The following is a 57,671-nucleotide window of genomic DNA, read 5'->3' on the forward strand; positions in this document are numbered from 1 at the left end:
CAGGCGGAAATGGATCAGCCGGTGGGAATGGCTCAGCTGGCGGAAATGGATCGGCTGGTGGGAATGGTTCTGCTGGTTTCTAAAAATCAGTTTTCCTACTTCTTTAAAGAACGCCAAGATTTAGTAACTACAGACCACATATCAAAAATAGGTACGATCATAACCGTAATTACCCCAGTGTGTTTCTGGGGTAATTTTTTGCCTGCTTCATCAGCAATACCAACCGTAAGTTTTTGCTCCTCTAAAGGAATATACAAAGTTCCAAAAATCCAATCCCAAATAGCCAGCATTTCGCCAAAGTTCTTATCATGATGCTCAATAGCAATGCTGTGGTGTATTTGGTGCTGAGCGGGAGAAATAAACATCTTGCTCCAGAAGGGGCCAAAATTTATCCAGATATGACTGTGATGAAAATTATGGATAAGGATTAAGAAGCCAAAATAGAAAGCATTGATCCCAAAAATCTCTGCGGTTGTGAACTCCGTCGCGAACAACCCTAAGAAAATGCCTTGGACCGAACCATAGAAAACACTTTGGACAAAGGTTGATATGAATATCGCAAAAGGATGTTGGCGATACGTGGTTGCCGGCGTCAGCACTTCTGCACTGTGGTGAACAGAGTGAATTGGCCAAAGCAATTTGGAATCATGATAAATACGGTGCAGCCAATATGCGATAAAGTCTGAACCCAGAAATATAATTCCAGCAATTATAAATGGATTGGTGAAGATATTTGATGTCAGACTGCTGCTAAATTGCCCCGATAAAAAACTGGCAATGAATGTGGTCAATACGACTTTATTCAGCAAACCGAATATCGATAAAAACTTACCGATGAAAAACAGTTTTATATCAAGAAACGTCGAAGAATGCGTATAGATATGCTTAGGAACCGCCCACGTCCAAAAACCCGTTTGAATTGCTTTGGATTTGTAAACGATAAATGCAATCAGCAATGTGATGAGAATATACTCAGGTGCTATGACAGTGCTCGATCCAAAGAAACGAACATATATATCGTATAAGGATAGTGATTGTAATTCTTCCATCATACTTTGGTAAAAGCATAGGGGTTTAAAGTCAATTTGTGCTGGCTTATGATTTGACTACCCTAGTAGGTCTCTGGCAATCCGTTCAAATATAGACGCACCAACGGGGATTAAGTCGTCGTGGAAGTCGTAATCTGGGTTATGTAAAGCTGCATAGTTTTCACCAGAGCCTAAGCATAACATGGCTGCTTTAGCATCCCAGCCAAATACGCCAAAATCTTCTGATGCGCGCATTGGTAAGCCTTCGTTGCCATTTGGAACCCCAATCGCATTCATTGCTGATACCGCCACATTCGTAGCCTCTTCATCATTTATAGAGGCCGCGAAATCATCAAAGGTTTCGAATTCAACTTTTAAACCAAATTCATCCGCAATTGTTTTTGCCAGATTACAGGCATCATCATGAATTACAGACATTGGCCCGTCATGTGCCGTACGTAGGGTTGCATATATCACGGCATCTGCTGGGGCGATGCCAAATGTGGGTTCACCGACATTAACATGTGTTACGGTCACAAGACGAAAGCCATCGTCTAAAGTGCCACCTGTTCCTAATGCGCTTAAGGCAGGGATAAGTTTAGATACTGCAAGGGTAGGCGATACACCATCTTCGGGAGATGCTGCGTGGGCTGTTTTACCTGTTAGCCTGATTTGCAACCCTTGTGACGCGCAGTTGATCAAGCCAGTTCGCGTTGAGACATAACCAAAAGGGCGTCCCGGTTCGTTATGAATGGCAAAAGCCCAATCTGGTTTGATCTCTTGGAATGCAGGATCTGCGACAACCGCGCGGGCGCCACTGCCGTCTTCTTCGGCTGGTTGGAACATCAAAACCACACGACCTTTTGCAATGGGCTCACGTGATAACATGCGACCCAAAGCTAAAAGCATTGTCATATGCCCATCATGGCCGCAAAGGTGGCCTTTGCCATCCATTTGTGAGACCCAATCATTATCAGATAATTCTTGGATAGGGAGAGCGTCTAATTCAGCGCGAAATAATACCGTAGGACCATCTGCACCGCTGTCAAAGACTGCGGCAACACCGTGACCACCTAAGCCTGTCAAAACCTTAGTTAGTTTAAGTTTATCCAGCGCTTTGACGATTGTTTTGGCTGTTTGTTCTTCTTCACCTGAAATCTCTGGATAGCGGTGCAAATTACGCCGAAATGCTGTGAGTTCAACAAGGTCAGAATTGGATAGCATATATCACCGTGTGAGAGTGTAGTTTGAAATTACCAGCATCACTAAGAAGAAGATGTTCACCAGATGCAATACAAAGGGATCCCCATGTGCGTAATGAGCGATGATCGCTGTTATCAAGAACAGCGCAACACCAGCATAAGCCCATTCTTTGACTTGGACTGGTATTTGTGGGGACAGCAACACAACGACTGCAATCAATTTTAGGATCGCCAATTCTATTCGAAAGAAATCAGGAAACCCAAGATCTTTGAAACCATCGATTGACGCCTTATGAAAAAAGTAACTGCCTGCACTTAGTGTCAGCATCGCTGAAACCAAGCCTGTTGATATCCAATATAAAATGCTCATGCCGTCACTCTATTTACGCTTAAGCATAAGCGCAAACGGAAACGACCCACATCTTTCGATGCAGGCCGTTAGAACTGAAACAGTCCATTGGGATAATTATGCAGCGTCTGCTTTTGCTTCTGGGCCAAAACGACCATAGAATGTTTCGCCGTTTTTCGACAACTCGCGCAATAGAGCAGGGGTTGTGAAGCGTTCGCCGAATTTCTCGGTCAGGTCGTCACAGATTTCAACAGCTTTATCAGCACCGATGATGTCCAACCAGCTGAATGGGCCACCTGACCATGGCATAAAGCCCCAACCAAGGATTGCGCCAACATCACCTTCGCGGATGTCTTCCAATACGCCGTCCTCGAATGAACGCACAGCTTCTAGAACCTGTTGCATCGCTAGGCGGTGTTGGACTTGAGCAAGGTCAGGTTGTTCATCTGAGACTGGCCAGTTTTCACGCAAACCTTCCCAGATACCCGTGCGTTTGCCTTTTTCATCGTAAGCGTAGAAGCCAGCGCCGTTTTTACGGCCCATGCGGTCCTCATCGAACAATTTGAACAGGATTTCTTCGGCATTTGTACCTTTGTAATCGTCACCAAGTGCAGCTTGAGTGGCTTTTACAATTTTCACGGACAAGTCGATAGAAACCTCATCTGCCAATTGCAGTGGGCCCAAAGGCATCCCCAACAATTTTGCAGCATTCTCAATAAGTGCTGGCTCCACGCCTTCGGCCAACATTGTGATGCCCTCATTAACATAAGGCAGGATACAACGGTTGGCGTAGAAAAAGCGTTCATCATTCACAACGATCGGTGTTTTCTTGATCTGGCGCACAAAGTCCAAAGCTTTTGCAACCGCTTCTGGGCCTGTATTTGCACCCTTGATGATTTCCACCAAGTTCATTTTATGCACAGGGCTAAAGAAGTGAATACCGATAAAGCGTGTGTCGTCACGAGAGGCTTTTGCAAGCTCTGTGATTGGCAATGTCGATGTGTTTGTCGCAAAGATTGCTGATGGCTCTAGCTGTTCTTCTACAGCCTTCGTTACAGTTGCTTTGATCGCTGGATCTTCGAACACGGCTTCAACAATAAGATCACAACCTTTTAGAGCGTCATAATCTGGTGTTGCGTTGATGTGAGATAGGATTTCAGCCTTTTTCTCTTCAGTAACCTTCTTACGTTTGATGCCTTGATCCAAGATATCTGTAACAGACGCTAGACCACGGTCACATGCTTCTTGGTCACGGTCCACAAGAACCACATCGATGCCAACTTTGGCAGATACGAATGCAATACCTGCACCCATCATGCCAGCGCCCATAACACCCACTTTTTTCACAGACATATCTGCCACGCCTTCAGGACGCACAGCGCCTTTTTCAAGGGCCGTCTTGTTTGTGAAGATCGTTTTAATCATCGCTGATGATGATGGGTTCATCAGAACGTTTGTAAACCAACGCGCTTCGATTTTAATCGCTGTATCGAATGGTACTTGCGCACCTTCGTAGATAGCAGACAACATCGCACGTGCCGCAGGGTATACACCCTGTGTTTTACCGTGGATCATTGCAGATGCGCCAACATAGTTCATGAAACCAGCGGGGTGGTACGGTGCACCACCTGGCATTTTAAAGCCTTTTTGATCCCATGGTTTTACGATGTCCGCATCAGTTGCGTTTTTCACCCATTCTTTGGCTGAAGATAACAATTCATCCGCTGGAACAACTTCGTCGATAAGGCCAAGTCGCTTTGCAGCTTGTGGATCAGACAATTTACCGTTCATTAGAACAGGCGAACCTGTCATCATGTCCAACTTACGGCTGATACGTGTTGTACCACCAGCACCTGGGAAAATACCCACTAGGATTTCTGGAAGGCCAATTTTTGCTTTTGGATTGTCAGCAGCAAAGATGCGGTGACAGGCCAGAGGGATTTCAAAACCAATGCCCAAAGCAGTGCCGGGTAGGGCAGCAGCAATCGGTTTGCCACCTTTGTTTGTTTTTGCATCCATACCTGCACGCTCGATTTTGCGTGTCATTTGGTGGAAACCCATGATGCCGTCAAAAAGACCTTTGGCAGGGTTATCGCCAGCCATTTCTTTCATCTTTGCGATCACGTTCAGGTCCATACCACCAGCAAAGTCAGCTTTGCCAGATGTGATCACAGCACCTTTAACAGCGTCGTCAGCCAGAACTTTATCAACAAGCGCTTCTAGTTCTTGAGAGGCTTCGATGTTTAGAACGTTCATAGATTTGTTTGGAACGTCCCATGTGATTGTTGCGATGCCGTCTGCATCTACGTCGTATTGAAAATCAGCCATTGTTCTTACACTCTCTCAATAATCGTTGCTGCACCCATGCCAGAGCCGATGCACAATGTTGCCAAACCAGTTTCTTTGTCGTCGCGCTCCATCTCGTCCAGCAATGTACCCAAGATCATCGCACCTGTTGCACCCAATGGGTGACCCATAGCGATTGCGCCGCCGTTTACGTTTAGTTTGTCACGATCAACGTTGAAGTATGTTTGGAAGCGCAGCACCACAGATGCGAATGCTTCGTTTACTTCGAACAGATCGATGTCGTTGATGTTCATGCCTGTTTGAGCCAGAATTTTTTCTGTTACAGGAACTGGACCAGTCAACATGATTGTTGGATCAGTCCCGATTTTAGCTGTTGATTTGATACGTGCGCGCGGTTTCAAACCATTTGCTTCGCCAAATTCTTTGTTGCCGATCAAAACAGCCGCAGCCCCATCAGAGATGGCAGAAGAGTTACCAGCATGGTGTACGTGATTAATACGCTCAAGCTCTGGGTATTTCATCAATGCAACCGCATCAAAACCTGGCATCACTTCGCCCATAGCTTTGAAAGATGGGTTTAATGAGCCCAAACCTTGCATGTTTGTGCCTTCGCGAATTTGTTCATCCACACGTGAAATTTCCAAACCGTTTTGGTCGTTTACAGCAACACGTGATTTGTCAAAGTGACCCGCTGCAGTTGCAGCAACGGCACGTCTATGACTTTCAACAGCATATTCGTCGCACATATCACGGCTGAAACCGTATTTCGTAGCAATAATGTCTGATGAAATACCTTGAGGTACGAAATAGGCTTTCATAGCCAAGTAAGGGTCAACAGCGATTGCGCCGCCATCCATGCCCATTGGCACACGGCTCATGCTTTCAACACCGCCTGCGATGTAAGCATTACCAGCACCACCACGCACTTGGTTTGCGGCCATGTTCACAGCTTCCAAACCAGATGCACAGAAACGGTTTACAGATACACCAGGTACACGCTCATCAAGGTCAGAATAAAGAACCGCTGAACGTGCCAAACACGCGCCTTGTTCACCAACTTGGGTCACGTTGCCCCAAATCACGTCTTCGATTTGTGATGTGTCTTCTAGGTTATTGCGATCAGCAATACCGTTTAGAACGTCTGCGGATAGTTTAACGGCTGTGACTTCGTGCAAAGCACCGTCTTTTTTGCCTTTGCCGCGTGGTGTGCGGATCGCGTCATAAATATAAGCTTCAGTCATTTTCTATTCTCCTTAAAACGCATCTGCGTCGAGGGCCATAACAGTGTCTGCACCAGACATAATACGTGCTTGGTGCGCTTTCGTAGCGGGTAGCATGCGGGCCATATAGTAACGGCCAGTTGCGATTTTATTTTTGTAGAAGTCAGGATCAGAATGATCACCCGCTAAGGCTTCATTGGCTGATTTTGCCATCATGGACCACATCAAACCAAGGCAAACATGACCGAACATGTGAAGGGCATCTGTTGAACCAGCAAGAGCTGCGTTCGGGTTCTTCATGCCTTCTTGCATGAAATACATCATCACAGCTTGCAGGTCTTTTGATGCTTCTTTCAATGGATTTGTGAAATCTGCCATATCTTCATTGTCTTTGTTTTCACCAATGAAGTTTTTGATCATTTCAAAGAACGCCATCACGTGCTTACCGCCGTCTTGCGCCATTTTACGCCCCACAAGATCAAGCGCTTGCACACCGTTTGCACCTTCATAGATCATTGCAATACGTGCATCACGTGTGAACTGAGACATACCCCATTCTTCGATATAACCGTGACCACCATAAACCTGTTGCGCCTGAACAGTCATGTCGTAGCCAACATCTGTTAAGAAACCTTTGATCACAGGTGTGAGTAGGGAGATGATGCCCATAGCTTCTTTGTCATCCGCCAAATGGCCTTTGTCCAACATCATTGCGCCCCAAAGAACAAATGCGCGTGCACCTTCAACAAAGCTTTTCTGGTTCATCAACATACGGCGAATGTCTGGGTGTACGATCAACGGGTCAGCAGGGCCATCAGGGTTCTTAGTACCCGTCACATCACGACCTTGCAGGCGATCCTTGGCATAAATCACTGCGTTTTGGTAGGCTGCTTCGGCTTGAGACAAGCCTTGCATGCCAACACCAAGACGGGCTTCGTTCATCATTGTGAACATCGCGCGCATGCCTTTATGCTCTTCACCAACCAGATAGCCTTCGGCCTCATCGTAGTTCATCACACAGGTTGCGTTGCCATGGATACCCATTTTTTCTTCGATATTACCAACACTTACACCGTTACGCTCACCTAAAGAACCGTCATCTTTGACGATAAACTTAGGAACGATGAACAATGAAACGCCTTTAATGCCTTCTGGTCCACCAGGGATTTTCGCCAGAACCAAGTGAATAACGTTTTCTGTCAAATCTTGGTCACCCGCAGAGATGAAAATCTTTTGACCTGATACTTTGAAAGTACCGTCGCCCTGAGGTTCCGCTTTCGTACGCATTAAACCTAAATCAGTACCACAATGTGGTTCAGTCAAGTTCATTGTACCAGACCATTTCAGATCAACCATATTAGGCAAGAATTTCGCTTTCAGCTCGTCAGATGCATGTGCATGAATGGCAGAGTAGGCACCGTGTGTCAGGCCTGGATACATTGTAAAGGCCATGTTTGAGCCGCTGAATAACTCGCCAGTTGCTGTTGCCAATGTATACGGCATGCCTTGGCCACCGTATTCTGGATCACAATCTAGACCGTTCCAACCACCAGCAGCAAATTCATCAAATGCTTCTTTAAAACCAGCTGGAGTGCGCACAACGCCGTTTTCCAGTGTACAACCAGCTTTATCGCCAACCTCGTTCAATGGTTGTAATACGTTTGTGGCGATTTTACCTGCTTCTTCTAGAACAGCTGATGTGAAATCAGGTTCTAACTCATTAAATCCAGGAATATCAGCATCTTGTACTTTTAACATTTCGTGCAAAACAAATGACATGTCTTTTGCGGGTGCTGTATAGCTTGGCATTTTTCTCTCCCGTTTGCATCACATGGGCCAACATGTGAAATAAATTAGTAAATTCCAAATCAGTTTGCCGTGAAATTACTGAAACACAAGAGGAACGTAGGGTCACTGACAGTTTACGTCACGTCGAACTACGTAAACTTATAAACTCCACATTAATATCGTTATTTTACACTTTATAGGTTCATGTGGTTGTTTCAGGTATAACAGCGGTTGTAGTGTAAAATCCATTACAAAACACCAGACCATCACCATCTGCCGTTGTTAAGCCTTTAACATGCCCAACAATGATCCAATGATCACCACCTTCATAGACAGCCCAAGTTATGCAATTAAAACGTACTAAGGAGTTTGTAATCTGTGGAACATTGTTTTGATCAACCGTATAATCAACATTTGCGAACTTATCGTGACCGCTGCGCGCAAATTGATTAGACAGTTCTTTTTGATCTGCAGAAAGAATGTGAACAGAAAAATTCTTTGTGGTTTTAAATACCTCAGCAGAAAGCGCATTTTTTCGAACGCTCCATAAAATCAAAGGAGGGTCCATAGATACTGAATTAAAACTGCTTGCCGTCATACCAACTTTTTGACCATCAGCATCACAGGCTGTCACGATAGTCACACCAGTTGCAAACTTTGATAAAGCATTGCGCATATCTTGATCGGTAAAATTTTGCATTTGATGCTGAGTCCAAATCTTATTTAATATGTTATATAATAAATTAGGTTTAAAACGCATAGGGTAAAGTATCATTAAAGTAGTTTGCGTAACTTATTGTTATCATTTAATTACAATTATTTAACATAATATATATTATACGATTTATATGTATTAGAAGTTACCAATGTCGGAACCTTTATATAATGAGACTGATATAATAGGATTCATTGTAAAAACAAACGCCCCTATTGTAAAATCTTTAAATCGCAAGAGTTTTAGATAGAAATGCTCTTAGTAGTATTTAGAGCCCATCAGAACAAAGCTGGCAACGCCATACCGTGTTATAACAACGGGTTCTAACTCTGCTGCTGCATAGACCAGTTTTGGCATACGCCTGAGTTTCGTTATCGTAAATTCTTTCATATCATCATCCTAGTTGTAATTTTTATGCTTAGAATGCACTTGCTGGAAATTTTACAAACAAAGCATCGAGTTCTGAGTTTTGACCTGGAGACATCTCATCACGCAGGTTTTGCATAGTAGGTGCCCTACTCCAGATGTTTTTAACTGGAGCACGAGCTGTAAAGAGATTTGTACAGCCTTTTAAGAGAGCCACGATCAGCGCATGTGTTTTACGTTTAGTCGCTACAGAAGTCGCTCTGTATGGCCTGTGAAGCTTCATGACATTTGCTGGATCAGGCCGGTTTGGAAATGCTGCGCTAGAAAAATGTTCAATCATTGGCATATACCCACGGCTTGATTTCAACAAAATATTAGAAAATTCGATAATGAATGTTCTAAACAAGGTAAGCCTCTTATCAGTTATCTTTGAAGCAAGTGAACGTCTGAGTGTATTTTCCAACCGCACAACAGCATTCCATGCCATTTTAACACTACGATCACTTAAGATACCCAATGCATTTCTGTCTGAGATATTCTGCAAACCAAGTTGAGAGCCTAAGTTAGCCCCACATCGGCTACAAATGATGACCGATTGCTTCCCATCATACGCAAATTGTGGTTTTGCAGCCCTATCAAAGCAATTTAAGCAGTGTGATGTCAGAGGTAATCGATGCTTAGGACAAAATGTATTGGTCCCTAAAGACCAGAGAAGTCGCATATATTGATCCCTACCCTTCGATTGATCCTCCATGAGACATCGTCCACACCACGCATGCTTTAGCGGTCCAGAATACAAATCCTCATATGTATCGATATTACTAACCCCTCCTGAGTATCTTAACTCTTCATCTGAAAGTACAGAAAACGAATGTGATAGAGTTAAGCTGAGTAATCTATTTTTTGTTGTATTTAACTCATTAGGAAGCCGTTTCAGTATTATTGGTTCAAGTTGATGATCGCAAAAATCAAAATCTGTGTAAGCCTCACCAATTGCACCATCATTGATAACTTCCATTAAAAAAGAATTGGCATCCATATCGTAGAAACATGCATTACGGCCTACGAAGGAGGAAAATACTTCACCTCTTATGGTTTTAAACAATATTGGAAGACGTTTAGGAGTTGTCTGCATATCACGACACCGCACCTGGGCGAATATATGGCAAACTGCATCGCGCGGCTCGGCACTAGACGGGAGTGGGTAAAACCTGTGGGTGTTGGGGTAAGCTGCGCCAAAACATAAACAGGCCGGACAGACGACAGTACTGACGAACATGACCGCAAATATCACCAGAAAACACTTGCAATGCAGGAGCCACCCACAAACGCCGTTCTTGATGGACGTTTGTCAGTTTCAAATGCCAAGACAGCGTCATGAGACCCCCAAGTTTTGCCCACTCCCTTACCGAAGTCCTGACCCAAAAAAATCAAGTGATCGCATGATTTCGCCGATTTCTCAGCGCGCGTTCATAAATGCTTTCCAAAGAAACATTCTAAACGTAACTAACATTAAACGAGATGAACACTTCAAGCCATTTACAACTTTAAATTGTATTAGGAGAAAAATACATCGTGAATATTGACACTCCCCAGATATCTAAGCCGTTCTTAAAAAATGATATGAAAGAACTACGAAAACAGGTTTTGCGAAACAAAAATCTACTACCCGATAGTCTGCTCAAAGGCGACGGTATATTTCTAAAACTAAACGAAACTGGAGAAAATTTTCCGATTTTTTGGTGCTTCGATAATTGGATTGAACCTTATTCACTTGCATTCCGTATTGGTTCAAGCCAACCGCTCTATGCGGCTCGCTCCTTTAATTGTAAAATAGGTGACGACCCAGAACAATCAGTTCGCTTAGCGAAGTTATTTGTTGAAGAACTCTTGGAATGTCATGGGACTGGTCCCCTGATATTAGGTGGAGACAATCAAGCTACTGCAATAGTAGAAGCAATGGCGCGTATACTTCTAGAGCATAAAATAGACATCCCTGCCTTGATCGTTTTAGATTGTCAGTTTGTAAGTGATTATCCTGGTTATGTTTTTCAAATATTTGATCAGGCAGGTGACCCATATGAGCGTTTTATTGCGGAAGCCTTGGAGATACGCCAAGGCCAGTCAGGTACCTCAGCCTGGGGGGCGATTGAAGTACAGCAAGGCCAGTTCTTTAGGGCGCCAGCAATCGATCAGCTATCTCAATATATTAAACTGATTTCGAACGCGATTAGCGCCGGAGAAAATTTGCCGATTGGTGAGGTCGTTCTCGGCAACCAATTCAGCGATGGTGATCAAGCGTGATTCAGTTTTCAGATGGTTGTAGTATCCTCGAACGTGTTGAGAGGCATGCTATTGAACGACCAGATGAAAACGCTTTTGTCTACATCAGTGATCGTTCTAATCCTGGTCAAGCGCTTAGTTGGTCGGAGCTTTGGGCTAGGAGCGCGTTTATATCTGACTCTCTTCCAGTATCTAGTGTGAAACAACCTCTTGGTGTTTTGCTCTTTTGCCGTAACGACTTGCACTTTATTATAGGGCTACTGGCGATCTGGATGCGTGGAGGCTTCGCCATTCCTGGAACGGGTAGCTTAAATCGCAAGATCCTTGAACGAAATATTCATATTCTCGATGCTAGCAGGCCAAATATCATCCTTCATGACTTAACGGATTTCGAGCTTGAGAAACTCCGCCCCAATGCGGGCGGTGCGGTTTTTCAAAGAATTGAACCGCTTTCGTCAGACAAAGCACGCTCAAGCCACGCATTATGTCAACGAGGTGGAGGGGTAGTACAGTTTTCATCAGGGACAACCTCCGCGCCGAAAGCGATTGTGCTTACGGAACAGATGATCGTGGAAAACTGCAAGGCAATTGCCAGTAGCTATAATTTATCTCCGGAATCCGTTGGCGTGAATTGGTTACCACTTCATCATGACATGGGGCTTGTTGGCAGCGTTATATCTGCACTTTGGAGCGGTGCATTGTCCGTACTGCTCAAGCCAACATTATTTATCCAAAATCCGCTAAGCTGGCTTTCGACCATTAACAATTGGCGCGCCACCAGCATCAGCGCGCCCAATTTTGCCTACGCAAGTTTGGTTCATGCAGCACAAAGTGGACTACCGGACGACATAGATCTTTCTTGTCTTAAGACCGCCGTAATTGGTGGCGAGCCTGTCCGGAGAGCTACAGTTGAGGGCTTAATTGAGACATTTGAAACTGTCGGCCTTTCTCCTGACGCGCTCGCCCCCTGTTACGGACTTGCGGAAGCGACGTTACTTGTCAGCAGCGGACAACGCCGCGGAGGTCCGGTATTTGATAACGATGACACTGCGCTCTTGGGTTCGCCTATTGATGCATTGAAAGTTGAAGTTTGGAGAGATGGTTTGCAATGCGCTGATGGCGAGGAGGGCGAAGTGGTCTTATCTGGACGTAGTGTTGGTCACATTGTTCCAATCGGAAAAGATTGGCGTAGTTTTGCAAATCAGCACACGGCCCCACCCGTCTTTTCTGGCGATTTTGGCTTTGTCAAAGATGGTGAGCTTTGCGTCACGGGTCGCAAAGCCAACAAAATCATTCTCAGAGGTAGGAATATCTTCGCGGAAGATGTCGAGGGAATAGCTCAAGCCGCGGTGCCAGAGATGGTTCCAGGTGGTGTAGCCGCCTTTGGTATCGCACAAGATTCAACAGAAGGTCTGTGTATACTCATCGAAGTACGCAAGTCCCAGGAATTCAATCATTTGTCAGAACTCAATTCGCAAGTTGGTTCAAGGTTAGGAGTCAAGTTGTCTCGAATAGTCATTCTACGAAATGCAAGCTTACCAAGAACAAGCAGTGGCAAAGTAATACGCGCCGCCGCCCGAGATCTGCTGATCAAAGGGGCCCTGAAAGAAAGGACCAGAGAAGATGTCATTCAAACCAACCACCGATAGCTTTATCAGACGACCGATTAATACTGCTGATCCCGGCCGTGTCTATGACAATGTTCGCGCGGAAGGAGATATCCTTTGGTCTTCTTCCATGCGAATTTGGCTTGTTCTTTCAAAGAGCGCCGCCACGGAGGCACTAAGAAACCGAGATTTACACACATTCAACCTGAGCAATCTATATAATCGCCTGGCCCGACAAACAGAGTATCAGCTGGAAGCTCTTGCGCATCTCGCTACATTCTTACCGATTGTGCAAGAGGGGGAGCGCCATAAGAAATTGCGCAGCCTTTTTGGCAGATTCTTAGCGGATAACCAGGATGCTTATCTAAGTGCATACGCTCAATCATCCCGAGAGCTTCTTGATACCTTAAAGGAAAACGGTGGGGGGGACTTTGCAACAGAATACGCGGACCGTATTCATAGCGACGCTATTGGTAGAATCTGCGATATTGCGCCCGAAAGGCGAGCCTGGATGGCGCAAAAGACGTTTGCCGAAGGCATCTTGGGTGTCGACATGCACTTATCCTCTGTCCAGAACGCCACAATCCGGGTTCGAGAGCTTTTTTCTCACTATGACGAGGTTCTTAGAAGTTCTGCTGAGAATGACATCTTGGCTAATATGGGGCAACACTTCGAAGCAGCAGGCATGCCAGCCGATCACGACTCCAAGGCATCATTTTTGACAGCTCTGACAGTACTTGGTGGAGACACGACGGCGGGAACGCTCAGCTTGGGGTTGGGGCGGCTCCTAGACGCTTTCGAGGGTCGAATAAGTGCACAACAATGGCCCGATCAAAAAAACCTAGTTGAAGAGTTTCTCAGATTATCTGCTGCGATCCAGACCGTCTATCGTGTTGCAAACAAACCCACGATGATTGCCGATCAAAATATCGCAAAAGGCGAAACGGTCCTGATAAATCTATCAGCTGCGAACCGCGACCCAACCGCTTATGAGTGCCCTCATCAGTTCAACGAAAACCACCAGGCTGGTATACAATTTGGTACTGGCCGGCATTTCTGTAGCGGTATGACATTAACACGTAAGGCGGTTGCGATATCGCTGGAGCATCTTTCTGAGTTCTCAGAGATCGTTGCGCGTGAAGGACGGTCATTCAGTGAAGACCGAATTGCTACGAAATACTCAAAATTCCCTATCACACTGGAGTAAACAATGAACAAGCAGGAACTTATTGATCTTTCCTTAGAAAGATTGCAAAAATTTCTAGGTCGCGAAGTAAGCGAAAAAGACCTCGACATCGGATATGATAGTTTAGGAGCGGATTCGATGGACATGGTGGTGTTGGCGTTTGATCTTGAACAACACCTTGGCAAGCCGATAGCTCCAGAAATCTTTCTAGAACATGAGACACTCCGGGCAGCGCTAGAAGATGTGATAGCTCGATGAACGACCTCACCAGGATAGACAAGCAATCGCGCATTTTTCTGATTTTCCAAATGGCAAAGGTTGCGTCGCGGTCATGGTATCAATTGTTGAGTCATAACTTTCCTGATGCGATGATAAGTCACTTTCATGTCATTTCGACCAAACGAACTACTAAGTACCACGAACTTGCCGCGGCCAAGCCCCCTTCGCAGACCATAAAGCACTTAGTAGACCGCGGCTTGAGCTGTCCAGATGCCCGAGCGACGGAGTTTATAGAAGAGGGGTGCTGGGTTGGCCCACCGGCAACCATAATTACTGGTGTCCGCGATCCGGTCGCTCGGGCAATCTCAGCCGTCACCTTTTTGGGAGATCGATATGGATATGAGAGACTTCCAATAGCTCAGCGGGATAATGCTACACCGGAGAATGTACTCGAAGTATTTCACCGAGCTCTTGCAGTAGCTCGCGGACAGGACGCTTGTGACGACACTTTCGTTACTCTTTTGGCTGAGATGATTGGGAGCTATGATCTATGGCTCGAAGAAGAGCTGTCTCCCGCATTTGGATTTAACTTTGAATCAGTAGCCTTTGACCGAAATGCAGGCGCAATTCTGCTTGATAATATACACAAGGCACTTGTTTACCGAATGGAGGATCTCAAAGTACCTTTGGCACATGAACGATTGATGAGAACGGCCAGCATGTTTATTGGAAAGTCTTTGTCCCATTTTCCGTCTCCTAACCAGGGTAATGAGACACGTTACCAGGCATTTTATAAGCAAGTGGTCTCTCAGTTGTGTCTTTCGGATGATGAGTTGGATTGGTTCTATAACAACGACACAGTCAAGAAATTCTATACTGAGGAGGAAGTGGGTGTTTTTCGAAAGCGGTGGAGCTAGGTAGAGGCCAGCTTCTACGCAGCTATGGAAAGATCAGACATGACCCCATCGGAAGGGGTTCGTTCGTAGGATGCCGCTAAGGCAGAATAATATGGGAACTTCTGAAGGTCTGATGAATTTTCCCCAAACGTCATAACCGACCTATTCCCCGTTCAGCCCGTGTGGCCAGTTGCGTTGATCTGACTTCGGGAGTGGGCAAAACTTGGGGGTCTCATGCCGCTGTCATGGCATTTGAAACTGACAAACGTCCATCAAGAACGGCCGCTCGGGTGACTGCCACGTTATGTGCCCCGCGCGGAGACCATCTCATCTGGCGGCGTTTCCCCAAGTACCTACCCATTTTGAATTTCTACCTCCACTTGTTTTACGCATGTGTTTGGCTTCAGGTGATTATGTAGACTTTTTTACAGATGAAACTGACTATGAAGCGGTAATATTAGACTTCGGAATTAAAGATGGAAGCATTGTAATGGAAATCTTTTAAATGTCCGCTTTGTCCGTCATAGCGGACATTCGACCCCTCTACTCACAGTCTTATAATTGAAAAAACTAAGTAGTTGTTTTTATTTGATTTGAAATCCCATTAATTACGTGATCCGACAACCAATATCGGAACTTCGATATAATGGGATTCCGAGTACAGATAAAATCCCCCTATTTGATAATCCTTCAATCTTCGAGATTTTGAGAGAAATGCTCTAAGTAGCATTTAGCACCCATCAGAACGAAGCTAGCAACACCATATGGCCTGTGAAGCTTCATGACATTCGCTGGGTCAGGTCAGCTTGGAAATGCTGTGCTAGAAAAATGTTCAATCGTCGGCATATAGCCACGACTAGATTTCAACAGTATATTAGAAATTCGATAATGAATGTTATAAATAAGGTAAGCATCTTATCTGGTATCTTTGAAGCAAGTGAACGATGGATCGCCAGCTACAATTAGAGCAGCTGACGAAGCTTTACTGATTTATCATATACGAGAATTAAGGTTTGTCTGTTTCTCGTAATTTACCAAAGAATAGCTCACGAGGCCGCTGGAGTATATTTACAAATTGAAAAACTTGGCCACCAGAATAGCGAATTAATACTGCAACGGCTGCAAGATATGCAATTTCGCGTTTTATAGCATTCAAATTATCCCATAAAGTTTTGTCCAGACTGAATTTATTTATGCAATAAAATATAATAACCACACAACATATACTTGCCGCTATACGAACACCGTGCCCCAATATTAGTACAATTCCTAATATGGTCAGGATGATTGGAAAGTTAGTCCAAGACTTTACATGATCAAGGCCATAAAATGCTCCCCCTGCAAGTAAGACCACAGCAATAGAAATACGGATCGTAAACCTAGAGAGAACTAAGTTTGGAAGATTAGCGGGGGCCCCCCTACTCATTACGCTCCTATCAAAACTATATGTACCAGAGCCCATTAAAGCTAAAACAAAGCAGAAGCCAGATAAGCCAATATCACGTATCTGAACTATCATTGCTGGTGTTAAAAAGGTGCTGTTTTCTATATTTTCGCCTGGCGTTGTTAAAACTGGTAAGGCGGCAACAAATGACCACATTAATAAACCAAATACGATTGCTAACGGTCTTACAAATAGCCCGGAAACAAGTGCGATACCCGCAAATAATTCAAATGCGGAAAGTGTTGTCATAAACATCCAAGGCGAAAGTATGCCATTTGAAAAAAGGTAATCTTGAAAGAAGGCATTTATATAACCGTCGGGTGCTAGGTATTTGTTAACTAGCGCATCTGCGCGTAATGGATCTATTGCGCGTGAAAGCTTCCACCAACCACCTATTATAAATACGGCTCCTAAGCCTATGCGCAATATTAATGCAATAAGATCTGCATCTTTATTTGTTAATTGTGTTGAACCACTATTCGATATTTTTTCCCATAGTGTCTGAGTTTCAACGGAATGTGTTGAACGTTGTGTCATTTGGATTCTCCAAAAATTGAATTGAAATGTTTTTTTTGCGCTCAATCGCGCTTAGTTTAAATTCGTCTTTTTGGAGGTTTTGGTTCTAACTTGACTGTTGTTCCTCTTAATGGGTCTTTTTCATATTGATGGTTGTTTTGTTCTGTTGAACCATATGCAAAAATTTTACCTGAATAAAAAAGAGCATTGGAACACAGCTCCGCACATCTGTTTCCACTATTTTCATACTGTCTATCTTGTTTTGATTTTAAATTCTGCTCATCACATGCGTATGAGGTACATGAGAGAGAGTTTATCTGGATTGCAGCATAATTAGTCTTCAACGTAAAATCCCTGACCAAGCTGCTGCTAGTTAGGATACTGAGAATAATCACTAGGTGTAAAAAGACATAAATCGACTTGTTTAACATTACTTTAACTTGCTCTATCTGCCATCATCAAGCCAGCACGCCAGTGCATAATGGACGCCGGTAAACCTTGCCAATACCTAATGACCCCAATAACCCTAAACTGACAATAAAACCCACATAGGAGACGGGTAAATCAAAGCTGCTTTGAATGATGAGTACTAGTGCCAATAATACAGATTGATGAAAACCATTTCCCATCAATCTGAACCTTATTGCGATAGCCGTTGAGGTATTCAAAGTGGAAACTTTCTGTTTAAAAACAAGGGTTATGTTAAATCTTATTGTTTTAGTAAGATATATAGTTGGTTTTACTTTTCAGAATTAATTAGCTGTCGTCAATATGATAATTGAGAGGTTTTCAAAATGAGCGAATTACCCCCACAATTGCCCGAACATGGTATTACAACAGCACTTATTTTTACTCCCTGTGCTTTGGATAACGAATGGCAACGCACCAAGCCAATACGGCCTCAGAAGCTATTATAAAGACTCCTCAATTTTGCTTTTGAAGATCACAGAGCTAGAGCACAATCTCAGAATTCTGATCAGAAGATATTTAAGTATGAGCCCTGCTCTACAACTAAGTAGCAATCTTATTCATAACCTTAGATAATTAAAAACTGGTGATCACAATCCTTGTTAAGTGATCACCAGTTACGTCCAATAAGAAACACTCAAAGAGGAGTTTCATCTCTTACATCGCAGGGACGATCAGGGATAAGAAATTCGCATCAATTCATACGTATGTCTTGGGATTGAGAATAGTACATAAGTGGTTGATCCACTAATTATTTAACGACATAAATTTTATCTTTTCGACATAAAATCTCCAATTTCTCCTTCAGAATTGGCCATAAGTATAAATGTATCAATGCGCCAATTAATTGATAAGCCGAATAGAGTTTTTAACTTAATATTAATTAAAAAAAATAATGCTGGTGATCATCAAACTTGTCAGATGACCACCAGCTACCTGCTGCTAGATATTACCACAGGAAGGTTCTAATACCTACAGCACAGGAGGTATCTTTATACCTTTAAGCTTCTATCGAGATTTTCCCAATTGGGTTTGAACAGCACGCAAGTATATAGCCTTTTTCAATATCGCTTTCTGTAATGCCGCCGTTGTGAACCATATGTACATCGCCAGTCAGCTTCTTGACCTTACATGTGCCACAGACACCAAAGGTACAGCCTGATGGGATGTTTAATCCCGCTGCTTTAGCCGTCGCCAATACAGTATCGGTTTCAGCGCATTTATATCTGACATCAGATTTATGGAAATAGACCTCAGCTTCTGTATCATCATCCAGAACAACATCATCAGATATCTGTTCATCCACGCTCATTTCTAATGGGGCGCCAAAGCTTTCTTGATGGTATCTTTCCATATCAAACCCAAGGCCAGAAAGCGCATCGCGAACAGCCTGCATGAATGGTTCTGGGCCGCAGCAAAAGACTTCTCTTTCAAGATAATCAGGTGCCATAAGGCCAAGCATTAATTGATTTAACACCCCCTGATAGCCTGTCCATGGGCTGTATGCGTCTGGCTCGTCCACAACGAATTTAAGCTCTAAACCCGAGGTTCGACTCGCCATTTGTTCAAGCCGCTGACGGAACAGAATTTCTGATGGGCGGCGTGCGCAATTGATAAACACGACATCCATATCTTTTCCTTCATCCCAAAGACAGGTGGTCATAGACATCATTGGCGTGATGCCAGATCCAGCGGAGATGAACAAAAACTTTTTGTTTTCATGTGACGCGTTTGTGAATGATCCCGCAGGACCAATTGCTTTTAGACGCATCCCAGTCTGCAGATTATCCAACATCCAACGTGTTCCAATACTCGTTGGTTGCGCTTTCGCAGTAATGGTTATGGTTCTAGGACGCGAAGGTGACGATGAAATCGTGTAAGTTCTATGAACCGTTCCAGTTTCTGTTGGTATTTCCAACGTCAAAAACTGCCCAGGATCAAAATCGAAAAATGCCCCAGAAGGCGCGCGGAATGAAAAGCTGGCCGTATTGGGCATTTCTGGAATAACAGACACACATTCCAGCATCTCGGAATCTGACCATACAGATTGTGACCGTTTACGGTCTGTTTCAGTATTGTTCATGGGTTTTATCCTAATTTGTACAGAGTACAGAATTTCCAACTTAGACAAGGCTAATGGTTACTCAGTATCCACCAGCCTTGTTCATTTATTTATTCTGCAGCGATGCTTTGAACATGCAGACGCTTTTCCATCGTTTCAGCATACCAATCGACAAAGCCTCGGACACTAACCTCATGCTCAGGTGAGTAAGGGCCAGGTACATATGCCGGGGAATTCACGCCAATCTGGTTATCCTCTACAACACGACGATCTTCCTCATTTGTAGCAACCCAAACTTCGGTTAAGTGATCGACGTCATAGTCTTTACCTTCCACAGCATCTTTGTGTACAAGCCAGCTTGTCACCAATTCTGTTTCTGTTGGGCTAATTGGCGTGACACGGAATGTCATACAATGATCTGGTAAGAAGTACGCCCATGTGCTCGGGTAATGGAATTTATTAAATACCCCAGAATCTTCTTTCTGAATATTGCCCAAACGTTTGGTTGGAACAGCAAATTCACCATCCATCGTGAAACTTTTCGTGCCTTCAACCAGCGGCATTCTTGACAGTCTATAATGACCATCTTCTGGTACTTTATAATATGCTGGGAGCCCTGCTGCCTCGCATGCTTCAAAGTGTTCCGCAATATAATCAGGAATATTCCCATTCCCAAGGTAAGACACGCGAGGATCCTCTGGAAAGGATCTAATGAGGCTTGGGTGGTTGGCAGCACAGTGGTAGCATTCGCGGTTGTTTTCCCAAACCAACTTCCAATTCCCGTTTTCAATGATACGTGATTCAACTGCAACTTTTGCATTCTCCAAATCATGCGGTGCCAAGTAAGGGCGCACCACATCTGAGAATGCATCAAAATCAGGCGCATCATCAGCAAGGCAAATATAAATAAGACCTTCCAGATTGCGGCAATGTACAGATTTCAGACCATGATCTTCTGGTTTAAAATCTGGCCCCATGTCACGTGCCCAGGCTAACGAACCATCAAGATTGTAAGTCCAAGAGTGGTAAGGGCACACAAGTTTAGCAGCATTGCCTTTGGCGGCCTTACAAATAATTGAACCACGGTGGCGGCATGTGTTGTGGAATGCTCGGATTTCATTGTCTGCACCACGCACAACAACAATCTGATAATCGCCAACTTTATAAGTTACATAGCTTCCAACTTCGGGAAGTTCACAAACTGGCGTCACAAACAGCCAGTCTTTGTAATAAATGTTTTCCAGATCATCCTGAAATATCTGTGGATCGCTATAAAACGACCGCTCAAGTGCATGGCCTGGTTGGCGACGTCCCAAAAGGTCTTGTATGTTTTGGTTCATGATGGCTTTCTCCAGCATAGGGTTTCTTAAAAATCAGGCTTCCTAGAATCTTAGGAAGAACCAAAATTATGAAAAACGTATAATTCACACAAAAAAACTTGTACAATCGATTGTAAATCGATCATCAATCGCCTATAGCGATTGATATGGAGATTAAACTTATAGAAACATTCCTGGATGTCTTAGAAAGCAGAAACTTTAACCTTTCTGCTGAACGATTGAATATTACCCAATCAAGCGTTAGCGCTCGGATAAAGGCATTGGAAACAGCCATAGACGCCACCTTATTTGAAAGAGGCCGCGCAGGTGCTACACCCACTGTTGCGGGGTTTCGTTTTGAGCCACACGCACGCCTTCTTTTGGCGACATGGGATCAAGGGCGCAGAGATGCAGGCGCAGGCCCAAACAGGGATGGTTTACTGCGTTTGGCTGGACAATTTAGTTTGATGCGATCCGTACTTGTGGATTGGGTGATTGAGTTACGCAGGCATTACCCACGAAAGGCTATTGATTTACAAGCAGACTATTCCAACCAAATCGTTCGAGACTTGTCACTTGGTGTCGTTGACATCGGCATTTTATATTCCCCCCAATATTTACCAGACATTGACATACAACAGGTTGGATCAGAGCAATTTGTAATGGTTTCTACGGAAAGTAATACTATAAACAAAATCTCCAAAGAGACATATATCAATACTGGCTACACATCATTCTTCAACCAGTGTCATCAGTCACTCTTACCAGAATTTTCTAACGGCGCACTTTCAGTTGGCTTCGAAGAGTTATCAGTCGAACTTTTGAAACGTATTGGTGGAAGTACATACCTTCCTAAAAGATTTATACCCGACCTTATGCTGACGCTTCCTAGCATTCGATTTGTAGAGGATGCGCCAGAAATTTTGCATCCGGTTTTCTCTGCTGTGCATATAAGAAAACGGCACTATGCTGAAGTTGCACATGCTTTAAAAGTGTTACGGAATACTTTATAATTATGTCAATCGAAGTGCACTATGCCATACCAGTTGTGCATTCTTTAGATATACAACTCATATAAATTAATTTTAATTTGATTACCTTTTGCTGGTAATAAACATTTTTACAACTTTATTCTCAACCTCACAATTTAAGAACTAAGTGTTTGTTTTTATTGGATTGGAAATCTCATTAATTACGTGATCCGACAACTACGATATAAAACACCCCAGTAATAACCAGAACACAGACATAATTCATTATCTCACCTTATTGCGAGTAATTCGCAATAAGCTTTACAGTTGCGAGTAATTCTCATAAGCAGCTTTCAACCCTTATTTAAAATGGAAAGATAAATGTCAGCCTTAAAAAACATTCTATCAGGTAGTTTTGCACTGATACTAACATTTATACCTGCAAGTCTTGTTCATGCAGAAGATAAATTGAAAGTCATCACAACCTTCACAGTTATCGCTGATATGGCCTCTAATGTTGCGGGTGACACAGCAATTGTGGAATCTATCACGAAACCAGGTGCTGAAATTCATGGGTACTCCCCTACTCCGCGTGATATTCTAAAGGCTCAAGATGCTGATCTAATACTATGGAATGGTATGAACCTCGAATTGTGGTTCGAGCAATTCTTTTCCAATCTTAAAGATGTCCCAAGTGCAACTTTGACAAGTGGTATTGAACCGATGAGCATCACCGAAGGATCATATAATGGCAAACCAAACCCACATGCGTGGATGTCTTTGGATAATGCACATATATATATAGACAATATTCAGAAAGCTTTTACAAAAGAGGACCCAGAAAATGCAGCTATTTATTTAGCAAACGCTGAGAAATACAAAGCTGAATTAACAAATCATATTGCGCCCCTACGCGAAGCAATATTAGAGGTTCCTGCCGAAAATCGTTGGTTGGCATCATGTGAAGGTGCGTTCAGCTATCTCGTGCGTGATTTTCAGATGCAAGAATTATACCTTTGGCCTATGAATGCAGATCAAACGGGTACACCGCAACAAGTACGTAAAGTTATTGATGGTATACGTGAAAACAACATTCCTGCCGTGTTTTGTGAAAGTACGGTCAGCAGCGATCCAGCCAAACAAGTCGCGCGTGAAACAGGCGCCGCCTTTGGAGGAATATTGTATGTAGATTCGCTGACTTCGGCTGATGGCCCTGTACCAACTTATTTAGACCTACTACGTGTCACATCAGAAACCATTGCTACAGCCTTGACAGCAGCAACTGATTAGGATTTCACAATGAAGGATATCACATCCAACTTTGGTATTCGCGCACGTAATGTAACTGTGACCTATAAAAACGGTCACACAGCATTGCACGATGCAAGCTTTGAGATACCAACGAGTACGATCACAGCTTTGGTCGGAGTGAATGGTTCTGGTAAATCCACCCTTTTCAAAGCCTTGATGGGCTTTGTTCCAGCATCTTTGGGTGATATATCTATATTAGATATGCCCGTAAAGTCTGCACTTAAGCAAAACATTGTGGCTTATGTTCCCCAAGCCGAAGAAGTTGACTGGTCATTCCCCGTTCTGGTTGAAGATGTGGTTATGATGGGGCGTTACGGCCATATGAACTTCATGCGTATCCCAAAGCGTTCTGATCATAAAGTTGTGACAGACGCCCTGACCCGAGTTGGTATGAATGATTTTCGCGATCGCCAAATCGGCGAATTGTCTGGTGGGCAACGCAAACGCGTGTTCCTAGCGCGAGCACTAGCGCAAGAAAGCAAAGTGATCTTGCTGGATGAGCCCTTTACAGGCGTTGATGTAAAAACCGAAGACGCGATTATCGAATTGCTGCGTGATATGCGTGATGAAGGTCGTGTCATTCTAGTCGCCACGCATAATCTTGGTTCTGTACCAGAATTCTGTGATCGTACAATCTTGGTCAAAGGTACGGTTCTGGCACACGGGCCAACCAGCGAAACGTTCACCCAATCTAATCTCGAAGAAGCCTTTGGCGGTGTATTACGTCATTTTGTTCTAAGCGGCAAAGATTTACATGATGATGACGATACGCGCCAAGTGACAGTTCTGACTGACGACGAACGCCCATTCGTTCTGTACGACGATAAACCAAAAGGCAGTAAAGCTGGAGGATCGAAGTGATCGAAACCATACTCCTACCCTTTAGTTATGGCTATATGACCAATGCCATGTGGGTAAGCGCATTGGTTGGCGGCGTTTGCGCGTTTCTATCCGCATACTTAATGCTCAAAGGGTGGTCCTTAATCGGGGATGCCTTAAGCCACTCAATCGTTCCGGGTGTTGCAGGCGCTTATATGCTTGGCCTACCCTTTGCATTAGGCGCTTTTGCCGCTGGTGGTTTGGCTGCTGGTGCGATGTTATTTCTAAACCAACGGTCGGGCTTAAAAGAGGATGCTATCATTGGTTTGATCTTCACCTCATTCTTTGGGCTCGGCCTGTTCATGGCATCGATTTCCCCAACATCCATCAATATTCAAACCATCACATTGGGAAACATCCTAGCCATTACACCTTATGATACATTACAGCTTGCAATCATTGGTTTTGTATCATTAGCGATCCTGTTGCTGAAATGGAAAGATTTGATGGTCGCTTTTTTTGATGAAAGCCATGCACGCTCTATTGGGATCAATCCTGACCGCCTGAAGGTGCTATTTTTTATGCTATTATCTGCATCATGTGTGGCAGCTTTGCAAACAGTAGGCGCCTTTCTAGTGATTGCTATGGTCGTTACTCCTGGTGCAACGGCATATTTGCTTACAGATCGTTTTCCACGCTTACTACTTTTAAGTGTGGCCATTGGATCAATCACAAGTTTTGTGGGTGCATATATCAGCTTTTTTCTAGATGGCGCCACAGGAGGGATCATTATTTGTTTGCAAACATTGCTATTTTTATTAGCTTTCTTTTTCGCTCCTAAACATGGTTACATCGCGGCCCGTCAAAAGAAAGCCGCAGTCATAAAGGAGCCAAATGATGGATGAGATATTACTTCCCTTCCAATTAGGTTTTATGATCAACGCCTTTATTATCACTGCAATCATTTCTGTTCCAACAGCCCTGCTATCTTGTTATCTGGTTCTAAAAGGGTGGTCTCTAATGGGCGATGCAATCAGTCATGCTGTTTTACCAGGTGTTGTGATTGCATATATTATCAATATCCCCCTCATTATTGGTGCTTTTACTGCAGGCATGATCTGCGCTTTGGCAACGGGATTTTTAAAAGAAAATAGTCGCGTAAAACAAGACACAGTCATGGGTGTTGTGTTTTCTGGTATGTTTGGTTTGGGGATCGTCATGTACACGAAAATCAATACCGATGTACATTTAGATCATATCCTGTTTGGGAATATGTTGGGGATAACGCGCTCTGATATCTTAACCACGGGACTGATATCACTGGTTGTTGCATTGGTAGTGTTTCTAAAACGCCGTGATTTACTCTTGCATGCCTTTGATCCTGCACAAGCAAAAGCGGCGGGCTTGCCTGTCTTTGCTCTACATTATGGTTTATTGGCTATTTTATCCCTAACCATTGTTGCGACACTAAAAGCTGTTGGTATCATATTGGCTATTGGATTGTTGATCGCACCTGGTGCAATTGCGTTCTTACTAACCAAACAGTTTGAAAAAATGTTGCTTATCTCTGTTGCCGTCACATTTATTTCTGGTGTGAGTGGTATCTACTTAAGTTTCTTTATAGACAGCGCCCCTGCCCCAACGATAATTCTGATCCTTACATTCATTTTTATAATAAGCTTTATTTCACAGACGCGAAAAAAATCTAAATTCTTAGACCTCTAAAATTTTCAATAAACTATTCAATCAATACGTGTTGAAAATCGTCTTAATTAATATTTCTTTTGCCACTCTACCCTATTCCTACCGTATACCAGTCAGGAGATGGAAATGGCCGATAGCGCTGCGACTTCAAAAGTAGAAAAATCAAATTTCAATACAATTATAGGCTCCACAGAGGACGATAATATATCAAGTGAACCTGCAAATGATGCTCCTTTATCAGAAGCAACGGACATTGATAAGATAAATGGTAATATTGGGAATGATACTATTGATGCGGGTTCCGGAAATGATTTAGCAGCTGGCGACACAGTTGGGAATGAATGGACACTGGTGGATGGTAAATGGGTTTATGACCCAAGTAAAATCTCCGCAAATGTATCAGATGAAGCGCCAAGTTATGATGACACAATCATTGCAGGTGATGGCGATGACGTTGTATTGGGCAATGGTGGGCAGGATCAACTTTTCGCAGGGAGTGGTGATGATACAGTCAATGCAGGTACAGGTGATGATGTTGTATTTGGTGGGGCTGGTGATGACCTACTTAATTTAGAAGACGGGAATGACACAGCCGAAGGTGGCGCAGGCGATGATGTTATCAATGCAGGTGATGGCGATGATATTGTTTATGGGGATGCAAAAGACGAAAATATCTTACAAAAAACACAAAATGGAGAAACACCTACAAGTTTTGCACAGTATGAAAAATCTGAAGCATGGGATTTAATCGAAGAAGATGGTCATTCATGCATTTCCCAATCTGTCACAACACAAGCGGATGAAACCTATACCATTTCTTTTGATCTTGCCGCCAATTTATCAAGCGGAGCAACATCAGGCACAGTTGAAGTACTTTGGAATGGTCAAGTTGTCGGCGAAATCAGCACCAATTCTGGTGTTTATGAAACTCACACGATTGATGTACCTGGTTTAGGTGGCGAAGGAGACTTAACGTTTCGCGAAGTTGACCCGACACCAAACACTGGACCAGAAATAAACACAGAAGGCCCAATCTTTTCATATGAAAAAGACGTCAATATCGGTGGCGAAGATATAAGTGTTTCTGCTTTTGCACCAGGTCAAGCAAAACTGTATCAAGTCATTGATGGCCAGTTAAAAGTTTTTGACACAACCCAGAACGAATATATTGATGCGGGTGATCCCACGGGGCTGAAATTAAATGCTATTGGTTTCAATGTAGAAGATGACCTGATCTACGGTATTGCAAAAAAAGACGGCGTAGATGCTCTTGGCAATCCTGTATCTGTGAAAGATTTGGTGATGATAGACGCAGATGGTAATGCCTATCGTGTTGGTGAAGCGCCATATGGCGATTATGTTGGTGACTTTGACGACAGTGGCAATTTATGGAGTTTTCACAGCTCTCTAAACCGGGTTACAAAAATTGACATCGATAATCTGGATGCTGATGGCAATCCAACGACAACAGTTTACAACCTGCCAAACAACCTATTCAACGGCCGTGCTTATGACATTGCCTATAATGCAGCAGACGATGTCTTTTATGCTGTTGAATCCCCCAAAAGCAATGGAGCCGAAGGCATAGTACACCGAATTGATATCTCTGATATCGAAAATGGCGGCACCCCAATAATTACATCTGTTCCAATTACAGGAACACTATATGGCGATGAGATGCAATCTGGCTTGGCAAAAGGCGCATATGGTGCTGTATTCCTCGATGGGGATGGTAATCTTTATTATGGTTTAAACAAAGGCGATCATGATCTGGATGGCACAACAACATCAAATGGAGCCATATATAAGGTAAACGTGGATTGGGAAGATGGATCCGCTTATTCAGAATTTATGTCTACATCAGAAGCAACTGGATCAAATGACGGTGCTGTTGATCCAAGGTCTGCCAATGCATTTGATGAAGTTGATACCGAAGCGCCATTTTTACTGCGAAACCCAGAAGTAATCCCCAAAAGTGGTGGAAATGATGATTTACGCGGAGGGGACGGAAACGATATCCTCTTTGGTGGCGGCGGAAACGATATTTTATATGGCGGCAATGACAACGATCAACTTTCAGGAGATCACGGGGATGATCGGTTATATGGTGGAACTGGGGATGATATTCTTTCAGGTGGGTCAGGTGATGACAAAATCAAAGGGGGCGCTGGGGATGACGGCTTATCTGGTGGTGACGGCAAAGATAACCTGAGTGCTGGTGCTGGGGATGATATTATTGATGGAGGCGCAGGAAATGACAAAATTAGAGGCGGTTCTGGAAATGATGACTTATCTGGTGGTGATGGCAAAGATTACTTGAATGCTGGAGATGGTAATGACGTAATTTATGGAGGTGATGGTAACGACAAAATCGTCGGTGGCACTGGTTCAGATACAATAGAAGGTGGTGCCGGGAACGATCACATGTGGGGTGGAAATTGGTGGAAAGATGGTTCCAGCGACACATTCATTGTCTCAGCTGGCAGCGGCAAAGACATGATCCATGACTTTGAAACGCAAAACGACCAAATCGATTTGTCATCATATGGCTTGGAGTTCTCAGACCTCCAAAATCTTATTAACGACAAAGGGTGGGCTACAGAAATTGATCTAAGCGGTTTAGATGGCGCAGGGTCAAATGACAAAGTGATCATAAAATCCGTTGATCCTGACGACTTAGATGAAACAAATTTCATTCTGTAGTCTAAGATAATAAACCAAGGTTATATTTTGTCACAAACTGCACCCCTAACAAGCTTAAAACAACTCATTGCACCAATGCTGATGTTCAGTTTTGTTACAAATCTAGCAATCCTTGTCAGCCCGATTTTCATGATGCAAGTTTTAGATCGGGTTGTTCCAAGTGGAAACCTAAGCACTTTGTTATTACTTCTTTGTTTAGCTATCTTGATCACCTTTACACATTCAATTGTTGAAATGTACCGAGATATGACATTCGATAAATCAGCCCGCTGGATTGAAATGACCGGAGCGCAATCCGCATTAAATATTGAAATCACCAAACGTGAAAATATTATTCAAAATATAGGGCATTGCAGTGCATTTTTTAGATCATCGCAAGCGTCAACCGCTTTAAACATTCCTTGGATCCCAATATTTTTAATTGCTTTAAGCTTTATACACCCCCTCTTTTGCCTCCTTATTGGTGGCATTATCGCCTGTATGTTTACTGTCAAAGTATTTGCAAAAGTCGCTATAGCTGACACGCAAAAAAATACTCAAAATGTTATGCAAAAAGAAACGGAAACATTACGCGATATACATGACAATGCAGTTATTTCAGGCATGCGTGCTGTTGCCGTAAATTTAGCACAGCTTTATTTTAGTTTACAATCTCAAAGACACCGCTTTGAAGACCAAACAAGCTTAAGCAGAAGCGCACAAACAGCAAGCCTAAGTTTTTTACGTACCTCGACGCAACTATTGGCCTTAAGCCTTGGAGCATATCTTGTAGTGAATGGTAGTTTAACTGCGGGTGGCATGATTGGGGCCTCCATAATAACAGCCAAAACAGTTTCAAGCATTGAGAGCTGCGTTAATGCTTTCAAGGATATCAAGGTATCGTTACAAGCATACAAGGCACTTAATATAGATTTAACCAAGCCAAATACAGTGCCCACCGAGATCGTTTCATTAAATGGTCAGATAAAATGCGATGGTTTGATATTTCCACGTGGGAATGGCGCTCCCCCAAGGCTGGACCGTGTATCATTCCATTTAGATGCTGGTCAATGTTTGGCAATCATTGGGGATTCTGGAAGCGGGAAAACCACTTTGCTTCATGCCTTATGTGGTATTGCTCCCTGCCCGATTGGATCGGTTATACTTGACGAAAGTGAAGTGAAGACACTTGGGCCAAAGACGTTACAAACGGAGGTTGGCTATTTAGCTCAACAAGCACGTATTGTGAAAGGTACAATCGCACAGAACATCTCGTGTTTTCAAAATACTCCTGATGACGAGAAAATTATCGCGGCAGCTAAATTGGCAGGTGTTCACGGCCTGATATCTGCATTACCGCAAGGATATGATACAGAAATGGGAACACAATCCTATTTACTTTCCGCGGGCCAAAAACAACGTGTTGCCCTGGCCCGCGCAGTGTATGAGAGCCCCAAATATCTGTTCTTGGACGAGCCTAATGCCTTGTTAGATGCCGTTGGCGAACGTCAATTATGCGACACGCTTTCTATTCTTAAAAAACGTGGCACAACCATTATAATGGTTCTACATCGCTCCGGTATAATGAGCATTGCCGATAAGGTGTTATTTTTGGACCAAGGCCGCATGGCAGATTTTGGCCCGCGTTCAGAAGTCCTAAGTCGCATGAACGATGGCAAACAACGCATCACCCTACCCTTACAACCTGCTTCTCTGTTAGATTTAACAGACTGGATTGTTGCGCAATTTGTACGCCACTCAGATAAAGCGTTTTGCCAAAATGCTGTTATGGTCGCCAATGAGATGTTTAATGTTGCCGATCTAAATGGTCCAAATGATCAAAAGCGCCAAGTAACATTAATTTTTAGATTCATCGATGAGAAACGATGCGAAGTCACATTGCGCGAAGAACACCCAACACGCGCCGCACAAAAGATGCAAAAAATACGCTCGCTTGTCATCCACCCAGAAGTCAGCATGGTTGATTTACCCGATGATGAGATCGGTTTAGCCGTTATTTCACAAATGACGGATAGCTTTGATATTCAGAATATCGATAATGCGTCTCTGTTTTCAGCCCGCCTTTCTGGAAAGGCAAATCATAAAGCGGGGGTTACACTACAATGAAAGACCAAAACACACTCCCAAATAATATAATGCGCCCATTAAACTGGGCCGCTTTAACACTTGCCTGCACAATTTTCTTCATCGCGCTGTGGTCTGTATATGCCCCTCTTGCGACCACAATTAAAGCAGATGGTACATTGGTATCGTCACGGCCAAATTACGAAATCCAACATGTATATGGTGGTGAAATCCAAAAGGTATATGTCAAAGCACAAGATAACATTCAAAAAGGTCAAAAATTACTGCGCCTAAATACAGATACACAATCTGAAAGCCTTACATATATTAAGCAACAAATATTGAGGTTATCTACCGAAAATGAAATCATCACCAACATATTAGGAAGGAACCCTCCCGACCCTAATTACAAAAATCACGCGCTCTACCACAAACACCAAACTTTAATCGCTGATTTGAAATTTAAGACGCAATCTTTAACTCAAACGATTTCTACAAAAGAAGATCAAGTCATTTTGGTTAGAGGTGGAATTGATCTTTTGAAAAAGAGACGTGATTACATGAAACAACGCTCTGAAAGTTATGATCACCTCATCACTAAAGGTGCAGTGGCAGCAATACAAGCAGAAGCGCAGGCAGATCAGTGGCTGGAATTAGAGGGCGAAATTAACGATGAATACGCGCAACTTGAAACCAATTTGAATGATATTGAACAAGCTAAAATCGATCAGCAAAGGTTAAAAACCGAATACCACCTTTCTCTGCTAAATCAGCTAGGGCAGAATAAATCACGCTTACCCGAGTTGCATAGACAAGCTTTAATTTTGCAAGATGAGATAAACAAAGCTTTCGTTCTTTCCCCGATCGATGGTGCCGTTCAATCTTTGAATTTTGACACTGAGCAAATGTATGTAGCAAAAGGCACAACACTTTTAACTCTATCACAGCCACTTCAAAAACCACGTGTTAAGACCACCATTCCCGCATCTTCGGTGGACCAAATTTATATAGGCATGATTGGCAAACTTATTATTCCCAGCCTACCTCAAAGGAATTTACCATCTGTTCATGTCACATTAAGCTCTCTCGCGGCTGAAGCTGTTAAGGATGAGATGGGGCAAACCGTTGGGTATCAGGCATATGCTGATATAAATACTAAAGACTTAAAAAAACTGGAGAATGCTATGGGCGGCAGCTTGAACTTAGCAACAGATATGCCAGTTAACCTTTCTATGGTTGGGAATACGACAACATTATATCAATATCTGATCGTCCCCTTCTTTTCCGCCTTTGATGGCGCTATTCAAGATTAAATCCATAATACACTTTATCAGGCTTCTATATTACCCAGTTTAACCAAAAGAGCTGTTGCATTTTTGACCTTGAATTTCTTTAGTAATCTTGCCCTTACATCTTCAATTGTCCTTGGAGATAAGGATAGATTTTTCGCAATTTCTTTACTGGTTTGCCCAAGGCTCAAATATCCCACGACCTGACGTTCACGGGATGTCAGTATCACTTTTGCATCAGCTTCAGATAATTTAGAAAAACTTAAGACAGTTTGGGCCAATGGGTTTTCAGGGCTTAATGTTTGCGCTCTGAAACGACACCAAAACCACGTGTCATCCCTGTGTTGCATAATGCGTTCATCTGAATACACACCTTTTTGCTCTAATGTACCAATACCAATATCTCTAATACGATCGAATTCTTTTTGTGAACCGTAAAGCATACGAAATGACTGATTATATAGCTCATGCTTCTGGTAACCAAACAAATCAGCAAATGTCTGATTACATGATCGGATGATCCGATTTTCTGTCAAAACTATACCAACAGGAGCATAATCATAAGCAAGTATTGTGTAGTCTATGTCATTCAAATCCTGTCCCCTTTAAAAACGAACACCGTATCACTACGGTATTGATACCGTATATTGTACAACTTACCCTGACAATAGAGGACACTAAAAGGATGAGATTAATGACATTGAAAGATTACATTTGGTTTGATCCAACCAAATGCCTTATTGGTGGAAATTGGGTCTCGCCTCAAAATGGGGACTATATTCCGTTGATAAACCCATCAACTGGAGAAGAATTATGTAACATTGCACGTGGACAATCGGGCGACATAGATGCAGGTGTTTCAGCCGCTCGATCCGCTTTGGATGGTGAATGGGGTCGTATGGCTGCACCTGAACGTGGGCGTATGCTGTTAGAGCTTGGACGTCTTGTTCTGACAAAAGTAGATGAATTAGCACATCTAGAGGCCTTAGATGTCGGTAAACCACTAAAACAAGCACACGCAGATGTTATCGCATTGGCGCGTTACATGGAATTTTATGGCGGTGCTGCGGATAAGTTGCATGGAACGACAATTCCATATTTAGACGGATACACAGTTTATTCGTTACGAGAACCCCATGGTGTAACAGGACATATAGTTCCTTGGAATTATCCAATGCAAATTATTGGCCGTTCAGTGGGCGCAGCTTTAGCAGCTGGTAATGCTGCTGTCTTAAAACCAGCAGAAGAAGCCTGTTTAACCGCATTAGCTTTTGGTGATCTGGCGATGCAAGTCGGCATACCTTCTGGCGCCATCAATATAATCCCAGGTTTAGGCGCAGAAGCAGGTGCAGCACTCTCATCCCATAAAAATGTTGAACATATCTCATTCACCGGATCGGTTGACGTAGGTAGCTTAATACAAACAGCAGCGGCCCAAAATATTGTACCTGTCACGTTAGAATTGGGTGGGAAGTCACCTCAATTGGTGTTCGAAGATGCTGATTTAGAGGCCGCATTACCCTTTCTCGTGAATGCAGGCATTCAAAATGCAGGGCAAACGTGCTCAGCATCATCGCGCATATTAGTACAAAAATCACGGTATGCAGAAGTACTATCACTTATGGCAGACCGCTATAACGCTTTACAAATTGGGCCTGCTTTATCGGATCTAGATGTTGGGCCACTTATTTCACAACGTCAGAAAAAAATTGTCGATGGCTTTATTGAAAAAGGCAGCGATTTAGAAAAAATTGCATCAGGAAAAATTATTGCCGATGCGCCATTAGGTGGATCGTATGCTGTGCCAACATTATTTGCATCGCATGATTGCACTCATTGCCTTGCACAAGATGAAATCTTTGGGCCAATACAGGTTGTTATCCCATTTGAAGATGAAACCGAGGCTTTGGCAATAGCAAATGGGACTGATTATGGGTTGGTTGCTTCTGTTTGGACACAGGACGGAGCACGCCAGATGCGAACAGCAAAAGCAATCAGGTCTGGCCAAGTTTTTATCAACAATTACGGCGCAGGTGGTGGTGTTGAGCTTCCCTTTGGTGGCGTTGGGAAATCAGGGCATGGCCGCGAAAAAGGCTTCGAAGCTTTATATGGCTTCACTAAATTAAAAACAGTTGCAGCCTACCACGGTTAAGGAGAGACATATGAGATTAGAGGGTAAAACAGCCATTGTGACAGGCGGCGCGTCAGGATTTGGTCTGGGAATTGCGCAAAAATTTATTGATGAAGGCGCCCATGTTATGATCGCAGACATCAATGGCAATGCAGCACAAGCAGCGGCAAATCAACTCGGCAACAGAGCGATGGCCTTTGCGGCAAATATGGCCGTCAATAAAGACGTAGCACAACTTGCCACAACAGCATTAGATGTTTTTGATCATATTGACATACTCGTAAACAATGCTGGCATTACGCATCTTCCATCAACAATGGAAGACGTAAGCGAAGAAGACTTTGATAACGTTCTTGCCGTAAATACTAAATCCGTCTTTCTAACCGCAAAGCATATTGTTCCACACATGAAATCGCGCAAGGCAGGTGTGATCTTAAATGTGGCTTCTACAGCAGGCATTAGTCCTCGCCCCCGTTTAAGTTGGTATAATTGTTCAAAGGGTTGGATGATTACAGCAACGAAATCAATGGCCATTGAATTGGCACCAGAAGGTGTGCGTGTAAATGCCATCAACCCCGTTGCAGGAGAAACACCATTATTAAAATCTTTCATGGGGGAAGATACACCCGAAATACGTGCTAAATTCATTTCAACGATACCAATTGGTCGCTTTTCCACACCCGAAGATATGGGGGCTGCCGCATGTTTCCTATGTTCCGATGAAGCAAGTATGATCACTGGCGTTTGTATGGAAGTTGATGGAGGCCGTTGTATCTGAAAAACTCTAGCTACGTGTTTATACCTATATTGTTTGAATATCTTGCATAAGAAAGAATGTTGTGTTTGGTTACTATTGTTGACCAATTCAATGCAATTAACGTATACATTGAGTTGCACCTAAGCAAAAGCTTAGGAATCACCGCTGTAAAAGCACACTTTTGGGAGGAAGTAATGAAGAAAACTATAACTGGCGCACTTGTAGGCGCTACAATGATTGCGGGCACGGCTAGCGCGCAACAAACAATTGAAATGACATCATCATTCCCACAAAATCTACCAATTTTAGGAACGGCTGCATTGGATTTCGTCGCAAAGATGAATGGCATTTCCGAAGAAGTAGAATTTGAACACTTCGATCCAGGTAAATTGGTTCCAACATTGGAAGCACTTGATGCCGTATCAAACGGTTCTGTTGACTCTGCTTATGCAACATCTGGCTATTGGCAAGGTAAGCTAAATTCGGCATCATTATTTGCAGCTGTGCCTTTTGGCCCAGAAGCTGGTGAGTTTTTAGGTTGGATTTTGTATGATGATGGTGCGAAATACTGGCAACAAATGTATGACGACAATGGTTATAACGTAAAAACATTACCTTGTGGGATCATCGCGCCAGAAACATCAGGCTGGTTCAAAAAAGAAATCAACACAGTCGAAGACCTTAAAGGGTTGAACATGCGTTTCTTTGGCCTTGGCGCTAAAGTTATGGATAAGCTAGGCGTATCAACGTCCCTATTAGGTGCCTCTGATATTTTCCCAGCACTTGAGCGTGGCGCAATTGATGCGACAGAATTCTCAATGCCGAAAATTGACGCTCGTTTGGGCTTCCACAAAATTGCAAAATACAACTACTTCCCTGGCTGGCACCAACCATCAACATTGTTTGAGTTGATCATCAACAAAGATGTTTACGAAGGTCTTGGCGAAAAAGCACAAAACCAAATCGAAACAGCTTGCTTGGCAAACATCACAACAAACTTAGCTGAAGGCGAAGCAACAAACTTTGCTGCGATGGTTGAGAACACAGAAAAGAATGGCGTAACAATCAAACGCTGGTCTCCTGAAATTCTTGATGCGTTCCAATCAAACTGGAATGAAGTTGCTGCTGAACTGGCTGCTGATGATCCATTCTTCAAAGAAGTATGGGACGATTTGCAAGAATACCGTGCAGGTTATAAAGTTTGGTCTCAAATCTACCTACCACGTGACTAATTCAGTCATCTATTAATTAAAGGGCGGCGATTATAGCCGCCCTTTTTTCACGAATACATTGGGAGGCGCAGCTTTAAATGCCTGATAGAACACTAGAGATTGCTGAGCAATCGATCGCAATTTCTGATCCAGGAGAAAAGAACCGCGAAAATCATCTTTGGGGTGACCGATTGATGATCAATGTTGGCAATATAGTTGCATGGATATTCCCTATTCTCATGGTAGCAATCGTTACGCAGGTCATTATTCGTAAAGCCGGTTTTAACCAAGCTTGGTTAGACGATGCACAATGGTGGATGTATGGCTTGGCTATGATTGTTGGATTTGGATATGCCATTACAACAGACAGCCATGTTCGTGTTGATATCCTTCACCAAAATTATTCTCCTGAACGTAAAGCCCGTATAGAAGTGTTTGCAATTGGCTGGCTATTACTGCCATTTCTTGTGATTATGTCTGATATTATGATCCACTACGCATATGCCTCTTGGAAAGCTGGCGAAGGATCAGACAGTGCAAACGGCTTACACAGGCTTTATCTTTTGAAAATGGCTATGCCTGTGATCTTCATTTTATCTGGTATTGCTGCATGGTCTGTCATGTACCGCAATATGATGCAATTCATGAACCCAAAAATGTGGCGTCTCTTTATTGCTGCGGCCCCTGCTATCTTATTTATTTCAGAGCGTTTGATCCATTACGGCCTATGGTGGATCGTGCGCATTACACAACCAGACCTAAACCCAAGGCGTATTTCAAGAGAACCACTACTGGAAAACTCTACATGGTTAGCAGTCGGCTTTATGGCCTTCGTGATTATGATCAGTTTTATCATGAACCGTAAGAACGCAGCGAAAGTATAAATTTATGGAAATTCTATCACTATTCGGTGCTCTTTTAGACATGAACCAATGGATGGTGCTGCTTATGTTTGGCACGTTCATTATTATGTTATTTCGTGGCATCCCTGTGGCCTTTGCACTTGTCGGTGTTAGCCTGATCTTTGCTATGGTTGGTGAATTTCTTTTGGATCCCTTCCGAAAAACCATCAACACCTATATCGAATTTGATCGCACTGGCATCACCTATGTAAAACTATTTGCAAACGGCGGTCGTTTCTTTGGTGGTATTATCAAGAATCCAGTGCTCGTTGCCCTACCAATGTTTATTTTCATGGGACTAATGCTGGACCAGTCTGGCGTTGCACAGCGTATGATGAAATCTATGCAGGTACTTTTTGGCGCTCTAAAGGGTGGTCTTGCACTTGCTGTAATGCTTATTGGCATCATACTTGCTGCCTCAACAGGTGTGATTGGCGCATCAGTAGTTCTATTGGGTGTGATGGGCATTCCAACCATGATGAACCAGAACTACGCAAAACCTATCGCAACCGGCACGATTGCCGCTTCGGGTACTTTAGGTATTTTAATCCCACCATCTATTATGCTTGTTATAATGTCAGACCAGCTGGCGATTAGTCTAGGCGACTTGTTCATGGGCGCCCTCTTCCCAGGATTAATTCTTGGTGCTTTATACATCATATTCATCATCGTATATGGCCTAATCAACCCTTCTGCTATGCCGCTTCCAGAAAACCGCGAACCGGTTACAATGAAAGTTGTCCGTGATGTTGCGTTGTCAGTTGTACCACCAATGGCACTTATCTTATTGGTGCTTGGCTCGATCTTTTTTGGGCTCGCAACACCTACAGAGGCCTCTGGTTTAGGCGCTATGGGCGCTACTCTACTAGCACTCGCAGCACGTAACTTGAACTTGAAAGTGTTTAAAGACGTAATGCGCCAAACACTTAACACCTCTGGTTACATTGTTGGTATTTTCATTGCAGCTAATTTCTTTGCCTTTATTTTACGCCGTTTTGGTGGTGATGAAATTATCGAAAACATGGTTTTAGGATCGTTTGATAACCCATATATGGTAATCTGCTTTATCTTGTTCATCATCTTCTTATTGGGTTTCTTGTTGGATTGGATTGAAATCACGTTAATTATTATGCCCCTCATGCTTCCGGTTATCCTTGGTTTGGACATTGCTGTAGAAGGTTATGGCATCGTGGATAATCCATCAATTGTATGGTTTGCGATTTTGGTGGCTGTGACGCTACAAACCTCTTTCTTGACCCCTCCTGTAGGTTTTGCGCTATTCTACCTAAAGGGCGTTTGCCCACCTGAAATCAGTCTCAGCCATATCTACAAAGGTGTTATCCCATTTGTATTGTTACAGATAACCGGTCTGGCGATTGTGTTCTTTTTCCCGGAACTGACCACGTGGCTACCAGCCCTAGCATACGGGAACTAAATTTTAGCAGCCTGATTATTCGGGCTGCTATACCACAGTAGATCTTTTGGGCATTTTATCTTTAGACATCGTTTTTACCAAAGATAATTTCTGCCCTGCACGAACACCTGATAAATCAAGAACCAATTCTGTAACAGCAAGTATTGAAAGCATGGCTGCAACTTGAAAGATGCATATACCGAATATCTTTCTAGATCCGATTTTCGTAGTCATTTTAGCCTCAATAGTGATATTAGCATTTTGCTTTTCATAAAAAAGAAATAGAAACTTGAAGCAATACAAACAACGCATATCTCGCCATATTTGATATGCAATAAATGCATAGCGATGCTAAAAACCAAACATCACGCCAAGAATACGGCTGTAATAAATTAATATAATAGCTTGTTATATAAAGGTAATATATAAATATATTGATTTACAACTTTTCAATGGTTGCAATTATTTTCAAAGCGCCACTATTTTAAAACGACTATTCAAACTCATTGAAAAGCAGCATCGGACACCCATTGCATATAAACTTAAAACAACTAGAAGCCTTTATTTGGGTTGCTGACTTGGGCAGCTTCCGCGGCGCAGCTGATAGGTTGAATACCACCCAGCCAAATATTTCTTCGCGCATCTCAGCTTTAGAAACAAATCTGAATGTTATCCTTATGGAACGCGATGCAGGATCTGTCAGGCTAACAACAAAAGGACAACACCTTCTTATACATGCTAGGCAAGTTATACGAGAAGCTGAAAGCTTTATCGAAGCCGCGGATAACACATCTCTTTTCGATGGAGTTTTACGTTTAGGCGTTACAGAAATGGTTGTGCACACATGGCTGAATGATTTCTTAAAAGCTTTAAACGACCAATTTCCAAAAATCAGCGTCGAACTCAATGTAGATTTATCTATAAATCTAGAAAAAGAATTATCAGAACGGTCCCTAGATCTAGCTTTGCAATACGGTCCTTTCAAAGGAAAAACATCTGGATCGGCAGACTTGGGAACATACCCAATGATATGGGTCGCATCACCAGAATTAAACATCGATACCTCCAGAAAAATGGGTATAGAAGATATCGTGAAACATCCAATCTTGACCCATTCACGTGTTACGCATTCTTTTGAAGAAATCACGCAACATTTTGCAATGCGCCGCGATCTCTCGGCACGGTTGGTTCCATCTAGCAATTTAGCAGCATGCCTTTATATGACCATGAATGGCATGGGGATTGGGATTATGCCTGATGTCATGGTGGCAAAAGAATTGAAGAATGGTGAACTGATACAAGTTCAATATGACTGGACGCCAGAACCATCTCATTTCTTAGCACGCTATGATGCTGATAAATCCGCTAAATTCGTGGCAAGTGCAGCAAAAATTGCAAGCGACATTGCAAAAAACTACGCAATCGATTTTTCCCGCGAAGCAATTATTCCAGTATGATATTTATTTTACCGATACTCTGATATGTAGTTTACAACAACAAAGTAGGATAAATTTTTATTATACAATACATCCAATAAAGTAATTTGCTCTTATCAAACAAATACTCCAACGTGTTCGCATTAGCTTCATGTGAAAGAGAGCGGAATCACAAATGCATAAATCATCAATTCGTTTGGGCGTAGACATCGGCGGTACATTTACCGATGTTGTTTTGGAAATTGACGCAGAACAGTTTTCTACCAAAGTCCTAACAACATATGCTGCTCCTGAGAATGCAATCATTGATGGTATGCATCTGGTCTGTAACAAAGCTGGCATTATGCCATCTGATATTCAACAAATCATTCATGGCACAACGTTAGCGACAAACGCATTGATTGAACGTCGTGGTGCAAAGACGGCCCTAATCACAACACAGGGGTTCCGGGATGTTATTGAGATGCGCACGGAGTCGCGTTTTGAGCAATATGATTTAAACCTAAATCTACCAGAACCGTTGTTGCCACGTCAGATGCGTTACACAGTAGAAGAGCGTGTTGATGCGAAAGGCAACGTGTTGATTGATCTAGACCGCGCTAAGGTAGAAGCCGTCGTCGATCAAATCGCCGAAGCTGGATATAAGAGTGTCGCCGTTGGCTTGATACATTCGTATCTAAACGATGAACACGAAAAAATGGTACGTGAAGTGCTGACAGAAAAACTGCCAGACGTTATGGTTTCGCTATCTTCTGAAGTTTCCCCTCAGATGCGCGAATATGAACGTTTCAATACAGTGGTTGCAAACGCATATATCAAACCTTTGATGAAAAGCTACTTGGGCCGTCTTGAAGGCCGTCTAAATAATGAAGGCGTGACTTGTAAAATCTTCCTCATGCACTCTGGTGGCGGTATAATTTCTATCGAAAGCGCCGCGGATTTCCCTGTGCGTCTTGTTGAATCTGGTCCTGCAGGTGGTGCAGTTTTCGCTGCCAACATTGCAGCACGTTATAACTTGGATAAAGTGCTGTCATTCGATATGGGCGGTACAACAGCAAAAATTTGTTTGATTAAAAACCAAACTCCAAAAACAAGCCGCGTGTTTGAAGTTGCACGTACATACCGCTTCAAAAAAGGCTCTGGTATGCCAATATCAATCCCTGTCATTGATATGGTCGAAATCGGCGCTGGTGGTGGCTCTTTAGCACATCTAGATAGCATGCGCCAAATCCGTGTCGGTCCAGAATCTGCAGGTTCAGAACCTGGCCCTGCTTGTTATGGTCGTGGCGGCGAAAAACCTGCAGTGACAGATGCCGACCTTGTTTTGGGTAAACTTGACCCAGATAATTTTGCGGGTGGTTCAATCCAACTTCACACAAAAAACTCCGCTGCCGCTTTGGAAGCAGTACTTGGTAAAACATTGGACATGGATGCACAAACAGCTGCGTTTGGTTTGGCCGAAGTTGTGGATGAAAACATGGCAAATGCTGCACGTGTTCACGCGGTAGAAAATGGCGAAGACCTTTCCGAATATACAATGATCGCGTTTGGCGGCGCTGCACCATTGCATGCCGCACGCCTATGCGAAAAACTAGGTGTTGAGCGTCTGTTAGTACCACCTGGTGCTGGCGTTGGCTCTGCGATTGGTTTTTTACGTGCTCCATTCAGCTTTGAGGCAAATCGCTCTGTTTATATGAAACTGTCTGACTTCAACGGCAGCAAGATCCAGAACCTTTTGACAGATTTAAAAGCAGAATCTAATGGATTTGTACGCAACTGTGATGCAAGTGCTGAAATTTTATCAGAGTTTAAAGTGTACATGCGCTACTCTGGTCAGGGTTGGGAAATCCCAATTATCTTAACTGAAGAACAAGCAATGAACCCAGACGTAGATACATTTGAACGTCTGTTCGAAGAGGATTATACAAAACTCTTTGGTCGCCCAGTCGAAGGCCTAGATATCGAGATCACTGTTTGGTCTGTTAACGCCACAACGCCAGCTGAAAAGGTTGCGCCTGTCACAACTTTATCCGCAAAAATGACCGCAGACGTAGATAAACAGCGTCAGATGTTTGATCCAGCACAAGCGGCTTACTTAGAAGCATCGGTTGTTTTGCGCAAACAAATGGCAAATGGCGCAGAAGCCAAAGGCCCTGCTGCGATCACCGAAGAAGAAACAACAATCATTGTACCAGCAAGCCGTACAGCCATTCGTCAACCTGACGGCTGCATCGATGTCGTTGTAAGAACCTGAAGTGGAATAGAATAATGGCAAAAGAACATTCAAACGTCGCCTATCAGGTCATGTGGAACCGCATGATTTCAGTTGTAGAGGAACAAGCACAAGCCTTGGTTCGTACAGCGTTTTCGACATCTGTTCGTGAAGCGGGCGATTTGTCTGCTGGTGTTTATGATACCAAAGGCAACATGCTGGCTCAAGCGGTGACAGGCACACCAGGTCACGTGAACGCTATGGCAGATGCTGTAGCGCACTTCATCCGCCGCATTGGTCGCCAAAATATCATGCAAGGTGATGTTTACATTACCAATGACCCTTGGGAAGGCACAGGCCACCTCCATGACATCACTATGGTAACACCATCTTTTCATAATGATGCGCTCGTTGGCTTTTTTGCGTGTACTGCCCACATCGTTGATATTGGCGGGCGTGGTTTTGGTGCTGATGCAGCAAGTGTTTATGAAGAAGGTCTTTATATTCCGATCATGAAATTCGCAGCAGGCGGTGAAGTAGACAAGACGCTTGTTTCAATCATTCGCGGCAATGTGCGTGAACCAGATCAGTTGATCGGTGACATCTATGCTTTGACAACATGTAACGAAATTGGCCACCGCCGTTTGATCGATATGATGGAAGAATTCGAGTTGGATGATCTAAATGGTATCGGTACATTCATTCTTGAAAATTCACGCCGCGCCACAATCGAACGTATCGCGGGTCTGCCACGCAAAGAGGCAACAGGCGAAATGACAGTTGATGGCTTTAGCGAGCCGATCACATTAAAAGTGAAACTGACGATTGAGGAGGATCGTATCCTATCGGATTTCGAAGGATCATCAGGCTTGGATAAAAAAGGGATTAACTGCCCATTGGTCTATGCAAAAGCTTATGCTTGTTATGCATTGAAATGCGCAATCGCGCCAGAAATTCCAAACAATGCAGCATCACTCGCACCATTTGAAATCACAGCCCCAGAGAATTCTATTGTGAATGCGCTACATCCTGCACCCGTTGCATTACGCCATATAGTTGGTCACTTCGTACCTGACACAGTTTATGATGCTCTGGACAAAATTTTACCAAATACCGTTCCTGCCGAAGGTGCTGGTTGTTTGTGTAACTTCCAAGTGTCGTTGCGCCCACGTATGGATGCACCAGCCCCTGAAGACGCTGTTCGCTCAGAAGTTTTGACATTCAACTCTGGTGGTTCTGGTGCGCGTCCCCTGCATGATGGTTTGAATGCCACAGCATTCCCATCAGGTGTTATGACTATGCCAGTCGAAGCAACTGAACATGCAGGCCCAGTCATCATTTGGCGCAAAGAGTTACGTCCAGACAGCGGTGGCGCAGGTGCACAACGTGGTGGATTGGGGCAATATATGGAAGTTGGGGCGCGTGAAGGGCACGAGTTCGACATACAAGCCATGTTTGACCGTGTTGATCACCCTGCACGCGGTCGCCAAGGTGGTCAAAATGGTGCGCCAACAGTTATTATCCAAGACGATGGCACTAAAATGAATGGCAAGGGCAAGCAATTCGTAGCCCATGGTCGCCGCGTTATGATGGCTTTCCCAGGTGGTGCTGGTTACGGCAACCCATCTGATCGTGATGCAAAACTTGTACACAGAGACCTTGTAAGGGGGTATATTTCTGCCAAAGTAGCAAAAAATGATTACGGTATGCCAGATGCCGATATCGCAGATATTCTTAATACAGTTAAAAAGGGAGAAGCTTTATGATAAGCAAAATCATATCGTTGCAAGCACCTGCTAAAACCAATTATGACGTTGTCATCGTCGGTGGCGCCATTATGGGGGCTTCAGTAGCATGGTTCTTATCAGACAATCCCGATTTTGATGGTAGCGTACTTGTGGTCGAAAAAGACCCAAGTTATCAGTATTCCTGCACTGGAGCGACCAACAGCTGTATGCGCCAACAGTTTAGCAGTGAAATAAATGTTAAGTGCTCACAATTCGCTGCTGATTTTGTGAAAAATCTACGCCAATACATGGGTAATGACCACCGTGTGCCGGATCTGAAAATACAAAATTTTGGATATATGTATTTGGCGGATACAGAAGGTTTTGCAAATATTTTACGCGAAAGCCACGCTATCCAAGCGGCCGCAGGCGCTGGTACAAAATTATTAACACCAGAAAAGATAAAAGCTGCCTACCCATTCTATAATGTCGATGACATCGTTTTAGGTAGCTTAAACCTTATTGATGAAGGATATTGGGATTCCATAACGGTTTTCGATTGGTGGCGTAAATCTGCCCGTGAGCGCGGTGTGGAATACATCACAAACGAGACTGTAAGTATGACAAAGAATACAGCCGGCACTCGTGTTGAAAGTATTACCTTGAAGTCTGGCGAAGTCATATCCTGTGGTAAAGTTGTAAATTGTTCTGGTGCACGCGCAATTGAAACCGCAAAAATGGCTGGTATTACGATCCCTGTGGAACCACGCAAACGCTTCACTTGGATTTTTGACACCGAAGATAAACTCGATCGTCCCTTGCCTTTGACAATCGATCCATCTGGGGTGCATGTCCGTCAAGAAGGTGCAAACAACTATCAGGCTGGTGGTCACGCTGATTATGATCCTGCAGTAGATTACGACGATTTTGAGATGGATCATAATTTATGGCAGGACCACATATGGCCAACCTTGGCGGCACGCATTCCACAGTTTGAAGCTATTAAGGTTACGAATGAATGGGCTGGCCACTACGCGTATAACGTCTTTGATCACAACATGATCCTTGGTCATCATAATCAGGTTGGAAATTTTTACTTTCTAAATGGCGACTCTGGTCATGGCTTACAACAATCCCCGGCTATGGGCCGCGGTGTAGCTGAGCTTTTAACATACGGTGAATATCGCACACTCGACTTATCTGTCTTTGATTATAGCCGCATAGTGAAAAATGAACCCTTTATTGAAAAGGCCGTGATTTGATGAAACTTCCTGTAAATCCATTCACGCAAGCCATTAAAAAGGGCGAAAAACAAATTGGTCTTTGGGTGGGATATGGCAATAATTTCGCGGCCGAGATCATCGCAAGCGCGGGTTATGATTGGGTTGTGGTTGATATGGAACATTCACCAAACGATTATCATTCTGTCTTATCTCAACTTCAAGCATTTGAAGCTTATCCAACGACCGCTCTTGTTCGCCCAGATTGGAACGATACCGTCAAAGTCAAACGTTTGTTAGATATTGGTGCAAATGGCTTGGTCTTCCCGATGGTTCAAAATGTTGAAGAAGCCAAAAACGCTGTAGCAGCAACACGTTATCCCCCTCGTGGTGTACGCGGTGTCAGTGGTTCGACACGTGCTGCAAAATTTGGACGGATTACGGATTATTTCCAACGCATTGAGGAAGAAACGACAATCATCCTGCAATTGGAAACGATTGAAGCTTTAAACAATGCAGAAGAAATTGCCAATGTTGACGGCGTTCATGGTGTTTTCTTTGGCCCCTCCGATATTGCAGCAGACCTTGGTAAAATCGGCAAACCAATGGACCAAGAGGTCTGGAATAATATTTTGCCTGTTGCCCAAAAACTAATGGATAAAGGTATCCCTGTTGGTACCCTAGTTCTTGATCCCGCTTTCGCAGCTAAATTACTGAATGATGGCTTTACATTTGTGGCTTGCGGCATGGACACAGCCCTTTTGGCACGCAGTTCAGAGGCGCTTTTGGCAAGTGTTAAAAAGGACATGAAATGAATTACGCCTCTTCACGCCTAACACCTGTGAAACCATCTGCATCTGCCGCAGTCAGTCAAAATGCGAAAGCGTTAAAGGCCGAAGGTCATGACGTTATTGATGTTGGCCTGGGTGAGCCTGATTTTGATACACCAGCTCATATTATCCAAGCGGCTTATGACGCTGCAAAGTCAGGTCAAACACGTTACCCACCAACGGGTGGTACAGCGGATATGAAAAATGCTGTGGTCGCCAAATTGGCGCGTGAGAACAATCAAACATATACGCCTGACGAAATTATCGTTTCAAACGGTGCAAAACAGGTCTTGTTCAACGCTTTTATGGCAACATTAGAAACAGGTGACGAAGTTCTGTTATGCGCCCCATACTTTGGCCAATATAAAGATATTGTTTTGATCTTGGGTGGTACACCAACAGTTCTGCCTTGTTCCGCTGAAAGTGGGTTTCGCCTGACACCACAGATGTTAGAGGCTGCAATTACGCCAAAAACACGTTGGTTGTTGATCAATTCACCGTCTAACCCATCTGGCGCAATATATACCCCAAAAGAGTTAAAAGCATTGGGGGCCGTTATTGCAAAACACCCAAACCTTTTGGTTATGTCTGATGAAATCTATGAACACATCCTGTTTGACGGGCAAACATTCACATCTTTTACCGATGCAAACCCAAACCTGCGTGATCAAACTCTAATCGTGAATGGCGTTTCCAAAGCCTACGCCATGACAGGTTGGCGCATTGGATATGGTGCTGGTCCAGTTGGATTAATCAATGCCATGGTCAAAGTGCAATCACAGATTTGTTCTGGTGCGTGCTCTATCGCCCAAGCCGCAGCAACTGCTGCTTTGAATGGCCCGCAACATGATGTGCGAATGTTCAACAAAGCCTTTGAAAAACGCCGCAACCTGATCGTGGATAGAGTGGCCGAAACCAATGGGCTGACATTGGATGCACCAGGCGGGGCTTTCTATGCCTATATCGGCTGCGCAGCTTATATAGGTGCTGTGACCCCAAAAGGTGATGTGATATCAGATGATGTCGCTTTTGCTGATTACATCCTAAAGGATGCAAAAGTAGCTTCTGTTCCTGGTTCAGCTTATGACCTTTCCCCTTTCTTTCGGATTTCCACAGCGACATCCGAAGATGTTCTAAACGAAGCTATGGACCGTATTGCGGTCAGTGTTTCAAAACTCACACCAAAAGAAAAATGAGTCCAATTATGAAAAAAATCGTTTTAACAGGCGCAGCGGGCCGTCTTGGGTCTTATCTTCGCGAACATGTTGCAAAATTAGCGGATGAGTTCGTCTCAACTGATTTGGTTGATAATGTTGAGAACATTCTGCCTAATGAAACATATGTCAAAGCCGATTTGACAAATCTTGATGAAATTGTGGAACTGCTTAAAGGCGCTGATATGGTTGTTCATTTTGGCGCCTATGGCGATGAATCTACTTTTGAGACGATCCTTGGGCCAAATATTATCGGTGCTTATAACATTTGGGAGGCTGCCTATCGCAACGGTGTACGCCGCGTAGTTTATGCCAGTTCCATCCATGCTGTTGGTATGCATCCTAAGAACGAATTTATCGGCACAGATGCACCACACCGTCCAGATACATTCTATGGCCTTGCAAAATGTTTCTCTGAGGATTTAGCAAGCTTATATTGGGACAAACGCGGTGTTGAATCCATCTGTATGCGCATTCTATCTTGCGCAAATGTGACCAACCCACGTGCGGTTGGATCATGGTTGTCTTACCCTGACTTGGCTCATTTGGTGGAACGTTGTGTGACAACACCAGTTTGTGGTTTTTCAATTATTTATGGGGTTTCAAATAATGATCGCGCACCTGTTGATAATGCCAAGGCAAGCTTTATTGGATATCGCCCAAAAGACAATGCCGAACAATTCGCAGAAGAAATGTTCGCACAAGCTGGTACTTTGAATACAACAGATTTCGGAAACATGTGCCACGGCGGCCCTTTCGCAGCGATAGAATTGGGCAACAGTGGCCTTGCACAATTAAACCTGAATGAAAAAACAGCGTCCCAAAAGGAGGGCTAAGATATGTTAAATAAACCAGTTGCATTAATCGTTGGTGGCGGAAGCGGTATTGGTGCCGATACTGCAAAGAAGATGTCTGAAATCGGGTATGATGTTGCTGTTATGTCTTCCTCAGGCAAAGGTGAAGCCCTTGGCAAAGGATTAGGTGGCCTTGGCTTTACTGGCTCAAACCAAGTTGTTGAAGACTTACAAGCTTTTGTGGATGCTGCTATGAACCGTTTCGGTCGCATTGATGCTGTGATCAATTGTACAGGCCATGGCCCAAACGGCCCGATCATGGATATCACAGATGAAAATTGGCATATCGGTTTGGATGTTTATTATATGAATGTCGTCCGTATCACACGTATGGTGCTGCCGATCATGCAAAAACAGGGTTCTGGTTCTATCGTGAACATCTCAACATTCGCAGCGTTCGAACCCGATCCTGACTTTCCAACATCTGCAATCTTCCGTGCAAGCTTGGCAACATTTACAAAATTGTTCAGCACGAAATATGCCGCAGAAGGCATTCGTATGAACAACATCTTGCCAGGTTTCATCGACAGCTTGCCAGAGAAACCAGATCGCGTGGCCCGTATTCCTGCTGGCCGTTATGCGAAAGTACGCGAATTGGCCGAAACAGTTGCATTTCTAGCAACAGACGCATCTAGTTATGTGACTGGTCAAAACTTGCGCGTTGATGGCGGCTTAACTGCATCTGTGTAAAACAATAAAGAGGAAAGCAGATATTTTTCTGCTTCCCCTACCCATTTTAAGCTTTTGTCGACATTTTCGTAGCCAAAAGTAAATTTGTTTCGCTAGACATAACCCCATCAATGCGTCGAATACGCGATAAGACTTCATCTAAACCTTCAAGTGTCTCAGTACCAAGTTCCAAAATTAAATCCCACTTTCCATTCGTTGCATGAATAGCCTGAACAGCAGATAGACCACCCAATTGGCGTTTAATTCTATCAGCACCAATCCCTTCGATCGCCAACATCGTCAACCCCCTCACTGGGCTACGTTGAGTGTCCTCTTTTAGGATCACCGTAAACCCCAATATAGTTCCCTCACTGACCAAACGATCAAGGCGTGAGCGTACAGTCACACGTGACAGGCCAATGACATCAGAAAGATCAGATAAAGACATCCTAGAATCGCGTCGCAATTCCGAGATGATTTGACGATCGCGACTATCCATTTTGTATATATTACCTTTCGATTTGATATATTGATGCTCATTTTATACAATTTAATGACTATTATCCATATCATCTTGGTGAGATTTTCCAAATGTATCAAAATCCAAAAGGCGATATGGATGAAAAACAGACACTGCATACTTATTGGCGCACCAGTCGATAGCGGAAAGCATCGCAAAGGTTGCCTTATGGGGCCAGATGCATATCGTACGGCTGAAATCGCTGATACCATTACTAAATTAGGGTATACGGTTGAAGACATCGGTAACGTAGCACCTGCTCCGCAAATAGATGCATCATGCGCCAACGAATTGGTTCATTCATTGGCGGAAACAATTGCATGGTCTGATACTTTAAGATCAACATCTAATAAATTGGTATCAAAAGGCTTTCCTATTTTTCTAGGTGGTGATCATGCTTTATCAATTGGCTCAGTAGCAGGTGTTGCTGATTATGCAGCAACTCAGGGGCGTCCATTATTTGTTTTATGGTTGGATGCACATACGGATTTGCACACCCCACTAACTACAGACTCTGGTAATTTGCACGGAACATCACTTGGATATATTTCTGGCCTAGACGGTTTTGATGCCTTTTCCCCAATGACACACCCTGTTCCAGCCGAAAATATCTGCATGATCGGCCTTCGGTCTGTAGACATTCCGGAAAAAGAAGCCATAGCAGGCAGTGAAATGACAGCGGTGGACATGCGCGCCATAGACGAGCACGGCATCGCACGGCCCCTCGCAGCATTTTTAAAGAAAGTATCCGCCGCCAATGGTATGCTGCATGTATCATTGGACGTTGATTTCATTGACCCGTCTATTGCACCCGCTGTTGGCACAACGGTACCTGGTGGCGCTACATTTCGTGAAGCCCATCATGTGATGGAAATCTTACATGAAAGTAACTTGGTCACTTCACTTGACCTTGTCGAATTGAACCCCTTCCTTGATGAGCGCGGCCGCACAGCATCCTTAATAGTTGATCTGACTGCTTCATTGCTCGGCCGGCGTATCTTTGATCGTTATACACGGAGCTTTTGATGTCTCTACAAGCACCTTCATCCGTTATCATGATAAGACCACATAAATTCGTACCGAAACCAGAAACCTTAGCTGATAATAGTTTTCAAACGGCTGTAATAGGAGCAGCGGCAGATATAGTAAATCAAACCCGCAAAGAGTTTGATGACGCGGTTATGAAGTTAGAGGGTCGTGGCATCACTGTACATATATTTCAAGAAGATGGTTCTAAGGGCACACCAGATACTGTCTTTCCCAACAATATAAACCGCTGGCGGCTCTGTGCGTTGCATGATCGTTGGTATTCACCTGTCTTCGCGTAAAATATAATGAAAGATTGAAAATGACTGCACCCACCCCATCCAAACTCGCTTATGTCCCTTTTGTCAGTGTTGATAACATGATGAAACTAATCTGGCGTACTGGTATTGAAGAAACACTCAAAGAATTGGCGGGATATGTCGAAGATGATTTTCGTCGTTGGGAACTGTTTGATAAAACGCCACGTGTTGCATCTCATTCTGCCGAAGGTGTGATTGAACTAATGCCAACATCAGATGGTGAAGTTTACGGGTTTAAATATGTGAATGGGCATCCAAGTAATACAAAAACAGGTCTTCAAACAGTCACAGCGTTTGGATTGCTTGCAGATGTAGCATCTGGCTATCCTGTATTGTTATCTGAAATGACAGTATTAACTGCTCTACGCACAGCAGCAACGTCTGCAATGGTTGCCAAACATCTAGCACCAAAAGGTGCAAAAACATTAGCGCTCATCGGGAACGGCGCACAATCAGAATTCCAAGCTTTAGCAATGAAAGCCATTGTTGGGATTGAACATATACGCCTTTATGACATTGACGCGGCCGCAACGGATAAAGCCATGCGAAACCTAGCGAACAAAGGGGTCACTTTAACAGCTTGTAAAACACCCGAAGAAGCCATTGAAGGTGCTCATATCATCACTACCTGCACAGCCGATAAACAATATGCAACAATTCTGACCGATAATATGGTCGGCGCTGGTGTACACATCAATGCAATTGGCGGTGACTGTCCTGGTAAAACTGAACTACACAAAGACATTCTGACACGTTCAGATGTCTTTGTAGAATATCCGCCGCAAACACGAATTGAAGGTGACATTCAGCAAATGCCCGAAGATTTCCCAGTTACTGAAATGTGGGAGGTTATCAATGGTACTGCGAAAGGCAGAACTGATGATCGTCAAATCACATTATTTGATGGTGTCGGTTTTGCAATCGAGGATTTTTCAGCTTTACGATATGTGAAGGATAAACTGCAAGGCACTGATCTATATGAAGAGTTAGACATGCTTGCAGACCCTGATGACCCTCGGGATCTATTTGGCATGGTACAACGGGCAAAATAGCCTTAAGCAACCCTATCTTTGGGTTCACGTCCCGCAAAAAAGTCAGACAGATTATCTAATACGCGAAACCCCATAGCTTCGCGCGTTTCTCGTGTAGCACTGCCCAAATGAGGTAAAAGTACTGCGTTTTCACAATCAAAAAACTCTTTTGATATGTTCGGTTCCCCATCAAACACATCCAAACCTGCCCCTGCGATTTTATTAGACTTCAATGCATCCACCAAAGCAGGCTCATCTATCACTTCTCCGCGTGCTGTATTGATCAGAAAAGCATCGTTCTTCATCAATTCGAGCTGCTCTCTCCCAATCATATGCTTGTTGCCATCACCACCTGGGCAATGCAAGGAAACGAAATCAGAACGCTTTAACAGTTCATCAACTGATGAGACCTGCATCGCATTTGTTTTAATTGTAATTTCTGGGTTGATTGCAGAACGGTTATAAAAGACAACTTTCATTCCAAAACCATAATGTGCACGTTTTGCCACTTCTTGACCAATACGTCCAAAACCAATGATGCCCAACGTTTTTCCAGTCATACGCGTGCCAAGCAAATGCGTAGGTTGCCACCCACGCCATTGCCCTTGACGTAATTCACGCTCTCCTTCACCTGCGCGGCGTGCAGCCATTAACATCAAGGTCAATGTCAAATCAGCAGTACAGTCAGATAAAACGTCAGGTGTATTCGTCACCATAATATTTGCGGCTTTTGCAGCATCCGTATTGATATGGCTGTAGCCAACACCAAAATTACCAACGATTTTTGTTGTTGGATTGCTCAATTGAAAAGCTTCGTCTGTGATTTTATCTGTCACAGTTGGCAAGATCGCATCGAAACGCGAAAATGCTTCACGAAATCCAGATTGAGAGATTGGAACACGCGCATCACACATCGTGACATCATAATTTTCGACCAAACGCTTTTCTACCGCACTTGGCCAGCGACATGTGACAAGCACTTTTGGTTTATTAGACATGTTCCAATCCCTTTTCTAGATTTACATTATGCTGGCAATAGTTTCGCCAATCACAGATGGATGTTCTGCTACGGTCACACCAGCAGCAGACAAAATCTCTACTTTCTCACTGGCACTTTCACCAAACGCGGAAATAATCGCGCCCGCATGCCCCATTGTGCGACCTTTAGGTGCAGTCAAACCTGCGATGTAAGCCACAACAGGTTTTTTCATATGATCACGGATGTACTCAGCAGCTTCCGCTTCTTGCGGCCCACCAATCTCACCGATCAAAGCAATCACTTCTGTTTTCGGGTCGTTCTCGAACAATTCCAAAATATCACGAAACGAGGAACCATTTATAGGGTCGCCACCGATACCAACACTGGTAGACACACCAATACCAAGCTCTTTCAACTGCGATGCAGCCTCATAGCCAAGCGTACCCGAGCGACCAACAATACCAACTGGACCTTCTTTATAGATGTGCGGTGGCATAATACCCAAGAAGCCTTTGCCTGGTGAAATTGTACCTGCACAGTTTGGGCCCGTTAGAACCATACGGTTTTCAGCTTTATAACGCTTCATATAACGCTTAACACGCATCATATCTTGGGCTGGAATACCGTCTGTAATACAAACACAATATTTGATACCAGCGTCTGCTGCTTCCATAATACTGTCCGCAGCAAAGGGTGGCGGTACAAATACAAGGCTTGCTTCTGCGCCAGTCGCTTCAACAGCTTCTTTCACAGTGTTGAATACAGGAATGCCTTCTACAACTTCGCCACCTTTGCCAGGTGTTACACCTGCAACTACGTTCGTTCCGTACTCCATCATTTCTTTGGCGTGAAATTGCGCCATACGACCTGTGATACCTTGAACCAATACTTTCGTATCATCGTTAATTAAAATGCTCATCTTATACGGCCTTCACTTCTACTTTGTTTGCTTTGTCGCCTTTCCATGCAGATACCGCACGGTCAGCCGCTTCTTTCAATGTGGATGCGCGAATAATCGGCAAGCCACTTTCAGCAAGGATTTTTTGACCTTCTTCAACGTTTGTACCTGACAAACGCACGATTACAGGGATATCAATCGGTTCATCGCGCAATGCTTGAACCACACCTTCAGCAACCCAGTCACAACGGTTGATACCTGCAAAGATATTTACCAAAATAGCTTCAACTTTGGCATCAGAGCGCACCAAACGGAACGCTTTACCAACACGTTCAGGTGTAGCACCACCACCAATGTCCAAGAAGTTTGCAGGTTCGCCACCAGACAATTTAATCGTGTCCATTGTTGCCATAGCAAGACCCGCACCATTCACGATACAACCAATGTTACCGTCCAAGCCAACATAGCTCAAACCGCGGTCAGCAGCATGGCTTTCGCGTGGATCTTCTTGGCTTTTGTCGCGCAACTCAGAAATTTGTGGGTGACGGAACAATGCGTTATCATCGAATGTCATTTTCGCATCCAATGCAATTACACGGTTATCTGTTGTCACCACCAATGGGTTAATCTCAACCATCGTCGCATCACGATCACGGAATGCACGGAAGCACCCCATCAAAGTACGCACCATATGCTGCGTCAAAGCTGGCTCAATACCAAGTTTGAAAGCAATTTCGCGCGCTTGAAATTCAACCAATCCAACAGCAGGATCAATCGTCGCGCGCACAATGGATTCTGGTTTCTTTTCAGATATTTCCTCAATATCCATGCCGCCTTCAGAAGAAGCAACAATCATAATACGTTGGGATGTACGATCCAACACAAAACCCAAATAGATTTCGCGATCAATTGGAACGCCTGCTTCTACGTATAGACGGTAAACACCTTTACCTTCTGGGCCAGTTTGGTGCGTTACCAACTTCTTGCCCAACATAGAAGCTGCCGCTTCTTGAATTTCCACATCGTTTGAGCAAACTTTCACGCCGCCTGCTTTACCGCGACCACCAGCATGAACCTGTGCTTTTACGATCCACTTATCGCCACCCATTTCACGCGCACGGTATGCAGCCTGTTCTGGGCTATAGGCCAAACCGCCCGCAGGGACAGTAACGCCAAAATCCTTTAAAATTTCTTTTGCTTGATATTCATGAATATCCATTAAAGTCTTTCCTTATTCTGCAGCTAATGATTTTGAATAATATGTATCCAAGCGATCATTCACTGCGGTTAAATCCAAATCAGCACCCATTTTATTCATGGCTTCTGCGAAACGGTTCACAATATCTGTGATTGATGCGCGTGTAAGCTGATTCAAAATACCAATGCGAACTTGAACTGGTGCTGAAAGCGTTGGCCAAATACCAAACCCTTCTGCACGACATGCTTGTACAAGTTCCATTTCACGACCTGCCATGTCGTCTGGCAAGTTCAATACAACAAGGCTTGTCATATTTGATGTGACTTCACAGCCCATTGCTGTCACGGCTTCACTCAATGCAGCTTCGTGATAAACATAGTTCGCAGCACGTTTTGCCAAGCCTTCTTGCAATGTAATACGCAAAGCTTCGTGGAATGCAGCAACCGCATAACCAGAGTGTGTACGGTGATACGTACCCTTCTCTACATCTGCACCGTCAACAATACCCCAATGACGAGCTTCCATAATTGGGTGGTGTACGAATGTACGGCAACCAGATGCTTTTAGTGTTTCGATATACTGATCAGTAAAGCTGACAGGCGCATACGTCAGCGGCAAACACAAAACACCTTTTTGCGGACAAGACGCCCAACCAGCGATGCCTGGGTAGTCATCAATTGCAAAGTTTTCAACACCAAGTGATGACACAGCATCGATCAAACCCATTGCTCCATGACGTTCACATGCATCAGAGAAACCACGAATATCATTGATACGGCCAGAACCTGTTTCCCAATGTGCCATGAATGCCCACTTTGGTTTGTATTCAGCCAAAGCAGCTTCAACCATTTCGCCAGTTACAGATTGACCATGTGGAACTTCGATGACGACAACGCTTGCTGCTTTTGGATTAAGCGAATCTACCATCAATTCATTGGCTGTCGCAGCTTTCATATTCAATGTCAGCGCATCAATGCCAGAAAATGTACCGTTTGCAAAAGCAACAACTGTGTCACCAGGCATAACTGCACTGAACATACAATCCAAACCGCTCCAACCCGTACCAGCAACACCGAATGTATAAGTGTTATTCGTGCCAAATAGGCTACGAAGCATGAACTTACATTCCACCATGCCGCGCAAAACATCTGGCTGCATATGATCGGCCATACCCGCATTTGTGAAAGCTTGCAAAACACGCTCATCTGTATTGCCAGGTCCAGGACCAGCTGCCAGTGTATCAGGAATTTCGAGTTGTGGAAAAATTGAATTGGTGGTCATAGAAATGCGCTTTCTGTGGTAAGCCCTAGGGCTAGGTTGATCAGTTGCGCATCAAGAGACCAAAGTAACCGCTTACTGACAACCTTCCTTACTACCGTAATAGTAAGCCTAATAGGATAGTTAAAAAACTATACTTTTGAGTTGATTTTATAATGCATACGAAGATATACTATAAAAATGGGTAGGTTTTGTCGCCCCTCATCAGCAAGGAGTCGTATTCCATGACCACAAACAACACAGGACCAATCCAGATCGTTTTGGCCGACCCGAATCCACTGATCTTATCCGCGATGTCAGAAAAATTCGCATCCGATCCGCGATTCTCGTTGGTATCGACTGTGGTGAATGCTGAGAATTTCATTTCCACTGTGATGCGTGTGCCAGTGGATTTAGGCATCATCTGTTGGAACTTACCGCAACTTGGTGGCGAAAAGATAATCGAAATTCTGCGCGATCATCCCACTGCCCCAAAATTATTGGTCTATTCGCAAAACACATCACAAGACGTGCCGCGCCGCGCTTTGGCTGCTGGTGCCGCTGGGTATTGCGACAAAAGCCAAACTGTTGAAGAATTATTGGACACCTGTACATCCGTGGCTACTGGCAAAATGGTATTCCCCTTTTTGGACATCCGAGAGCTACAGGCTGATCCATTATTTTCGCTCACCAAACGCGAACGCACAATGTTGCAATCACTGGCAGATGGTATGTCAAATAAAGAGCTGGCAACACACTTTGAAATCTCGATCAATACAGTGAAATTTCACCTGTCAAACCTCTATGAAAAATTAGAAGTAAAAAATCGGTCGCAAGCCATCGCATTTTACTATTCCAGACGTTTGGATCAAGCGAAAGGGCCATCAGCGGGAACTGAGTTACGCGCAGAGTGACGTGCGTAAACGTCGCAGTTCAACATCGTTGACAGAATCCCCAATTTTCGGATTTGAATCCTTTCCCGAACGGAAGCTATAATCTGAAGGGATATTTTTTAATGAGCTTTTACACAATCGAACCAGCAACAGCGCGCCTAAATAGAAGCGAACTTGCTGTACCAGGTAGCCAACCTCAAATGTTTGAAAAGGCTGCAAAATCTGACGTTGATGTTATCTTTTTAGACTTAGAAGATGCAGTTGCTCCTGATGATAAAGAGCAGGCTCGTAAGAACATAATCGAAGGCCTGAATGACATCGATTGGGGTAACAAATCTATGTCCATTCGTATCAACGGTCTGGACACACATTATATGTATCGCGATGTAGTGGACATTGTAGAGCAAGCTGGTGAACGCCTAGATTTGATCATGATCCCGAAAGTTGGTACCGCTTCTGACGTCTATGCTATCGACATGTTAGTAACCCAAATTGAAGACGCAAAAGGTTACAAAAAACGCATCGGTTTTGAGCATATTATTGAGACCGCTTTGGGCATGCAAAACGTACATGAAATCGCAAGCGCATCTAAGCGAAATGAGAGCCTACATTTCGGCGTTGCAGACTATGCTGCTAGTACACGTGCACGCACGACAGTGATCGGTGGTGTAAACCCAGATTATTCCGTTCTAACAGACCCTGCTGACGATGGTTCACGTGACGTTCATTGGGGTGATATGTGGCATTACGCTTTAGCACGTATGGTTGTGGCAGCCCGCGCAAATGGCTTGCGCCCAGTTGACGGTCCATTCGGTGACTTCTCTGATCCAGATGGGTATGTTGCTGCTGCAAAACGTGCCGCAGTTCTGGGTTGCGAAGGCAAATGGGCCATTCACCCAAGCCAAATCGCATTGGCAAACGAAGTGATGAGCCCTTCAGCCGCAGAAGTTGAAAAAGCCAACCGCATTCTAGAAGCAATGGCGCAAGCTGCTGCAGAAGGCAAAGGCGCTGTTTCTTTGGATGGTCGCTTGATTGACTATGCATCTATTCGTCAGGCCGAAGTATTGGTGGAAAAAGCCAAGCAAATCGCTGGAAACTAAACTATTAGGGCTGTTTGGCTTCCCAAGCAGCCCATG

General features: G+C 43.8%; 53 protein-coding genes (2 of these 53 cut by a window edge). 32 read left to right on the forward strand and 21 right to left on the reverse strand.

Annotated features, from left to right (window positions below):
• Positions 1–83, forward strand: partial view of a hypothetical protein gene (locus F9L33_RS04010; protein WP_152141435.1) — the final stretch only. 187 nt of this gene lie to the left of the window's left edge; only the last 83 of its 270 coding nucleotides appear in the window; the start codon falls outside the window, past its left edge; its stop codon occupies positions 81–83.
• A gap of 12 nt (positions 84–95) precedes the next feature.
• Here the strand turns inward: F9L33_RS04010 and F9L33_RS04015 are convergent, their stop codons facing one another.
• From F9L33_RS04015 to F9L33_RS15720, 10 genes are all read right to left on the reverse strand, one after another.
• Entirely contained in the window at positions 96–1,049 is a 954-nt protein-coding gene (locus F9L33_RS04015; protein ID WP_193221965.1) for a sterol desaturase family protein, read from the reverse strand.
• Between the two features lie 57 nt (positions 1,050–1,106).
• On the reverse strand, positions 1,107–2,252 hold the full coding sequence (locus F9L33_RS04020) for an amidohydrolase (protein WP_152141437.1): 1,146 nt from the start codon (positions 2,250–2,252) through the stop codon (positions 1,107–1,109).
• A gap of 3 nt (positions 2,253–2,255) precedes the next feature.
• Entirely contained in the window at positions 2,256–2,600 is a 345-nt protein-coding gene (locus F9L33_RS04025) for a DoxX family protein (RefSeq protein WP_152141438.1), read from the reverse strand.
• A gap of 96 nt (positions 2,601–2,696) precedes the next feature.
• Complete coding sequence (locus F9L33_RS04030) at positions 2,697–4,907, reverse strand: 3-hydroxyacyl-CoA dehydrogenase NAD-binding domain-containing protein (protein ID WP_152141439.1); 2,211 nt, start codon at positions 4,905–4,907, stop codon at positions 2,697–2,699.
• A 5-nt stretch (positions 4,908–4,912) separates the two neighbouring features.
• On the reverse strand, positions 4,913–6,127 hold the full coding sequence (locus tag F9L33_RS04035; RefSeq protein WP_152141440.1) for an acetyl-CoA C-acetyltransferase: 1,215 nt from the start codon (positions 6,125–6,127) through the stop codon (positions 4,913–4,915).
• Positions 6,128–6,139: 12 nt separating this feature from the next.
• Positions 6,140–7,915, reverse strand: a complete 1,776-nt coding sequence (locus F9L33_RS04040) for an acyl-CoA dehydrogenase C-terminal domain-containing protein (RefSeq protein WP_152141441.1) — start codon at positions 7,913–7,915, stop codon at positions 6,140–6,142.
• 181 nt (positions 7,916–8,096) lie between these two features.
• Complete coding sequence (locus F9L33_RS04045) at positions 8,097–8,594, reverse strand: flavin reductase family protein (protein ID WP_152141442.1); 498 nt, start codon at positions 8,592–8,594, stop codon at positions 8,097–8,099.
• Positions 8,595–8,867: 273 nt separating this feature from the next.
• Positions 8,868–8,999 carry a hypothetical protein gene (locus F9L33_RS15985; RefSeq protein WP_255478294.1) on the reverse strand — a complete coding sequence of 44 codons (132 nt, stop codon included), beginning with the start codon at positions 8,997–8,999 and terminating at the stop codon, positions 8,868–8,870.
• A 28-nt stretch (positions 9,000–9,027) separates the two neighbouring features.
• Positions 9,028–10,110, reverse strand: coding sequence for a TniQ family protein (locus F9L33_RS04050; RefSeq protein ID WP_193221966.1), 1,083 nt, complete (start codon positions 10,108–10,110; stop codon positions 9,028–9,030).
• Positions 10,111–10,165: 55 nt separating this feature from the next.
• On the reverse strand, positions 10,166–10,354 hold the full coding sequence (locus F9L33_RS15720; protein WP_193221967.1) for a hypothetical protein: 189 nt from the start codon (positions 10,352–10,354) through the stop codon (positions 10,166–10,168).
• A 196-nt stretch (positions 10,355–10,550) separates the two neighbouring features.
• Between F9L33_RS15720 and F9L33_RS04055 the strand changes: the two genes are divergently transcribed.
• The 5 genes from F9L33_RS04055 to F9L33_RS04075 are packed head-to-tail and all read left to right on the forward strand — an operon-like array spanning position 10,551 to position 15,187.
• Positions 10,551–11,279: a hypothetical protein gene (locus F9L33_RS04055; protein ID WP_152141444.1), complete on the forward strand. Its 729-nt coding sequence runs from the start codon at positions 10,551–10,553 to the stop codon at positions 11,277–11,279.
• Positions 11,276–12,907: an AMP-binding protein gene (locus F9L33_RS04060; protein ID WP_152141445.1), complete on the forward strand. Its 1,632-nt coding sequence runs from the start codon at positions 11,276–11,278 to the stop codon at positions 12,905–12,907. The genes F9L33_RS04055 and F9L33_RS04060 overlap by 4 nt, the downstream gene beginning before the upstream one ends.
• A complete protein-coding gene (locus F9L33_RS04065; protein WP_152141446.1) occupies positions 12,882–14,072 on the forward strand; it encodes a cytochrome P450 in 1,191 nt (396 codons plus the stop codon). Before F9L33_RS04060 ends, F9L33_RS04065 begins: the two co-directional genes overlap by 26 nt.
• Positions 14,073–14,075: 3 nt before the next feature.
• Positions 14,076–14,309, forward strand: a complete 234-nt coding sequence (locus F9L33_RS04070) for an acyl carrier protein (protein WP_152141447.1) — start codon at positions 14,076–14,078, stop codon at positions 14,307–14,309.
• Positions 14,306–15,187 (forward strand): hypothetical protein, encoded by an 882-nt coding sequence (locus F9L33_RS04075; protein WP_152141448.1) that lies wholly within the window; start codon positions 14,306–14,308, stop codon positions 15,185–15,187. The genes F9L33_RS04070 and F9L33_RS04075 overlap by 4 nt, the downstream gene beginning before the upstream one ends.
• Before the next feature lie 985 nt (positions 15,188–16,172).
• Here the strand turns inward: F9L33_RS04075 and F9L33_RS04080 are convergent.
• The 3 genes from F9L33_RS04080 to F9L33_RS04090 all read right to left on the reverse strand — a co-directional run bounded on the left by F9L33_RS04080 (position 16,173) and on the right by F9L33_RS04090 (position 20,996).
• Positions 16,173–17,147 carry a DoxX family protein gene (locus tag F9L33_RS04080; RefSeq protein WP_152141449.1) on the reverse strand — a complete coding sequence of 325 codons (975 nt, stop codon included), beginning with the start codon at positions 17,145–17,147 and terminating at the stop codon, positions 16,173–16,175.
• Between the two features lie 1,447 nt (positions 17,148–18,594).
• Positions 18,595–19,677 carry a hybrid-cluster NAD(P)-dependent oxidoreductase gene (locus tag F9L33_RS04085; protein WP_152141450.1) on the reverse strand — a complete coding sequence of 361 codons (1,083 nt, stop codon included), beginning with the start codon at positions 19,675–19,677 and terminating at the stop codon, positions 18,595–18,597.
• 89 nt (positions 19,678–19,766) lie between these two features.
• Complete coding sequence (locus F9L33_RS04090) at positions 19,767–20,996, reverse strand: aromatic ring-hydroxylating dioxygenase subunit alpha (RefSeq protein WP_152141451.1); 1,230 nt, start codon at positions 20,994–20,996, stop codon at positions 19,767–19,769.
• A 146-nt stretch (positions 20,997–21,142) separates the two neighbouring features.
• On the opposite strand from F9L33_RS04090, the gene F9L33_RS04095 reads away from it, so the two are divergent.
• The 8 genes from F9L33_RS04095 to F9L33_RS04130 all read left to right on the forward strand — a co-directional run bounded on the left by F9L33_RS04095 (position 21,143) and on the right by F9L33_RS04130 (position 31,860).
• Positions 21,143–21,988 carry a LysR family transcriptional regulator gene (locus F9L33_RS04095; protein WP_152141452.1) on the forward strand — a complete coding sequence of 282 codons (846 nt, stop codon included), beginning with the start codon at positions 21,143–21,145 and terminating at the stop codon, positions 21,986–21,988.
• Positions 21,989–22,327: 339 nt separating this feature from the next.
• The gene (locus tag F9L33_RS04100; protein WP_152141453.1) at positions 22,328–23,236 is read left to right on the forward strand and encodes a metal ABC transporter substrate-binding protein; all 909 of its coding nucleotides are present in this window, start codon (positions 22,328–22,330) and stop codon (positions 23,234–23,236) included.
• A 9-nt stretch (positions 23,237–23,245) separates the two neighbouring features.
• Complete coding sequence (locus F9L33_RS04105; RefSeq protein WP_152141454.1) at positions 23,246–24,118, forward strand: manganese/iron ABC transporter ATP-binding protein; 873 nt, start codon at positions 23,246–23,248, stop codon at positions 24,116–24,118.
• A complete protein-coding gene (locus F9L33_RS04110; protein ID WP_304505326.1) occupies positions 24,115–24,981 on the forward strand; it encodes a metal ABC transporter permease in 867 nt (288 codons plus the stop codon). The genes F9L33_RS04105 and F9L33_RS04110 overlap by 4 nt, the downstream gene beginning before the upstream one ends.
• Positions 24,974–25,801 carry a metal ABC transporter permease gene (locus tag F9L33_RS04115; protein WP_370452085.1) on the forward strand — a complete coding sequence of 276 codons (828 nt, stop codon included), beginning with the start codon at positions 24,974–24,976 and terminating at the stop codon, positions 25,799–25,801. Before F9L33_RS04110 ends, F9L33_RS04115 begins: the two co-directional genes overlap by 8 nt.
• A gap of 105 nt (positions 25,802–25,906) precedes the next feature.
• Entirely contained in the window at positions 25,907–28,483 is a 2,577-nt protein-coding gene (locus F9L33_RS04120; RefSeq protein ID WP_152141457.1) for a calcium-binding protein, read from the forward strand.
• 27 nt (positions 28,484–28,510) lie between these two features.
• Complete coding sequence (locus F9L33_RS04125; protein ID WP_152141458.1) at positions 28,511–30,589, forward strand: ATP-binding cassette domain-containing protein; 2,079 nt, start codon at positions 28,511–28,513, stop codon at positions 30,587–30,589.
• Positions 30,586–31,860, forward strand: a complete 1,275-nt coding sequence (locus tag F9L33_RS04130) for an HlyD family efflux transporter periplasmic adaptor subunit (protein WP_152141459.1) — start codon at positions 30,586–30,588, stop codon at positions 31,858–31,860. The genes F9L33_RS04125 and F9L33_RS04130 overlap by 4 nt, the downstream gene beginning before the upstream one ends.
• 17 nt (positions 31,861–31,877) lie before the next feature.
• On the opposite strand, the gene F9L33_RS04135 is transcribed toward F9L33_RS04130, so the two are convergent.
• A complete protein-coding gene (locus tag F9L33_RS04135; protein WP_226803932.1) occupies positions 31,878–32,429 on the reverse strand; it encodes a LuxR C-terminal-related transcriptional regulator in 552 nt (183 codons plus the stop codon).
• Between the two features lie 101 nt (positions 32,430–32,530).
• On the opposite strand from F9L33_RS04135, the gene F9L33_RS04140 reads away from it, so the two are divergent.
• The 5 genes from F9L33_RS04140 to F9L33_RS04160 all read left to right on the forward strand — a co-directional run bounded on the left by F9L33_RS04140 (position 32,531) and on the right by F9L33_RS04160 (position 38,272).
• A complete protein-coding gene (locus tag F9L33_RS04140; RefSeq protein WP_152141461.1) occupies positions 32,531–33,988 on the forward strand; it encodes an aldehyde dehydrogenase family protein in 1,458 nt (485 codons plus the stop codon).
• 10 nt (positions 33,989–33,998) lie between these two features.
• Entirely contained in the window at positions 33,999–34,745 is a 747-nt protein-coding gene (locus tag F9L33_RS04145) for an SDR family oxidoreductase (protein WP_152141462.1), read from the forward strand.
• A 173-nt stretch (positions 34,746–34,918) separates the two neighbouring features.
• Positions 34,919–35,956 (forward strand): TRAP transporter substrate-binding protein, encoded by a 1,038-nt coding sequence (locus tag F9L33_RS04150; protein ID WP_152141463.1) that lies wholly within the window; start codon positions 34,919–34,921, stop codon positions 35,954–35,956.
• 77 nt (positions 35,957–36,033) lie between these two features.
• Positions 36,034–36,819: a TRAP transporter small permease subunit gene (locus F9L33_RS04155; RefSeq protein ID WP_152141464.1), complete on the forward strand. Its 786-nt coding sequence runs from the start codon at positions 36,034–36,036 to the stop codon at positions 36,817–36,819.
• 4 nt (positions 36,820–36,823) lie between these two features.
• Positions 36,824–38,272: a TRAP transporter large permease subunit gene (locus F9L33_RS04160; RefSeq protein WP_152141465.1), complete on the forward strand. Its 1,449-nt coding sequence runs from the start codon at positions 36,824–36,826 to the stop codon at positions 38,270–38,272.
• A gap of 27 nt (positions 38,273–38,299) precedes the next feature.
• On the opposite strand, the gene F9L33_RS04165 is transcribed toward F9L33_RS04160, so the two are convergent.
• Entirely contained in the window at positions 38,300–38,485 is a 186-nt protein-coding gene (locus F9L33_RS04165) for a hypothetical protein (protein WP_152141466.1), read from the reverse strand.
• A 296-nt stretch (positions 38,486–38,781) separates the two neighbouring features.
• Between F9L33_RS04165 and F9L33_RS04170 the strand changes: the two genes are divergently transcribed.
• The 8 genes from F9L33_RS04170 to F9L33_RS04205 all read left to right on the forward strand — a co-directional run bounded on the left by F9L33_RS04170 (position 38,782) and on the right by F9L33_RS04205 (position 48,434).
• Entirely contained in the window at positions 38,782–39,708 is a 927-nt protein-coding gene (locus F9L33_RS04170) for a LysR family transcriptional regulator (RefSeq protein WP_152141467.1), read from the forward strand.
• A gap of 154 nt (positions 39,709–39,862) precedes the next feature.
• A complete protein-coding gene (locus tag F9L33_RS04175; protein WP_152141468.1) occupies positions 39,863–41,941 on the forward strand; it encodes a hydantoinase/oxoprolinase family protein in 2,079 nt (692 codons plus the stop codon).
• A 14-nt stretch (positions 41,942–41,955) separates the two neighbouring features.
• A complete protein-coding gene (locus F9L33_RS04180; protein ID WP_152141469.1) occupies positions 41,956–43,665 on the forward strand; it encodes a hydantoinase B/oxoprolinase family protein in 1,710 nt (569 codons plus the stop codon).
• The gene (locus F9L33_RS04185; RefSeq protein ID WP_152141470.1) at positions 43,662–44,888 is read left to right on the forward strand and encodes an FAD-binding oxidoreductase; all 1,227 of its coding nucleotides are present in this window, start codon (positions 43,662–43,664) and stop codon (positions 44,886–44,888) included. The genes F9L33_RS04180 and F9L33_RS04185 overlap by 4 nt, the downstream gene beginning before the upstream one ends.
• On the forward strand, positions 44,888–45,661 hold the full coding sequence (locus F9L33_RS04190) for an HpcH/HpaI aldolase/citrate lyase family protein (protein WP_152141471.1): 774 nt from the start codon (positions 44,888–44,890) through the stop codon (positions 45,659–45,661). The genes F9L33_RS04185 and F9L33_RS04190 overlap by 1 nt, the downstream gene beginning before the upstream one ends.
• The gene (locus tag F9L33_RS04195) at positions 45,658–46,872 is read left to right on the forward strand and encodes a pyridoxal phosphate-dependent aminotransferase (RefSeq protein WP_152141472.1); all 1,215 of its coding nucleotides are present in this window, start codon (positions 45,658–45,660) and stop codon (positions 46,870–46,872) included. The genes F9L33_RS04190 and F9L33_RS04195 overlap by 4 nt, the downstream gene beginning before the upstream one ends.
• An 8-nt stretch (positions 46,873–46,880) precedes the next feature.
• A complete protein-coding gene (locus F9L33_RS04200) occupies positions 46,881–47,726 on the forward strand; it encodes an NAD(P)-dependent oxidoreductase (protein ID WP_152141473.1) in 846 nt (281 codons plus the stop codon).
• Positions 47,727–47,729: 3 nt separating this feature from the next.
• Positions 47,730–48,434 (forward strand): SDR family oxidoreductase, encoded by a 705-nt coding sequence (locus tag F9L33_RS04205; RefSeq protein WP_152141474.1) that lies wholly within the window; start codon positions 47,730–47,732, stop codon positions 48,432–48,434.
• Positions 48,435–48,480: 46 nt separating this feature from the next.
• Here F9L33_RS04205 and F9L33_RS04210 read toward each other — a convergent pair whose 3' ends face one another.
• Positions 48,481–48,912: an Lrp/AsnC family transcriptional regulator gene (locus F9L33_RS04210; protein ID WP_152141475.1), complete on the reverse strand. Its 432-nt coding sequence runs from the start codon at positions 48,910–48,912 to the stop codon at positions 48,481–48,483.
• Between the two features lie 120 nt (positions 48,913–49,032).
• Here F9L33_RS04210 and rocF point away from each other — a divergent pair, with 120 nt between their 5' ends.
• Genes rocF through F9L33_RS04225 form a run of 3 tightly spaced genes read left to right on the forward strand, consistent with a single transcriptional unit; the run spans position 49,033 to position 51,331 of the window.
• On the forward strand, positions 49,033–49,959 hold the full coding sequence (rocF, locus tag F9L33_RS04215; RefSeq protein ID WP_152141476.1) for an arginase: 927 nt from the start codon (positions 49,033–49,035) through the stop codon (positions 49,957–49,959).
• The gene (locus F9L33_RS04220) at positions 49,959–50,261 is read left to right on the forward strand and encodes an arginine deiminase-related protein (RefSeq protein ID WP_152141477.1); all 303 of its coding nucleotides are present in this window, start codon (positions 49,959–49,961) and stop codon (positions 50,259–50,261) included. The genes rocF and F9L33_RS04220 overlap by 1 nt, the downstream gene beginning before the upstream one ends.
• 20 nt (positions 50,262–50,281) lie before the next feature.
• Positions 50,282–51,331, forward strand: a complete 1,050-nt coding sequence (locus F9L33_RS04225; RefSeq protein WP_152141478.1) for an ornithine cyclodeaminase — start codon at positions 50,282–50,284, stop codon at positions 51,329–51,331.
• 2 nt (positions 51,332–51,333) lie between these two features.
• Here the strand turns inward: F9L33_RS04225 and F9L33_RS04230 are convergent, their stop codons facing one another.
• The 4 genes from F9L33_RS04230 to F9L33_RS04245 are packed head-to-tail and all read right to left on the reverse strand — an operon-like array spanning position 51,334 to position 55,666.
• Positions 51,334–52,308, reverse strand: a complete 975-nt coding sequence (locus F9L33_RS04230; RefSeq protein WP_152141479.1) for a D-glycerate dehydrogenase — start codon at positions 52,306–52,308, stop codon at positions 51,334–51,336.
• 21 nt (positions 52,309–52,329) lie between these two features.
• Complete coding sequence (sucD, locus tag F9L33_RS04235; RefSeq protein ID WP_152141480.1) at positions 52,330–53,208, reverse strand: succinate--CoA ligase subunit alpha; 879 nt, start codon at positions 53,206–53,208, stop codon at positions 52,330–52,332.
• Between the two features lies 1 nt (position 53,209).
• Positions 53,210–54,406 (reverse strand): malate--CoA ligase subunit beta, encoded by a 1,197-nt coding sequence (locus F9L33_RS04240; RefSeq protein WP_152141481.1) that lies wholly within the window; start codon positions 54,404–54,406, stop codon positions 53,210–53,212.
• A 12-nt stretch (positions 54,407–54,418) separates the two neighbouring features.
• Positions 54,419–55,666 (reverse strand): aminotransferase class V-fold PLP-dependent enzyme, encoded by a 1,248-nt coding sequence (locus tag F9L33_RS04245; RefSeq protein ID WP_152141482.1) that lies wholly within the window; start codon positions 55,664–55,666, stop codon positions 54,419–54,421.
• Positions 55,667–55,887: 221 nt separating this feature from the next.
• On the opposite strand from F9L33_RS04245, the gene F9L33_RS04250 reads away from it, so the two are divergent.
• Both F9L33_RS04250 and F9L33_RS04255 read left to right on the forward strand, forming a co-directional pair.
• Positions 55,888–56,556, forward strand: a complete 669-nt coding sequence (locus F9L33_RS04250) for a response regulator transcription factor (protein ID WP_152141483.1) — start codon at positions 55,888–55,890, stop codon at positions 56,554–56,556.
• 101 nt (positions 56,557–56,657) lie between these two features.
• Positions 56,658–57,635, forward strand: coding sequence for a CoA ester lyase (locus F9L33_RS04255; RefSeq protein WP_152141484.1), 978 nt, complete (start codon positions 56,658–56,660; stop codon positions 57,633–57,635).
• A gap of 4 nt (positions 57,636–57,639) precedes the next feature.
• Here F9L33_RS04255 and F9L33_RS04260 read toward each other — a convergent pair whose 3' ends face one another.
• Positions 57,640–57,671 carry the 3' portion of an NTP transferase domain-containing protein gene (locus tag F9L33_RS04260; RefSeq protein ID WP_152141485.1) on the reverse strand. Its footprint extends 1,567 nt past the window's final position, so 32 of the gene's 1,599 nt are visible here — the last part of the coding sequence; the start codon falls outside the window, past its right edge; it ends in the stop codon at positions 57,640–57,642.

The sequence above is a fragment of the Amylibacter sp. SFDW26 genome (genome assembly GCF_009184395.1).
Classification (GTDB): domain Bacteria; phylum Pseudomonadota; class Alphaproteobacteria; order Rhodobacterales; family Rhodobacteraceae; genus Amylibacter.

Coding starts and splice junctions, on each gene's coding strand:
- F9L33_RS04045 (WP_152141442.1), bottom strand. CDS start 8,594: ATGCAAAATTTTACCGATCAAGATATGCGCAATGCTTTATCAAAGTTT.
- F9L33_RS04245 (WP_152141482.1), bottom strand. CDS start 55,666: ATGACCACCAATTCAATTTTTCCACAACTCGAAATTCCTGATACACTG.
- F9L33_RS04100 (WP_152141453.1), top strand. CDS start 22,328: ATGTCAGCCTTAAAAAACATTCTATCAGGTAGTTTTGCACTGATACTA.
- F9L33_RS04025 (WP_152141438.1), bottom strand. CDS start 2,600: ATGAGCATTTTATATTGGATATCAACAGGCTTGGTTTCAGCGATGCTG.
- F9L33_RS04120 (WP_152141457.1), top strand. CDS start 25,907: ATGGCCGATAGCGCTGCGACTTCAAAAGTAGAAAAATCAAATTTCAAT.
- F9L33_RS04080 (WP_152141449.1), bottom strand. CDS start 17,147: ATGACACAACGTTCAACACATTCCGTTGAAACTCAGACACTATGGGAA.
- F9L33_RS04205 (WP_152141474.1), top strand. CDS start 47,730: ATGTTAAATAAACCAGTTGCATTAATCGTTGGTGGCGGAAGCGGTATT.
- F9L33_RS04030 (WP_152141439.1), bottom strand. CDS start 4,907: ATGGCTGATTTTCAATACGACGTAGATGCAGACGGCATCGCAACAATC.
- F9L33_RS04070 (WP_152141447.1), top strand. CDS start 14,076: ATGAACAAGCAGGAACTTATTGATCTTTCCTTAGAAAGATTGCAAAAA.
- F9L33_RS04255 (WP_152141484.1), top strand. CDS start 56,658: ATGAGCTTTTACACAATCGAACCAGCAACAGCGCGCCTAAATAGAAGC.
- F9L33_RS04095 (WP_152141452.1), top strand. CDS start 21,143: ATGGAGATTAAACTTATAGAAACATTCCTGGATGTCTTAGAAAGCAGA.
- F9L33_RS04020 (WP_152141437.1), bottom strand. CDS start 2,252: ATGCTATCCAATTCTGACCTTGTTGAACTCACAGCATTTCGGCGTAAT.
- F9L33_RS04165 (WP_152141466.1), bottom strand. CDS start 38,485: ATGACTACGAAAATCGGATCTAGAAAGATATTCGGTATATGCATCTTT.
- F9L33_RS04040 (WP_152141441.1), bottom strand. CDS start 7,915: ATGCCAAGCTATACAGCACCCGCAAAAGACATGTCATTTGTTTTGCAC.
- F9L33_RS04160 (WP_152141465.1), top strand. CDS start 36,824: ATGGAAATTCTATCACTATTCGGTGCTCTTTTAGACATGAACCAATGG.
- F9L33_RS04240 (WP_152141481.1), bottom strand. CDS start 54,406: ATGGATATTCATGAATATCAAGCAAAAGAAATTTTAAAGGATTTTGGC.
- rocF (WP_152141476.1), top strand. CDS start 49,033: ATGAAAAACAGACACTGCATACTTATTGGCGCACCAGTCGATAGCGGA.
- F9L33_RS04230 (WP_152141479.1), bottom strand. CDS start 52,308: ATGTCTAATAAACCAAAAGTGCTTGTCACATGTCGCTGGCCAAGTGCG.
- F9L33_RS04210 (WP_152141475.1), bottom strand. CDS start 48,912: ATGGATAGTCGCGATCGTCAAATCATCTCGGAATTGCGACGCGATTCT.
- F9L33_RS04195 (WP_152141472.1), top strand. CDS start 45,658: ATGAATTACGCCTCTTCACGCCTAACACCTGTGAAACCATCTGCATCT.
- F9L33_RS04145 (WP_152141462.1), top strand. CDS start 33,999: ATGAGATTAGAGGGTAAAACAGCCATTGTGACAGGCGGCGCGTCAGGA.
- F9L33_RS04105 (WP_152141454.1), top strand. CDS start 23,246: ATGAAGGATATCACATCCAACTTTGGTATTCGCGCACGTAATGTAACT.
- F9L33_RS04075 (WP_152141448.1), top strand. CDS start 14,306: ATGAACGACCTCACCAGGATAGACAAGCAATCGCGCATTTTTCTGATT.
- F9L33_RS04155 (WP_152141464.1), top strand. CDS start 36,034: ATGCCTGATAGAACACTAGAGATTGCTGAGCAATCGATCGCAATTTCT.
- F9L33_RS04115 (WP_370452085.1), top strand. CDS start 24,974: ATGGATGAGATATTACTTCCCTTCCAATTAGGTTTTATGATCAACGCC.
- F9L33_RS04200 (WP_152141473.1), top strand. CDS start 46,881: ATGAAAAAAATCGTTTTAACAGGCGCAGCGGGCCGTCTTGGGTCTTAT.
- F9L33_RS04220 (WP_152141477.1), top strand. CDS start 49,959: ATGTCTCTACAAGCACCTTCATCCGTTATCATGATAAGACCACATAAA.
- F9L33_RS04035 (WP_152141440.1), bottom strand. CDS start 6,127: ATGACTGAAGCTTATATTTATGACGCGATCCGCACACCACGCGGCAAA.
- F9L33_RS04190 (WP_152141471.1), top strand. CDS start 44,888: ATGAAACTTCCTGTAAATCCATTCACGCAAGCCATTAAAAAGGGCGAA.
- F9L33_RS04085 (WP_152141450.1), bottom strand. CDS start 19,677: ATGAACAATACTGAAACAGACCGTAAACGGTCACAATCTGTATGGTCA.
- F9L33_RS04175 (WP_152141468.1), top strand. CDS start 39,863: ATGCATAAATCATCAATTCGTTTGGGCGTAGACATCGGCGGTACATTT.
- F9L33_RS04050 (WP_193221966.1), bottom strand. CDS start 10,110: ATGCAGACAACTCCTAAACGTCTTCCAATATTGTTTAAAACCATAAGA.
- F9L33_RS15985 (WP_255478294.1), bottom strand. CDS start 8,999: ATGAAAGAATTTACGATAACGAAACTCAGGCGTATGCCAAAACTGGTC.
- F9L33_RS04185 (WP_152141470.1), top strand. CDS start 43,662: ATGATAAGCAAAATCATATCGTTGCAAGCACCTGCTAAAACCAATTAT.
- F9L33_RS04250 (WP_152141483.1), top strand. CDS start 55,888: ATGACCACAAACAACACAGGACCAATCCAGATCGTTTTGGCCGACCCG.
- F9L33_RS04090 (WP_152141451.1), bottom strand. CDS start 20,996: ATGAACCAAAACATACAAGACCTTTTGGGACGTCGCCAACCAGGCCAT.
- F9L33_RS04150 (WP_152141463.1), top strand. CDS start 34,919: ATGAAGAAAACTATAACTGGCGCACTTGTAGGCGCTACAATGATTGCG.
- F9L33_RS04225 (WP_152141478.1), top strand. CDS start 50,282: ATGACTGCACCCACCCCATCCAAACTCGCTTATGTCCCTTTTGTCAGT.
- F9L33_RS04130 (WP_152141459.1), top strand. CDS start 30,586: ATGAAAGACCAAAACACACTCCCAAATAATATAATGCGCCCATTAAAC.
- F9L33_RS04180 (WP_152141469.1), top strand. CDS start 41,956: ATGGCAAAAGAACATTCAAACGTCGCCTATCAGGTCATGTGGAACCGC.
- sucD (WP_152141480.1), bottom strand. CDS start 53,208: ATGAGCATTTTAATTAACGATGATACGAAAGTATTGGTTCAAGGTATC.
- F9L33_RS04015 (WP_193221965.1), bottom strand. CDS start 1,049: ATGGAAGAATTACAATCACTATCCTTATACGATATATATGTTCGTTTC.
- F9L33_RS04065 (WP_152141446.1), top strand. CDS start 12,882: ATGTCATTCAAACCAACCACCGATAGCTTTATCAGACGACCGATTAAT.
- F9L33_RS15720 (WP_193221967.1), bottom strand. CDS start 10,354: ATGACGCTGTCTTGGCATTTGAAACTGACAAACGTCCATCAAGAACGG.
- F9L33_RS04140 (WP_152141461.1), top strand. CDS start 32,531: ATGACATTGAAAGATTACATTTGGTTTGATCCAACCAAATGCCTTATT.